Here is a 53,776-nt window from a genome sequence, read left to right on the forward strand (position 1 = left end):
CGCAACCCGCGCGGACTGGTGCTGTGAGTGGTGTTCTGAGGTGTGCTCTCCCGACCTCCCCCCCGGGGGGGGGGTCCGGGGCTTCGCCGCGGACAGCCCCCGTCAGCATCGATGACCTCGGCGGTGAAGGGTGGGCACGGCGGTCCCCACCCACGTCACCCTCGTGACCGCCGCCCACGCCTTCCTCACCGAACAACGCCCGGCCCCAAATGCCCCTGTCCCTGTCCCTGCCCCTGCCCCTGCCCCTGCCCCTGCCCAGCAGGACACACATGGCGCCAAGATCGAGACAGACCTAACGGAGTCCTACCAGGTTGCGACTTCAAATGATCTGGAGTGGCAGATCATCGCGGGGCGATACGTCGCCAGGAACTGTCGGATGCCGGCGAGCGGTGGGGGCCCAACCACTGGGTTCGGCGAGGCCCCGGCCATGGTTCAGTTCTTGACCGGCCACTCCAGCGGGGCCGCGTTGAAGCCCTGGCTCAGTTCGACTGCGGCAACCTTCTGCCCCTCGGGTATGAGGAAGGCAGTGCAGATCTTCTCCGACTGCCCCACACTCAGCTTCTTCCCCGTGTCAGGCGCCGGGCAGTTCGGCCACGTGGCGTCGCCCATGATGACGATGAGGGCCCTGGTGCGCTCGCCTGCGTCCGTCCTGACGACCAGGTCGCTGTCCATGTCACCGATTTCCAGGGCCTTGCCGCTCTTGTGAGTGAGGGTGGCCCACACGTACACGGGAACCTTGGGGCCCTTGTCCTTGTCCTTCTCCAGACCGGAGTTGTCCATGTCGGCCTTCGTTCCGGTCTGCGCCTTCGTCGGCGTGACCGTGAACGTGCTGTTCGCGGTCTTCTGCATGTGGCTTTCCTGCGGCGGGCTGGCCTCGCCCAGGCGGTAGGTCGTCTTGCTGTCCGGGGAATGGGAGCCGGAGCTGTGCCGGCCCTTCCCCGAAACCCAGTTACTGCAGCCGGTCAGCGCGACGGCCAGCGCCACGGCGCCCACCGCCGCCGGCACGGCACGAGTCCACGTGTGCATGTCTTCCTCCCCGTTGAAACGTTTCCGTTGGCTGGCTGGGCAGCGCGCAGGCAGGCAACGTTCAGTCGCACGATCTTAGAGTGGAACCGTCCGCTCGTGGTGACGGGGTCATGCCACCGCCTCGGCTAGCTCCCGGGCGCGGTGCCGGGCGCAGACAGACCGGGTCGGCAGTGCCTCGCGGCCGCAGGGCACGCCATCCGCGCCCAGACACTTCACCGAGTCCAACGGCTCCTGGACCCCAGCGTCTTCGGATTCGGCCTCTTCGCGGCAGAGTCTGCACAGCCCGTCGTCGAGAGCCTTGCCCACCAAGAAGATCACGCAGCCGCAGTCACCACACTTCGGCGGATGAGGCATTCCTGCGGAAGTTCCTGCGTCCCCAGACGGTTCTCGGCGCCGCCGTGCAGTTGTGCACACTGCCGTGGCTGGGTTTCGTGCCGGACGAGGTTCCCTCTGCCCCGCCAGCGGCGGTGGGGCGGCTGGCCCGCCAGCTCGGCCTGCCGGTCGAGGTACTGCGCGGCTACGGGGTGTCCCGGGAACAGATGCGCACGGACCAACTGCGGCAGGTAGCGAAGCATCTGGCGGACGGGCACTGTCGCCGCCGCACGCCGGCATAACGGCTAGTCACGTCAACTCGGCCTGGCGTTCCCGGAGTACGGCGACTGAAGCGGGGTGCCGGGGGACGAGCCGGGCGCGTACGCTCCTTGCGTGATCGATGGGGAAAGCGGGCGGGTCATCGACGGGCGCTTCGAGTTGGTGGAGCGGCTGGGCAGCGGCGGGATGGGCACGGTGTGGCGGGCGCGGGACATCGCGCTGCATCGGGAGGTCGCGGTCAAGCAGGTCCGCCCGCTAGCTCCGGAACTGGCTCCCGAGGGCTCCGACGCGTCGCGGGTGCTGCGCGAACGCGTGCTGCGCGAGGCCCGGGCACTGGCTCGGCTCAGCCACCCCCATGTGGTGACGATCCATCACGTCATTGATGAGGGCGAAGATTCCTACCCGTGGCTCGTGATGGAGCTGGTGCCGGGTAGCAGCCTGGCGAAGTTGTTGGACGAGGGGACGCTCCTGACGCCGCAGGAGGCGGCCCGGGTCGGCCGCCAGGTGCTGGCCGCCCTACACGCCGCTCACACCGCCGGCATCCGCCACCGCGATGTGAAGCCCGCCAACGTGATGCTGCGCCCGGACGGGGACGCGGTACTCACCGACTTCGGAATCGCCGCCCTGCAGCGAACCGGCTCAGTGGACTCCGCCGTCGGCTCCGCGCCACTGACCGCGGCCGGAGAACTCATCGGCACGCCGGAGTACCTCGCCCCCGAACGTATCCGGGGCACAGACGACGACCCTGCCTCGGATCTGTGGTCGCTGGGCATGTTGCTGTACGTCTGCGTCGAGGGTCACAACCCGATGCGTCGGCAGACCTCGCTGGCCACCGTGGCGGCCATACTCGACGGTGCAGTGCCACCGCCTGTCCGAGCCGGGGCCCTGGCGCCCGTGTTGACGGAGCTCCTCGTACCGGACCCGGCGGCGCGGCCCTCCGTCGAGCAACTCGATGCGATGCTGGCCGGCGCTGCGGAGGGCGGCGAGGGAAAAACGGCCAAGCTTCCTGCGACGGACCAGCCCACCCAGTCCGCACCGCTGCCGGTTCCGGATCCAGGGCCGGAGCCGCAACCCCTCGCGCAGCCCGCCCGTCTATCCTTGCCCCGCCGTAAGCGTGTCTGGCTGATCGCCGGGGCGGCGATGGTGGCCGCTGGCCTGGCGGCGGTCACGGCGTACGCCCTGGGCCATCCCTTTGGCGATGGCAAAGAGGCGGCAGGCGAGGACGGGAGTTCGGGCCGGCCGGCGAACAAACTTCAGCTCGTGGTGCCCGGAACCCTCACGGTGGCCGTGGAGGGCGACAGAAGCGGTAGTGACCATGCCCTCACGGACGCCGCCGACGACAGCGGCTGGATCGAGGACGGGGAGTACGACGGCGTCCCCAAAGACGGCGACTGGGTCGGCCTTGAACCTAACCTGGCCACAGCACTCGGCGACCAACTCGGCCTGCGGGTGAGGATCGTCGGCATCCCCAACGTCTCGCTCGATCGGCTTGGGGAAGCTTACGACGTAGTGATGCCAAGCTCGAAGTACACCTCCTTCGATGCGAAGGAACGGCGAAACGCCGACTTCATCCACTACTTCGACTACGGATACACGGTCTACGCACCGTGGAAGACGGCCCAGGACATCCATTCGTGGGCCGACCTCTGCGGCATGCACGTCGCCCCGTTCTACTCCGAAGATGGGGAAGCGGTCCGGAACACGTCCTACAAGGAGTGCGGCCCGAAACCGATCAAGCAGTCCTCCGAGGACATCTTCGAGCTCTCGCAGCTCCTCCGCGACGGCTCTATAGACGCGGTGGTCACCGACCTTCCGTACGCCGTCCACGAGGCGAAGGAGTTCGGTGGCGAGTTTCGCCTGCCGGACGGCGACCTGACCGAGGAGCAACCCGTCGGCATGGCCATCGACAGGTCCCATACCGCGCTACGCGACGCCCTCCAGAGGGCTCTCAACACGCTCATCGACGGCGGCGAGTACGGCAAACTTCTCACCGAGTGGGATCTGGAGGACGGTGCCGTGACCACCGCCCGGATCATCCACGGCTCCTGACCGCGTCAGCAGGGACGGAGCGAGTTAGCTGCCGCGGTGGCGGGCGGTTCATCTGGGCACTGGTCGAATGGTGAGCGGGGGCGGAATCGGTCGATTGCCCCCGTCTCCTGCTCCGGTACAAAGATCGCAACACGGTCGAGCGGGCCATCAGAAAGCTCAAGCAGTTCAGGGCCGTCGCAACCCGCTACGACGAATGCAGATATCTCTTCCTCGGCACCGTCACCTCACCGTCACCGTCACCGCCGCCGCCCTCCTCATCTGGCTCCGATCGTGATTTCGCACGAAAGCCACTGAGCTGGCGATCCGTCCTCAGCGCCGGACCAGGCAGAACGGATGCCCTGCCGGATCGGTGAAGACCCGCCACCTGTCCTCACCCGGCTGGTGACCCGGCTTGCCCGCGCCCAGCTCCAGCAGCCGGGCCTCGGCCTCGTCCAAGTCCTCGACCGCAAAGTCGAGGTGGAACTGCTGGGGAACAGTTTGGTCGGGCCAGTGCGGAGGCCGGTAGTCGTCGACCCGTTGAAAGCCGATAAGGAGTCCGTCCCCACGGCTGAGACCGGCGAAGTCAGCGTCTGATTTCGGGTGGGGTTCAAGGCTGGTTGCCTGCTGATAGAACGCCGCCAGAGCCAGCGGATCAGGGCAGTCGAGTGTTATCGCGGTCAACTTCATCTGCAGGGGCATGGCACCTCCAGGCCGATCGGTGGACGTCATGGTGCACACGTTAGAAGCGGCTGCCTGCTTACCAGGCCCAATGGATGCAACCGACGCTCTTCACCGCCACTCGGGACTTCCGCCGGTGCGACCGGGAGTGGCATGCCGACCTGGCCAATCCCTGGCTGGTCCGGGCCCGGAAGACCGCTCGGGCACTGGGAGAGGCCCGCGGCTGGAACCGCTGGATCGCCGGCGACGTGAATCGAGCCCTGGTGATCGTGCTGTCCGACTAGGGCGAAGGTGAGTCGATCCGGTACTCCTACTCCGAGCTCTTCTCGGCCCTGCGCGTCCGCGGGCTTCCGATCGTGCGGACCACCGAAGTCCTCGACCTCCTTGGCCTGTTCACCGACGACCGTGCCCCCGCAGTCGACCGGTGGCTAGAACGGAAACCCGACGGGATGGCTCCGGGCATTCGCCGGGCCGTAGAAGCCTGGGCTCGCACTCTCCTCGACAGTGGCCCGCGGTCCGAGCCTCGCTCCCGGCACACGGCATGGGCGCCTACCTGAGTGAGATCCAGCCGGTGTTGCTGGAGTGGTCCAGCCCATACGACCACCTGCGCGAGGTCATCCGGGAGGACATCATCGCGGCCCGGGACGCTGTCACCGGCAAACAGCGCGAGAGCCGGATCGTCGCCCTGCGGTCGCTGTTTTCGGCATGCGAAGAAGAACGGCCAGATCTTCCGCAACCCCACGATCCGGATCCGTGTCCCCCGACAGACCTGCGGCGTCCTCCAAGCCCTCGCCCAGGCGGACATCGACGAGGCCAACACCACCGCCACCACCCCAGACATCAGGCTCATCGTCGCCCTGGCTGCCGTCCACGCGGCACGGGCCGAAGACGTTCCGCACGATGCAGTTGGACGACACCGACATCGACATCGACATCGACCTGGGCAACCGGCGCATCATCGTCGGCGGCCATGTCCGCCCGCTCGACGACCTCACCCGCCGAGCTGTCCTGGACTGGCTCGACCACCGCCGCAGCCACCGGCCGGACACAGTCAACCCGCACCTGCTGATCACTCAGAAGACCGCCGTCGAGCTCGGCCCGGCCGGCAGGCTCTGGACCACCCGGGCCACCCGCAACCTCACCACCACCCTCGAACGGCTCCGCGCCGACCGACAGCTCGAAGAGGCGCTCACCCACGGCGCCGCCCCGCTCCACCTCGCGCTCGTCTTCGGCATCGATGAGAAGGCCGCTATCCGCTACGCGGACTCCGCCCGCAAGTTCCTCGGACCTGAGCCCGAAACATGGCCCAGGGCGTTCGCCATGATCCCGCAGGTCCTGGGATCGGTTGATCAGCCGATCAGAGCCTCGGTGATCTGGCGGGTGGTCTGCGCGGCGACCCGGGGGTTGACGGCGGCGTAGGAGGTGTAGGCGTTCAGGCCGGTGGCCAGGGCCCAGCCGCGGCCCCGGGTCCAGGTGGCGTCGTCGACGCCGAGCGTGGCGCGGAAGGCAGCCCGGCTCCCGGCAGACATCAGGGTGAAGGCGATGGTCAGGTCGCAGGCCGGGTCGCCGATGCCGAGCCCGCCGAAGTCGATGACCGCGCTGAGGCGGCCGTTGACGGTCAGCAGGTTGCCGGTGTGGAAGTCGCCGTGGAACCAGACCGGAGGGCGATCCCATCCGGGGGCGCTCAGCGCCGCGTCCCACAGCTCGGTCATGGCCGCGGCGTCGAACGTACCGTCGACCTCCGCGATAGCGGCCCGCGTCGCGCGGTCCCGGTCGGCCAGCGGCCGACCGGTCAGGTCCTCGCGAGCGTCGTCGAGCGGGAAGTCCTCGAGCACGAATTCCTGAAGGGCGGTGAGGAACTCCGCCAGTTGGACGGCAGCCCGGGACGAGTCGGCCAGGGCCTCGGCAGTCGCCACCTCGCCGTCCAGCCAGCCGGACACCGCCCACGGCCACGGATAGTCGAAGTCGGGCTCCCCCACCCCCACCGGGACTGGGATGGCCAGGGGCAGGTGCGGGGCGAGCCCGGGAAGCCACTCAGACTCCTTCATGGCCTGCCTGATGGCCCCCGCATGGCGGGGCAGCCGGACGGACAGGTCCTCGCCCAGCCGGTAGATCACATGGTCCGAACCGGCCGGGTCGAGTAGCCTGAGAGGCAACTCGGCCCACTGCGGGAACTGCGTATCGACCAGGCGCCTGGCCAGTGCGGCATCGATCGCGGGGCGGGGGTCCGCGGTTCTCCCGGTTGCCAAGAGCAACTCCTGCGGTTGGCCCGCTCCATGCGGCGGGCAGTCGGAGCCATCACAGTGCCTCGTGGACTCGTCTGTCGATCGGTTTTCTCGACTGGCCGTCCTCCGCCACGCGGACTCCAAGAGGCCTCCCCCTGCCGAAGCCGACCCAGCGTCCTCCCCATGACCCCATGGGTCTATCGCTGAGAATGGCGGCATCGGACCCTCAGGTTCCCGATGAACTACCTTCGGTTTTCGCGAACTCGCGGGTATCAGAACCCAGTTCACGTATAGCTGCGGCCAGGTGGCGTGTAGCTCTCTGTGCAGCTCTGGGCTGTCGGCGACTACAGGTAGCCATCTCTTCGCGGGGAAAGGGCCGGCGGCTGAGTACCGGAGGGCGGGGGCTGTGCCGGAGGGGAGGGAGGTGGTGGGTCAGCGGGGCTCGGAGGAGGGGCCCTGCAGGGGGTGGCGGATCGTCTCCTTGCCGGAACTTCTTTCAGTCCAGGAGCAGCGTCCCGAGCGCTGCGATACCTGCCAGCAGCGCCCCGAACCCGGCCGCCACGGCCCCCGTGTCGGTCGCGCCATTGGCTTGCGCCGTGCAGTCGAACGGCGCGGGACACATGCCGGTGCCGGCCGCGACGGCCACACCACCAAACGCGAGTCCGGCGATGGCGGCATTGAGCGAGAGCCGGAAGAGCCGGAAGCGGCGGGCAGGCGTAGGACCGGCCTGCGCTCGCCTGTAGGCAGCTAAGGCTTCTTCCTCCCCCGGGAGTTCCACCGGCGAAGCGGACAGCCGTGTCTCCTCCTTAAGCTGCCTCCGAAGGGCTTCAAGCCCTTCTTGGGCACGAGCCTCTTGCTTGTCTCGCATCTCACGCCAGGAGGGACTCCGGACAATGATCGACCAACACAGCGGAAAGGCCAGCCAGAGCGAGGCCCATGTAGGCGACGATGAGCACCTCGACTGCTCCCTCAGCATCCAGGGCGCCGCGCCTGCAGCAGGTTGCGGCGCAGCATGGTGTTCGAGTCGCGTACGGCGAGGGAGAGGGCGCTCATCGCACTGCCTCCTTGGACTGGTTGGGCACGTTGGTGCCGCCGGTCAGGGCGAAGAACACGTCGTCGAGGTCGGGAGAGTGCACAGTCAGCTCGTCCGCCTTGGTTCCGGCCGAGTCCAGCCAGTCGAGGATGGTGCGCAGCGCGCGCTGGCTGCCGTCGCTGGGGATCTGCAGCCACAGCACCGAGTCGTCCGCGGTGACCTCGCGCAGGGCGAAGGCGGCGGACTGGTACGCGACCGGGTACGGCGAACCGCAGCTGCACGCGCCCGCCTGGGATGAGCCGCTTCAGCTCGTCGGCGCTCCCCTCGGCGGCGATCTTGCCGTCGCTCAGTACTGCGATGCGGTCGGCGAGCTCGTCGGCCTCCTCCAGATACGGGGTGGTGATGGTGCCGGCCGGCACCGCCAGATCGCCGTCGAGGACCGTCTTGTCCCCGTAGGCCTTGCGCAGCCCCTCGGCCGCGATGCCGAGGGAGTGCGATGTCGTTGTCGTCATGCCGCAGAGGTTGCGGCAGGGCGCATTCAGCGCGGTTTCGCCATGGTTTCAGCGCCCTGGAACCGGGGTTGCCTCGGGTAGCTGTGGTGCGCCGGCCCTCCGCAAGGAGTTCACGGGGCAACGTAGTTGCGCTATCCGGGCCAGCAACGACTTCAGCTCGGATACCCACACGTCCACTTCAGCGATCCTTCTGGGATGAAGGACATCACTTCAAGGTTGTCTGCCTCGGACGCGGTTGTGGCGTGTTCTCGTCCAAAAAGCTGAAGCGGCGGTGCAGCCTGCGCAGTGGTTCTGGAGCCCACCAGTTGGCCCGGCCGGCAAGCCGCATGAATGCTGGTAGCAGCACGCCCCGAACAACGGTGGCGTCGACAATTACCGCGAGGGCCATCCCGATTCCCAGTTGCTTGAGGAAGGCCACGTCCCCAGCGGCGTATGCCGCAAAGGAGATCGCAAGGATGGCGGCCGCTGCCGTGACGAGTGGCGCACTGCGTGCGACACCGACTGGGACGGCTCCCACCGCGTCCCCGGTGCGGTCGTACTCCTCCTTGATACGTGCAAGGAGGAAGACCTCGTAGTCCATGGACAGTCCGTAGGCGATGCAGAACATCAAGATGGGGATGCTCGGCTCGATCGTGCCGGTGGGGGTGAAACCAAGGAGGTCTGACAGGTGGCCTTCCTGGAAGATGAAGACGAGTGCGCCGAACATCACGGAGAGACTCAGCACGTTGAGTACGGTCGCCTTCAGTGGTGCGAGAACGCTGCCGGTCATCAGGAACAGGACGATGAAGGTGACGAGGATGATGAGGCCCGCGATCAAGGGAAGTCGTTCGGTGACGCCGTCACGGTAGTCAATGAGTTCTGCCGGGTATCCTCCGACCTCTACCGCGAACGGCGCTTGAACCGCTCGTATGGCGTGCACCAAGCCGCCGGCGTCTGACTCCAGTCGCTTCGAGGAGGCGGTGATCACCAGCCTGGTGCCCGCACCGCTTTTGGCGGTGTAGGAAGTTCCGGTGGAGGACGTGACGCGCTGCCCAGCGGCGTACGAGCCCGCAGCCGAGTCCACGCGGACGACACCCTGGATACGGGATAGCTTCGTGGCGTACGGGCCGGAGGCACCGTCGTCCCCCTTGGGCGCCACCACCTGGATGGCGTCGGCCTCCTCTGTCGTGAATCCAGTGCGAATCTGGTCGTACATCTGACGTGCCTGCGCCGAGGCGGGCAGGACCCGGTCGTCCGGCAGCCCGAAGCGCACGCCGAGGAACGGGGAGCCGAGGAGGAGCAGCAGGGCGAGAGCGGCCCCTCCGAACATCAGCGGGCGGCGCATCACGCGGTTCGCGGCGATGAACCAGAATCCCGCTGCCTCGGGCTTCGTCGGCCCCCGGCGTTCGACCCGGCGGCCCAGGAGGGCGAGTGCCGCGGTCAGCAGAACCGTGGCGCCGAGTACCGCGGCAAGGACGACGGCGACGCCCGCGTAGGCGAAGGAACTGAGGAAGGGAAAGGGGAAGGCTAGGAGGACGGAGAGGGACGCCGCGACAGTGACACCGCTGAACAGCACGGTGCGGCCGGCGCCCCGTACGGTGCGGGCGACCGCCTCCTCGACTTCGGCGCCGTGCCGCAGTTCTTCGCGGAAGCGGAAGACCATGAAGAGCCCGTAGTCGACTCCCAGGCCTATGCCCATCACCAGCGCGATGTTGGAAGCGAAGGTGGAGATGTCCGTGAACGCCACCACGGCGCGAAGCAGCGCCAGCGAGCCGAGCACCGCGAAGAGCCCGATGCCGATGGTCACCAGTGCGGCCGAGAGCCGGCGGTAGACCCACCAGAGCAACAGGAGCACCATCGGCAGAATCACGAGCTCGGCGCGGAGGAAGTCTTGCCGGGCTCGCTCCATCGTCTGTCGGAAGACCTCGTCGCCGCCTCCGACCTCGACACGGATGGTGCCGTTGACGCGAGTGAAGTGCGGCGCGAGCGTGGGCAGCAGTTGGCGTCGCACCGAGGCGTTTGACACGATCGACTTCGCCGCGATCAGCCTCGCCGAAGTACTCGACCGGATCGTCGATCCGATCATCGGTTTCAACATCGCCAACCCCGGATTCAGGGCACTCTTCGCCCGCCCCGACATGCCCAACGGCCTGACGGACGCAGCCCGGCCCATCCAGGCAGCCATGCTCGGCCGGATCGAAACCATGATCAGCGACCGTGCCCCCGCGCTACCATCGGACGGCCGCCGCCGCACGGCCCTGGTGAGCATTCAGATCTTCCAGGCCATGGGGCCGCTCGTACTCGTCGCGAACAGCATCGAGCGCCCGGCGATGATCGCCGAGCTGAAGAAGGCGCTGCACGGCTACCTCGCCCCCGTCATCGGCGCCTAGGAATGGCGGGGTTACCCGCACGCGGAAGCCCTGGAGTGGCTTTGTTGATGAGTTACGGGATCAGACAGAAATTCCGTGAGGACGGTCAACGGCGTAGCCCTACAGCACCCGCCGCAGCGCTGCGATGACGTCGTCCTGGTCGTTGTCGCTCAGGCCCGGAAAGAGGGGCAGCGAGACGGTGCGGTCGGAGACGAAGGATGCCTCGGGGAAGTCTTGCGGAGTCCAGCCGAACCGGTCGGCGTAGTACGACATGAGGTGTGCGGCCCGGTAGTGGTAGCCGGTGGCGATGCCGTGTTCGCGTAGCCGGTTGGCGAACGTCGCGCGATCGATGGGGAGTCGGTCGATGTCGAGCAGGGGTGCGTACAGGTGCCAGGCGTGCCGCATCGGGTAGTCGGCGACGGCGGGGAGGAGCAGGCCGGGTAGGTCGGACAGCGCCTTCGTGTAGCGGAGGGCGAGGCGTTCGCGTTCGGCCAGGAAGCCCTCCAGCCTTCTCAGCTGGTGGATGCCGAGCGCCGCTTGAATGTCGGTGATGTTGTACTTGAAGCCGGGCAGCGGCATGTCGGGGACGGCGGGCTGGGTGCCGTCCAGGCCGTGGAAGCGCAGCCGGTCGGCGGTGCGGAACACCTCTTCGTCGGCGGTGGTGATAATGCCGCCCTCGCCGGTGGTCATGTTCTTGTTGGGGTGGAAGGAGAAGACCGCCGTGGTGCCGGCCAGCGAGCCGATCTTCCGGCCTCGGTACTCCGCGCCGACCGCGTGCGCCGCGTCCTCGATCACCGCGAGGCCGGATGCGGCGGCGAGATCGAGGAGCGGGTCGAGGTCGACCGGCTGTCCCGCGAAGTGCACCGGCACGATCGCCCGGGTGCGGCGCGTGATGCGCCGTTCGACCTCCTCTGTGCGGAGGTTGCGGGTGCCGGGGTCGATGTCGGCGAGAACAGGCACCGCGCCACAGTGCACGATCGCGTTGAGGGTGGCGACGAAAGTCATCGGGGTGGTGATGACCTCGTCGCCGGGGCGTACCCCGTTCGCCAGCAGGGCCAGGTGCAGCCCGGCGGTCGCGGAGGAGACCGGCACGGCGAAGTCGGCGCCGACGTAGGCCGCGAAGTCCGCGGCGAAGCGCTCCGCCCGGGGGCCGGTCGCCAGCCAGCCGGATTCAAGGGTGGCGATCACCTCGGCGATCTCGTCGCCCCCGATGTCGGGACGGGCGAAGGGCAGGGGATGGGGCCGGGAGCGGGGGCCGTCACTTCGCATTGTGGTCCGCCTTGAGGAGGGAGGTCGACTGGGCGCGGGTCCAGTCGGAACGGTCGCCGAGCTCATGGTTCTGGGCGCGGTAGTACGTCAGGGCCTTGGCCTGGTCCTGGGGGACGGCCGGGATACGGTCGAAGCGCGGCAGCGTCTCGTCCAGCAAGGTGCGCGCGACGGCCATTGACCGCGCCCAGACATCGCGTACCTCGTCGATCTCCGGCCAGATGGTGAACAGTGCCTGGGCGAGGACCGGGCCGGAATCGATGCCCTCGTCGATTTCGTGGAGCGTCACACCGTGCATCCGTTCGCCGTTGCGCAGGGCCCAGTTGACGGGCCTGACGCCCCGGTAGCGGGGCAGCGGGCCGGGGTGGAGGTTGATGGCGCGCCCGCTGCCTTCGATGAGACGGCGCCCGATGATCCGGTCGTAGAGGATGCTCAGGACCAAGTCGTAGCGATCGGGTTCCAGTTCGCGCCAGTCGCCGCTGGGCAGCAGGAGCGCATGGGGCCAGTGACGGGCGGCGTGGTCGGAGAGTCCGGTGTCCCAGTCGGGCTCGTCGGCGACCGGTACCACCGTGTCCAGGGACATGTCGGGGGCGCGGGCCACGAGCTCGCCGGCGTGTATCGCCAGGCTGCCCTTGCCGAGTAAGGCGACGCGTTTCACGGCGACGTCCGTCATGACAACGCCACCTCACCGGGCCGGCTGGATCAGCGCACCGTGCTGCGGGCCGCTGTCGGCGCAGTGATGGGCGACCGTCCTGCGCAGCGCCTCGTCCAGGGCGGTGCGCGGCTGCCATCCCAGCAGCGTGCGGGCGCGCTCGATCGAGGGCAGCCGGGTGCGTACGTCCTCGTACCCCGGGCCGTAGTGCTCGTCGGCCGGCACCTCGACCAGGGGTGTGGCCAGGGCCCTTTCCCTCCACTGCGGGTGAGCGGCGACGGCGTCGATCAGAGCGCTGGCTAGATCACGTATCGCGATGTCGTTGGACGGGTTGCCGATGTTGAAGATCCGGCCGTCTGCGGCGCCGGAGCGATCCTTGAGGATCTTCATCAGGCAGTCGATGCCGTCGTCGATATAGGTGAATGCGCGGCGCTGGTGACCGCCGTCGACGAGTTCGATCGGCCGGCCCTGCAGGATGTTGCCGAGGAAGCGGGTGACCACCCGGCAGCCGCCGTCCGGTGCCGCGGCGAGGTCGTCCAGGTGCGGCCCCATCCAGTTGAAGGGCCTGAAGAGCGTGAAGCGCAGACCCTCGGAGGCTCCGTAGGCCCAGATCAGCCGGTCGAGGAGTTGCTTCGAAGTGGCGTAGATCCAGCGCTGCTTGTGGATCGGCCCGTGGACCAGGGGCGAGGTGTCCTCGTCGAGCTGTGGATCCGTACTCATCCCGTACACCTCCGAGGAGGAGGGGAAGACCACCCGGGTCGCCGAGCGCGCCGCCTGGCGAACGATCCGGAGGTTCTCCTCGAAGTTGAGTTCATAGACCGACAGCGGGTCGCGGAGATAGCTGACCGGTACGGCTATCGCGGCCAGCGGTACCACGACGTCGCATTCGCGTATCTGCCGGTCCACCCAGCCCCGCTCGACCGTCAGATCCCCCTGCCGGAAGGCTAAACTGCGATGTCCGAGCGAAGAGATCAGCCGGTGCTCGCCGGTGTCGAGACCCACGACCTGCCAGTCGGTGGTGGTGAGGATCCGGTGAACCAGGGCACTTCCGATGAACCCATTGGCTCCGACGACGAACACCTTCATCCAGACCCCCCGATTTCCCGATCCCCGGCTCCGTTCCGGGCCATGGTCCACCGGTCCGGTGTGCACACGGTGGCGCCGAGGAATGGTCACGCTCCGTGTGTCGGGCCGAGTCTCCCATCTGAAAGGGTGGGACCACGTACCAACCATCGATCTTGGCCGAAGACCGACCGTCGATCCCTCCCCACCGGCGGTCCCGTCATCCGCGGCCAGGGCACCCTCCCCCGAAGCCGTACGCCCGGCTCGCTACGTCCATCGCTCGACGGCGAGGACCAGAGACGCAGGGCCAGCCCCAAGTCCCCAGCGGAAGTGCGAACTGGGGCTGCGGCACGCCACCGGGACGCGGGCATGCAGGCCCTCGTTCCGGCTCTGGACGATCGCCGCGCACAGACCGCCCGCCAGGTGGCTGCCACCAGACCGGCCACCTGGGATGGGCCGCAAGCTCAAAGATGGGGTATCGCGGAGGCATAGGCTGCACCGCGCTCGGGATGCCCCTCCAGGTCCGCCGTGCTGTCCGCGTACTTGTGGCCCCAGGTGCGGGTGGCGACCTCAGATGCCTCGAAGGACCTGCGACGATCGACGGGCCGGCGTTCTCAGTGGGGATGGTGCCCACCCGCGGGTAGTGGGCACGCATGACCATGGTGCCGCCCTCGCCGCCGGAGACCTTGCTCCTCACGGCCCAGGAGTCCGCCTGAATGCCGCCGGTCGTCGGTCGTCGGTCGTCGGTCGTCGGTCGTCGGTCGTCGGTCGTCGGCATGACGGTGCCCCAATCGCTCCCGGCGGATGACTGGCGGGGCTCCCCCTGCGCGGAGGCAGAGGGGAGCAGGGCTCCCCCGGTGGCCAGGGCAACAGCAGCGAGAGCACGGCGTAAGGTGCTGGCGACCTTTCGTACCATGTCCGCAGTCTGCGCAACCGAACACCGGAGATGCGCCCTCCGTATCCGTTCACCCGAACGGATGAACGGGAGGTTCGGAGCGCCCTCGCCGTGTGCAGGGTGGGAAGCAAGGGCGGCCAGGTTGCCGAGGCAACCACCCGTTGCCCCCCGCCTCCTGCTGTGAGGAGCGGGCAGCACACACCACACCTGTTGGTAACCACCCGCACAGCTCGGGAGCGGTCCAGGTACCCCGGCCTCGGCCGAGTCATCCAGCAGCACGCCCACCCTCATGACATCGTGTCCTCTGTGCCTCGTGGTCGGCGACTCATCGCAGTGCTCCTCGTGATGTGTGCGGTTCTCTACACGGCTTGGATCACGGAGATCGTGTTGATCACCGGCGAAGACCCGATGTATACGTACGTCAGTGAACTGGCTGCGACAGACCAGCCCTACGGTTACGTATTCCGGACCACCGATCTGATCTCCGGCAGCTGTGCGATCGCCGCCTCCGCCCTTGCACTGCTGTGCCTGGAGCATCGTCCGTGGGTGACGGCCGGCTGGGCCGCGTTCTCGCTGTTCGGTGTGGCCACCGTCTTGGACTCGCGGTATCCGCTGAGCTGCGCGCTGGTGGCCGACTACTCATGTTTCGCCCTTGATGACGCTGGCCTGGCACCCGTCTCCCACACCGTGCATGCAGTGACCAGCGGTGTGGCCGTGTCCGCGTTCCTCACCGCGATGACCTCACTCACTATCGCCGCCCGCCGATACAACGAGTGGCCCGTGCTCGCCCGCTACGGAGCGCCCATCTGCATGGCCCAATGGGCCGTCAATTTCTGGCTGATGTGCGCCGTGATCGCATTTCACACACGGCACATCAACTGGTGGCTCGGCCTTGCCGAACGGCTTCAGGCGCTCCTTCTCGCCGTTTGGACAGTTGTGCTCGCAAGCTGTCTCGCGCGCAGGCCGATGCGGCAGGCCCTGGGTAACGACTCGGCCGCTGCGGATCAGCATTTGACTTCGTCGTAACCGCTTAGACGAGCCCTATGGGACATGGGCGCGCGAGCAGACTGTTTGTCACCCGCGGCTCACACGCAGCGGAAGCTTCAAGCTTCGTCCACAGTGGAAGGTTCAAGGTTCGTCCGCAGCGGAGGCTTCAAGCTTCGTCCGCAGCGGAGGCTTCGAGCTTCGTCCGATGACCCGGTCATTTGGGTGTCGTGCGCTCGGCCCCTCCTCCTGCGCTTCGTCCGGCGCGGCCGTTAACCACGCTCGTGATCAAAACAGAAGCAGCGTTCGGCGACGTTGCGGCGCCGGTAGGCCGCCCGGTTGAGCCGACACCGGCTCTCGCCTCGCCGCTGGATGTCAGGAGGGTCAGGTCGCCCCAGGCGTGGCTTTATCCACGAGTCGTGGTTCTGGCTCACTTTCCGTGAAGGGCTGACTGACCGTAATGTCCGCGGCACACTGCGCCGGGCCGCATGGACAGCACGAGGAGGCTGCCCCGAGACGGCCGATTAGACGGCCGATTAGATGGCCGATCCTCGCGCGATGGGGCGTGCTGTTCAGTACGCCGTACCCTCCGGCGAAGTATCCGGTTACCTCATCGAGCACTACATCCAGCACCACGAGAGCACTGCCGGGGCACAGACCCGAGAGAAGTCCCTGCCAAGGAGTATCTGATGCGACGCAAGATGCCTGTCACCCTGGGTGCCCTCATCGTGGCTGCCCTGCTCTCGACGGGTGCCCCCGCATCCGCCCACACCACCGAGGCAGCACCCGGCGCGGCGACCAACGACCTGAACTGCCGCACGTGGGTCGACGGCTACAAAGGCTTCGCGGACTGCACCAACAACACCAACCGCGCAGTCGCCTTCCGAGCAACCATCGTCTGCGGCACGTGGCCGGACACGGTCGGCCAGTGGATCACGCTGAATTCCGGTCAGCGCGGCACCTCCGAGGGCGAATGCAGTGGTGGCACAGGGGCAGGCAGCGCTTCCTGGCAAGAGGGGTGACCCGTCCCAATCTGTCGGCGGTCAGGATCCATCTGAGTGCCGGCGGTCCTTCCGGGTCCTGGACGCACTCGTCCACATCGGCCGACCGACTGCTGCCGCGCCACCTCCTCACACGCTGAACCGCTGATATCCGCGTGCGCACGAAGCCCCGGGCCGGGCACGGCTCGGGGCTTCGGCCTTCCCGATCCGGCGTCAGCCCCTGACTCACAGTCCGCGCTTCACGGAAAGTGAGCCGGAACCCATCTCGTGAACGAAGCCATACAGCGCTCATGACATGGAGCACCTGTCGGCTACCTGGATCGTCCGTGTCTGGCCGAACTGGAAGCTGGAGGGCGCGAGCGGTTCAGGAGAGCCAGTCGGCGTAGCGGGTGGGGGCGAGGTGGGCGTCCTTGTCGGTGAGGACGTCACCCTTGACGACAGCGAACATGCCGGCGGTGGGATCGGTGAGGACGGTGCGGCCGTCGGACTTGTGGGACAGGGTGATGCGGCCCAGATCGTCCAGGGAGAAGACCTCGGGTCCGGCGATGTTGCGAATGCCCCCCAGCGGGGCACCCACTGCGACTTCTGCCACCGCGTCGGCCACGTCCTTGGAGGCGATCGGCTGGATCGGCGTGGCGGGCAGCCGGACGGTGTCGCTGTCGGCGGTCCAGGACAGGACCGCGTCGATGAATTCCATGAACTGCGTTGCGCGGACGATCGAGTAGGGGATCGGTCCAGCCGTGAGGATGTCCTCCTGGAGCGCTTTGGCCCGGTAGTAGTCCACCTCAGGTACCTGGTCCACGCCGACGATCGAGAGAATGACGAAGTGACGGATGCCGCCCTTCTGGCCCGCGGCCAACAGGTTGTCCATCGAGGTCTGGAAGAAGACCAGGGAGGCTTCGTCGAAGGTCGGGGAGTTCGTCAGGTTGACGATGACGTCTGCCCCCGCCACTGCCTCGTCCAGCCCCTGACCGCTGATGACGTCGATTCCGGTGGACTGCGAGTGCGGTACCGCCTCGTGCCCGGCGGCGTTCAGATTCTTGACGACCTGCGACCCGATCAGCCCGGTACCGCCGATGACCGCGAACTTCATGCCACGCCTTTCGTCGGGAGGTGCATCCGAAATATGGAACATGATCCCCATGTAGGCGTTTGACATGAAGCAGGGTCATACATTCGGCCGACGTGTTGCTCAGCTGACCACCTGCCGCACTCAGCGGCTTCCCAATGGAGAAGTCAAGCCGCTGAGCCTGTGCTGAGCTCCAGTGAACCGCGTCCGGGCAGGGCTGGCGTTGATCAGCGGGTTGGGAAGGAAGCGAGAGCACGATCCCACTGGTCAGCTGCGTGAAGGAGGGCAGCCTTGTCCTGCCGCACCTCCACGACGTACTGGTAAATGTCCCCTCCGCCATCACCCTGCCGCCATGGGGGTGCTGCTTCCAAGGACAAGTGAACGCGAATTGCCGCTCCACCCTCACTGTGGTCGGCAAGGCTAAAGGCCAGGACTGGCTCGACGAACCACGTGTCCGGAGACAACTCGCCTTCGGCGCCAGGCCTGTTCACAGCCACCTTCCCCGATGCCACCGCTCGCAGCCAGTCGGCCACCGCGCGCGCCTCATCGGTCAGCAGACACGGATCGGTAAAGGACCAGCTGCCCTCGGGAGTTGTCACTGTGCCGCCGATGACTAGCCAGTTGTCGTCGTAAGGGTCGCCCTGGACTGCGGGGAATTGATAGCGCAGCGGGTGGAGTTCGACACTGTCTGCGTGATCACTCAATAGCACTGCCAAAGGATGTCACGGGCCTTCCCGGCTCTGCCCAGCGCGGGCCTACGGTCACGGCGACGCTGTGACCGGCAGTGGTATGACCTCGTATGGGCGCCGGTCACGGATCAGGGCCCAAAGGACGTTGACGCGGCGACGGGCGAGGGCAAGGGCGAGGGCGAGGGCGAGTACAGCTTGGACGTGTCGCTTGCCCTCGCTCCGCTTGCGTTCGTAGAAGGTTGGCCCCCGCCACGCCATTCGATCGCAGCAGGGTCATCGAACCGGACTTCTTCCGGGTGCACACCGGCCCACGCCATGCAGCCGATCCGCGCCAGCGGCACCGCGACCGACCGCTTCCGGCCCTTCCCTGGCCAAGCCGGGGCAGCGGCCCTCTACCTCGTCGAGCGCGATTTCCTGCACACCCCCGTCGCCCCGCTCCTCGCCCCCGACGCGATCAACGCCTGGAACACCGCCCTGGCGACACCGACCCCCTGAAGCCAACTGCCAATACAGGGCAGCGGCCGCCCATCGCCGATGACATCCCCTTCACCTCCGAAACCCGCGCCCAAACCCGCGCCCGCGCCCGCGCCCGCGCCCGCGATCAGATCGCACCCCTGTCAATCAAGGCGCCGCAATGCCTCAAAGGAGTGACAGGGGTTGTTCGAGTGCCCATAGGCGCGCACAGGCCAACGGCCACATGGCTCGCGCCAGCGATTGGAACTTACGTTCACCATTTGCCCCCGAAGTGCCCGTTACGGGGGTCTGATCGGGGCCGTTCTTAGAGCACCTGTACTCATCAGTGCCCCTCCTGGAGGAACCATGCATCCCGCAGCCATCCCCGTGACCGCCCCTGCCGATATCGAACATCGACAGCTGGTTCCCTGCGTGTCCACGGGCTTCCTGGGGCGCGTTATTGACGCTGCCGCCCGTGGTGCCCGCCGCTCATCGCGCCCGGATACGAGGTGGGGGGCATGAGCGAGACCACCGATGCCGGGCGCAACGGTGGCAGTGCCGTACCGGAACCGCGGTCTGCCCCGCTGCCGCTGCCCCCCGCCGCCGTACCCGCCGGCCCACAGGACGGCGACATGACGGAGGAGTTGGAGGAGGCGTACTGGTCCCTTTACGACGGCGCCGCCGCTAAGGCCACGGTGCGTCAGGTCCTGACGCGGCTGCCGCAGATCACGCGGCAGATCGGCCGGCTGGCCTGGCAGGCCGACCGCACCGCCACCCTCGCGGTGATCGTCCTCCAGCTGGCCTCGGCGGCCATGACCGCCTTCGGGCTGATGGCGTCCGTCGCGGTCCTGCGGGAACTGTTCGCGCAGGGAGCCACCCCCGACCGGGTCCGCACCGCCGTCCCACAGATCCTGTACGTGGTCGCGTTCCTCACTGCCCGCGCCCTGCTCGAGGCCGGAGTCGCGGCCGCCCAGGCCCGGGTCACGCCCCGGATTCGCACGGCACTGGAGTGTGAGCTCTTGGCGTTGACGGCGCATGTACGGCTGACGGTCGTCGATGATCCCGACTGGCATGACGAGGCATACCGGGCCAACGACAGAGGGTTGTTCTACGCCCGGCAGATCGTCGGCCAGGTCGTCGCCCTGGCCTCGGCCGTGCTGGGGCTGATCGGCACCGCCGGCGTACTCAGCGTTCTCCACCCGCTGCTCCTGCCACTGCTGCTGTTGTCCGTCATCCCGGCCGGAGCCGCTGCTGCCCGCAGCGCGCGGGCCCGCTTCCATTCCTACCGGCGTTGGAACGCCCTTCAGCGTCGGGTGCGGGTGTTCTCGTGGCTGCTGCTGGAACCGGAAGCTGCCCCCGAGCTTCGCTCGGACACCGCCCAGCCCGCCCTCCTGGACGAGCACCGCAGGCTGGTCACCAAGATCGCCGAGGAGGACACCCGTCTGGGCATGCAGTCCGCCGTGATCGCTCTGGCCGGGCGGGCCGTCGGAGGTGTCGGTATCGGCATCACCTACACCGCCCTGGGAGCCATGCTGATCGCGGGGTGGCTCCCCCTGGCGGCCGGCGCGGGCGCGGCCCTCGCCGTCCAGACCAGCCAGACCGCTCTGAAACGCCTCATCGACGTCGCCCACCTCGTCTACGAACATGCGATGTGGGTCGACGACCTCCTCGCCTTCCAGCAGCGCTGCCGTCAACTCCAGCCCCGCACCGCCGAGATGACCGCCCCCGCCACCGTGAAGACGATCGCGTTGTGCGACGTCTCCTTCACCTACCCGGGCAAGGACACCCCGGCCCTGGACAGCGTCTCCTTGACCCTCACCGCAGGCGAGACGGTGGCGTTCGTCGGACTCAACGGCTCGGGGAAGTCCACGTGCGCCAAAGTCCTCGCCGGCCTGTACGACGCGCAAAAGGGAAGCGTGTGCTGGGACAGGGTGAACGTGCTGGACATGGACGCGCAGTCCCTGCACAAACAGGTCGCCTGCGTGCTGCAGGACCCGGTCCGCTTCCCGTTCAGCGCCCTGTCCAACCTCACCGTCTCCACCGGCACCCTCACCGACGCAGACCCACAGCGGGCTCTGGACGCCGCGCGGGCCTCCTGCGCGGAGGAGGTCATCGCCGGCCTGCCCCGCCAGTGGCAGACGCTGCTGTCCAAGAGGTTCCGCGGCGGCCAGCAGTTGTCGGCCGGCCAGTGGGCGAAGATCGCGGTCGCCCGCGGCCTGTACAAGAACGCGCCGGTTCTGCTGTTGGACGAGCCGACCGCGAGCGTGGACCCGCCCTCCGAACACGGCATCTACGAAGCGGTCTTGCGAGGAAAGCTCCGCGACGACCAGATCACCGTGCTGATCTCCCACCGGCTGGCCAGCGTCGTCGAGTGCGACCGTATCTACGTCTTCGACAGCGGCCGCATTGTCGAGTCCGGCTCCCACGACGAACTCATGGCCCAAGGCGGCGACTACGCCTCCATGTTCACCCTTCAAGCATCCGGTTACCAGTCCGCCCCCGAAGCCGATTCCAAGAGGGTGCACCAGTGAACGAGACCACAGCGCCAAGCGACGTCGGCCAGAGAGGGCCACTCGAAGTGGCCAATGCCTCCGCACTCATCTTCAACAGTGCCGGCGAGTACCTCCTGCATCTCCGCGATGATGTTGCCGGCATCTGGGAGCCGGGATCGTGGGCACTGCTCGGCGGCGGCCGCGAGCCTGCTGACGCCTCCCTGGAGAGCACGGTCAGGAGGGAACTGATGGAAGAGGCCGGCCTCGACCTCCCCGTGCTCGAACCGTTCGCGGTCGAGACCGCGACGGGAACCGACGGCTCGGCCATCCCCATCCAGATCTTCGCAGCTCACTGGGACGGCGATGCCACTTCCCTCCGCCTGACCGAAGGGGTGATGTTGGCCTGGTTCAGGCCGGAAGTCATGCCCCGGCTTCGGCTGAGCCCCTCGACCCTCGACCTTGTGCAACGCCACACCGAAAGCCACGCAGCGCACTGCCCCGGCGCGGCCTCCACAACGGCCGCCATCCCTCTCCGGAGATCCCCATCGCCGCGCTCCCTCCCACCATCCCCTGCGAGCGGGAAGCACGCGTTCACCGTGATCGGGGTGCATCTGTATCTGGAGAACACCGAGGGCCAGGTCCTGCTTGGTCTTCGTCACCCCGACTCCGCCTACGCAGGTGAGCTGTGGCATTTCCTGGCCGGACACTGCGAGCAGGGTGAGAGCGCCGTTGCAGGTCTGGTCCGGGAAGCGGAGGAGGAAGCGGGCCTGCTGATCCGGCCCCAGGACATCGAGTTCGTACACGCCGTGCATCTCGTCGACGAGCCGGGCACACAGCCCCGCCTGCAACTGGTCTTTCGTGCGTGGGAGTGGGCGGGGCAGACGGACCTCCGGGAGCCGGACAAATGCCTGGCCTGGCACTGGTGGGACCCGACACATCTGCCGGATCAGATCGTGCCGTACACCCGGACCGCGATCGACGGCATCCGCGAAGGCCGTCTCTACACCGAGCTGGGGTGGTCATGAGCACCAAGCAGACGGCCCGGTCACAGAGGGCAAGCGGGTGACGGACGAGGCGACTGCGGCGCGGACGGCGATGGTCACCCGGCTCGGCGTGCAGTCCGGCCCGGTGCGCGACGCCCTGCTCACGCTCCCCCGGGAGGTGCTGATGCCGCAGGCGTACGTCCGACGCAGCGCGCCGGAGGAGCAGACCCCGCGATGGGACCTGCTGGACTGGACTGTGCCCGGTGACCGCAAGGAGTTGCTCGGGCTGCTGTACGGCGGGGAGAGCACACTGATCCAGCACGAGGGCGAACCCCTCCTCGGGCGCGTGCCCGGTCCGCGGTCCGGTGGGATGATCACGTCGATGTCCAGCACGGTCGGTATGACCGCCGACCTGCTGCAGGAGCTGGATCTCAGGCCGGGGCACCGGGTTCTCGACATCGGCACCGGCGCGGGCGTGACCGCCGCGGTCGCCTGCTGGATCTGCGGCGACCGCGGCGTGGTCACCCTAGACCGCGACCCGCACGTCACCGACGCTGCCCGCGTACGCCTGGCCGACCTCGGGTATCGGCCGACCGCTGTGACGGGGGTCGGGGAGGCCGGCTGGTGGGAACGGGCCCCGTACGACAGGGTGTTCGCGTCGTACGCGGTTCCGTGGGTGCCGTGGGCGTGGGGGGAGCAGCTTGCCCCGGGCGGGCGGACGCTGGTGACCGTCACCGGCACGTCGCCGTCCTGGCCCGGCCTTGCTGTGATCACCAGAACTGCTCGGGGACGGGTGGAGGGTGAGCTGCGGGCGGTGGAGTTCGGGCACCGGCCCGGCTACGGCTTCAAGCGGACTTTCATCTCACGGGCGTTCTTGGGTCGGATCGCGGCCGGTGACGGCGGCCGCAGCTTCCACAGCCGTCAGGCACCGCCAGCCGGCAAGCCGCGCGCGTTGTGGCTCGCTGTCGAAGCTCTCCGGCCTGGCTTGGTGCGAAACTGGGGCGCCGACCACCTGATGATCGGTGCCCCCGCGTGCGGCTCATGGCTCACCGCCCGCCCCGACGCGTCCGGCGGCTGGACGCTCATGGCCTGCGGGCCCCGGGACATCTGGGACGAGATCCAGACCGTCACCGCCCGGTGGCGGGCCGCCGGTTCACCCACCTCATACCGGCTCCAGCTCGAACCGGAAGGTGAGCAACGGGTGAGCGCCGGCCACGGTCCCGGTGCCCTGTCCTGGCGGCTGCCCGTACCACCCACCACCGAAGCAAACACACCGCAGTAACGGAACCCGAGATGACCCGCAGACGAGGAGCGAACCCTTGGGATACACCCACGATGAATGGCACCAGCACTACGACGACGGTCGCTGCATCCGCCAACTCGGCAACGTGGAACGGGTCTTGCTTACCGAGCACATCCCTGCCCCAGACGGCGGACGTGCCCTGGATGTGGGCTGCGGCACCGGTGAACTCGCGGCCTTCGTCGCCCAGCTCGGTTACACGGTCGATGCGGTCGACTTCGCCGAGGGCGCCCTGCCCGGGTTGCCCGTACAGAACGCCAGCAGGAGTTCGCTCATCTGCTGCCCTCTCGCTCCTCGGTGGGGAGCGTGGCTTTGTAGGTGAGTACTGAGGGCACTTGTTGCACGGCAGCGAGATCATCCCGTGCCACGGAAAAGTGATGTTGCCGAGATTTTGAGCGCGCCCAGGCACTTGCTCTGGAAGCGTGGTTGTCATCTGCACGTCGCGATCCAGCGGTGGATCAGGCTTCGGGCCCTTCGGTCGGACGGACCGCGACCGCGTCGATCTCGAAGAGCATCCCGGGCAGCGCGAGCGAGGCGACCCCGCTGAGCGTCTGGGCGGGCAGCCGGTCGGGCCAGGCGCCGTGCAGCGCCTTGCCGAGGATCTCCAGCTTCTCCAGGTCATGGTCGACGATGTACGAGCCGAGCCGTACGACATGTTCAAAGTCTAGGCCGACGCCGGCGAGCGCGATGCGCAGGTTGCCGAAGGACCGCTCGACCTGTGCGGCGAAGTCACCAGGCACGACCTGGCCGGTGTCGTCGGAGGCGTACTGCCCACCGATGAACACCAGCTCGCCGACTGCGGAAGCGGCATGGCTGTAACCGAACGGGGTGGGGTCGTGCAGCCCGGCGGGGTTGGTGATGGTGCGGTTGTCACTCATGAGTGGTGGTTCCTTCACGTGTGGTGTTTCCATCCGGAGACCCTGGCCGCCGGATGCGATGTGTGCGGGCAACGTGCATCCGATGCGGGATGCCGATGTCGGTGCCGGTGTCCGGGCTCCGCCGGTGTCGTGACGATGGTGTGTGCGGTACGGCGTGCTGTCGTATGCGGCTTCACCCCGAGCGCGTGGCCACGCTGCTATAGCTCGACCAGACCAGACCAGATCAGAACCGAGTTGAGCCGAGCCGAGCCGAGGCGATGGTCACGGCCGCCGCGCGAGTGGGATCACCTCGCAGGTTCGACACGTTCGACACGTTCGACAGGTGCGCCGAGGAACGCGGCGAGCGCGGTGTCCGCTGCGGTGAGTCCCAGGGGGCCGACGCTCAGGGAGTCGTGGACGAACTCCACCGAAGCGTCCTTGATGCCGCAGAACTCGGAAATCCCGACACGGAGTTGGCGGTCGATCAGAGTGTCCCAGCCGAGCTCGGCGAACTGTTCGCGCGGGTAACTGGACAGCCCGAGCCAGAGCATCCGCTTGGTGCCCAGACGGGGGCGGCTGCGGCCGTACGCGAAACCGTAGTTCCACACCCGGTCGATCCAGCCCTTGAGAATGGCCGGGAGCCCGAACCACCAGACCGGGAAGACCACAACGATGGTGTCAGCGGTGTCGATCCGGTCCATGTGCGACCGGACCTCGGGCGAGTACTCCTTGTCCCGGTCCGCCCAGTCCGGCTCGTCCTCGGAGCCGGTGCGGGGATCAAAACCCTCGGCGTACAGGTCGAGCAGGTCGACGGTGTAACCCTCGCCCACCAGACGTTCGCGGGCGCGGTGGGCGATCTGCGCGGTGAGGGAGTCGCTGCGCGGGTGGGCGAGGACCAGCAGAGCGTGCTGTACCACGGCCGTCACCCGTCCAGCCGGACGAGCATCTTGCCGGTGTTGGCGCCGTGCATCATGCCGAGGAAGGCGGCCGGGGCCCGGTCGATGCCCTCGAACACGGTTTGTTCTGTGCGCAGCGTGCCGTCGGCGAGCCAGCCCGCAGCGCGCCCGATCCACTCGGGGAAGAGGTGGAAGTAGCTGCTGACCAGCATGCCACGCAGGGTCACCTCCTTGGCGGCTGCCTGGAAGAGGTTGTCGGGGCCGGCGGCCGGCTTGGTGGCGTTGTAGTCGCCGATGGCACCGACCAGCGCGATCCGGCCACCGGTGCGCATCGCGCCGATGGCTGCCCGCAGGTGGCCGCCGCCCACGCTGTCGAGGTAGACGTCGACACCCTCCGGCGCGGCCTGGGCCAGTTGTTCGTCCAGCGAGCCCGCGCGGTAGTCGATGGCGGCGTCGTACCCGAAGTCCGTCACCAGCTTCTTCGCCTTCTGAGGTCCGCCGGCTGAGCCGATCACCTTGGAGGCCCCGAGCTTGCGGGCCAGCTGTCCCGCGACGCTGCCCACCGCCCCGGCGGCGGCGGAGACGAACACCACGTCATCCTCGCGCACCGGCGCGATCTCGGTGAGCGCCGCGTAGGCGGTCAGGCCGGTGGTGCCCAGCGCGCCCAGGTACGCCTGAGCCGGGGCTATGTCGGTGTCGATGACGGTCGCGGCGGCGGCGTCCAGCACGGCGTACTCGCGCCAGCCCAGGAAGTGGGAGACGGTCGCGCCGACCGGCACGGTGGCGGAGCGCGAGGTGACGACCACGCCGACCGCACTGCCCTCCAGCGCGGTGCCGAGGGGGAACGGCGGGATGTATGACGGCACGTCGTCCATCCGGCCGCGCATGTACGGGTCCACCGACATCCAGGTGTTGCGGACGACGATCTCGCCCTCGGCCGGCTCCGGCACCTCGGTGCGGACCAACTCGAAGCTGTCCGCGGCGGGCTCGCCGACCGGGCGGGACGCGAGCCGGATCTCGGCGGAGACGATGTTCGCCGTACTCGCCGTACTCGCCGCACTCTCCTCACTCGCCGTGTTCACCGTGTTCACCGTGGTCGTCGGGTTCATCGGGTTCGTCGGGTTCATCGGGTTCGGCATGGTGGGCTTCCTCTTCCGTTCGGTGGTGCCGTTCTCGTTCACGGGAACCACCTTGCCGAGGGCCGCGCACGATCTGCTGACGGTCCACGCACGGGCACGCACGAGCACGCACGGTCCCCGCACAGGCCGCCGCAGGGCAGGCGTTAGCGTGGCGCCATGCGTTTCGAAGTGCTGGGCCCGCTGCAGGTCCGAACCGACGAGGGGGCCCCGGTCACCGTCCGCGAGCCGAAGGTCCGCGCCCTGCTGGCCGATCTGCTGGCGCACCACGGGCAGCCGGTCTCGACGGACCGCCTGGTCGACGACCTGTGGGGCGAGGCGGTGCCCGGGAACCCGGCCAACACGCTCCAGACCAAGGTCTCGCAGCTGCGCCGGACGCTGGAGCTGGCCGAGCCCGGTGGCCGGGAGCTGGTCATCCACCGGCCGGCCGGCTACCTGCTGCAGGTGCCAGATGACGCGGTGGACTCCGGTCGGTTCGCCGCGCTGACGGCGCAGGCCCGCCGGACCGAGGACCCACACGGCCGGGTGCCGCTGCTGTCGGACGCCCTGGCGCTGTGGCGCGGGCCGGCCTTCGCCGAGTTCCGCGACAACGCCTTCGCCCAGGCGGCCGCCACCAGGCTGGACGAACAGCGGCTGACCGTGTTGGAGGAACTGGCCGGCATACGCCTGGAACGCGGCGAACACCGCATGCTCGCCGACGAGTTGGGTGACCTCGTCCGACTGCATCCGCTGCGGGACAGGCTGCGGTCCGTGCACATGCGGTCGCTCTACCTCTCCGGCCGGCAGGCGGAGGCACTGGACAGCTACCGCGAGTTGACGGAGCGTCTGGCCGAGGACCTGGGGCTCGACCCCGGCCCCGAGCTGGTCGCCCTCCATCGGGCGATCCTTCGGCAGGACCCGGCACTGGCACCCGCCCCGGCCCCTGCCCCCATCGCCCCTGCGGGTCTCCCATCCGGCCCGGCCGCCGCGGCTACGGCTCCGCCCCGCACGAACCTGCCGGCCGGGCTGACCGACCTGATCGGGCGACGCCAAGAGGTCGCCGACGTACGCGCGCTGCTCCAGTCGGGGCGGCTGGTGACTCTCACCGGGCCCGGCGGTGTCGGCAAGACCCGGCTCGCGCTGGAGGCCTCCGCGCCGGCGGCCGACGCCTTCCCCGACGGGGTCTGGTTGGTCGAACTCGCCGCCGAGACCGCCGGTACCGGCGATGCCGCCGAACTGGCCTCGGTGGTGGCCGACACGCTGGGCATCCGCGATCACGCCACCGCCCACCTGCCGTCCGGGCGGGCGGCGGACCGGCTCGCCCACGCGCTCGGCCCCCGACGCCTGCTGCTCGTCCTGGACAACTGCGAGCACCTGATCCAGCCGGTCGCCGAACTGGCCGAACGGCTGCTGCGCCACGCGCCCGGCCTGCGCATCCTGGCCACCAGCCGGGAGCCACTGGCGATCTCCGGCGAGACACTGCACGCGGTCGAGCCGCTGCGGGAGTCCGACGCCGTGCAGCTCTTCGCGGCGCGGGCGGCGGCGGCCTCCCCGGGATTCGCCCTTGGTCCTGCCAACGCCGACGCCGTGGCACTCGTCTGCGAGCGCCTCGACGGGATCCCTCTCGCGCTGGAGCTCGCCGCCGCCCGGGTACGGGCCCTGGGCGTCCATGAACTGGCCGGGCGCCTGAGCGACCGCTTCCGTCTGCTGAACGCGGGGCGCCGGGACGCACCCGCCCGGCAGCGGACCCTGCGCGCGGTGATCGACTGGAGCTGGGGGCTGCTGACCGGTCCCGAGCGCGCCGTTCTGCGCCGGCTGGCCGTCTTCGCCGGCGGATGCACGCTGCCCGCCGCCGAGGAGGTCTGCGCCGCACCGGACGTACCCGCCGACGCCGTCCTCGACGTGGTCACCCGCCTGGTGGACCGCTCGCTGGTCACCGTGCTGGACGGCGAGGACGGCCCCCGGTACCGGATGCTGGAGTCGGTCGCCGCCTACAGCCTCGAACGGCTCGACGAGGCCGGTGAGTCCCGGCTCGCCCGCCGACGACATCGGGTCCACTACACCGAGCTGGCCGAACGGTCGGAGCCGTGGCTGTACGGCCCCGACCAGCGCCGGTGGCTGCGACGACTCGACAGCGACAGCGCTAACCTGCGCTGCGCACTCGCCGACGCCGCAGCGGGCGGTGCCGCGGACGGCAGCGGCGACGGTGACATTGACCTGGCGGTGCGACAGGTCAATGCGTTGGCCTGGTACTGGTTCCTGCGCGGCCGCCTCGGCGAGGCCCGGCGGTCGTTCGACATGGCACTGGGTTCCGGCGCCTTCGGCGATGACGGCCCCGCCTTCGACCGGGACTCCTCTGCGGCCCGGAGCAGCGCGCTGGCGAGGCGGGCCGCGTTCGCGCTGCTGGCCGGCGACGACGCGCAACCGAAGCAGCCGATCGACAGGGGGTACGACGGGGCGGACACCAGGGCCCGGTGGTTCCTGGTGCTCGCCCGGTGCGGGTTCGGCGACCCGTCCGGTCAGGATCGGACCGTCGGCCTGCTCGCCGAGTTCCGCGCCGACGACGACCGCTGGGGCATGGCCGCGACGCAGAGTACCCGCGCCACCCGGGCCATGTACCGGGGCGACCTCGCCGGCCTCAGGCGGCACGCCGTCGATAGCGCGGCACGCTTCGCCGAGCTCGGCGACAGGTGGGGCCAACTCCAGGCCGCCGAACAGCTGGGCGTGCTGGCCGAGATCGCCGGCGACTACGACGAGGCCGCCCGTCTGCATGGCGACGGCGTGCGCATCGCGGAGGAACTCCAGCTCTGGACGGATGTCTCGTTCCGGTTGTCCAGGCTGGGCAGGATCGCGCTGCTCACCGGCGAGTACGCGTCCGCTGCGGAGTTCCACGAGCGGGCGCGGCGGCTGGCCGCCGAGCAATCCCACAGGCCCGCCGAGCAGTTCGCCGCGACCGGGCTCGCCCTCGGAGCTCGGAGGCAGGGTGACCTCGACGCCGCCGAGGCGCATCTGCGTCCCTGGCTGGACTGGAACCGCAGGCTGGGCGTGGATTCCGGGACGGCCCTGATCCTCGCGGAACTCGGCTTCGTCGCCGAGCAGCACGGCGATGCCCGGCAGGCGCAGGAGCTGCACCTGGAGGGTCTGACCGCAGCACGCAGGACAGGCGATCCCCGGGCGGTCGCGCTCGCGCTCGAAGGGTTGGCCGGCGCGCAGGCACTCGCGAGACGGCCCGGCCACGCCGCCCGGCTGCTCGGCACGGCCGCCGCAGTCCGGGAGTCGGTCGGCGCACCGCTTCCCCGCGCTGAACGCGGCGACGTCGACCGCGTCACCGCGCGCGCGACCGGGGCCTTGGGCGAGGACGCCTTCACCACCGCTTTTCAGCAGGGCCGCGACCTGGAACCCGACGACCACCTGCGGCACTTGCCGCCACTTGCCGCGGCTGACCTGGGTGCCGGAACGACACACTGACCTGATCACTGACCTCATCGATGACCGCATCGCCGGCCTTGACTATGGAACTCAATGCCTATTTCCTGCGGCCCCAGCCGGCCGGTCCCTGCCCGTCGCCGTCGTCCGCGGGGACGAGCTGCGCCAAGGCAGCCGCCGACGAGGCTGCTGACACGGACCGGAAAGCCCCGCAACTCCGAGAGAAGGCAGGGGTGGAGGGCATTTCGCGGGGCCTCCCCGCAACGTCGACGACCTACGGGCCGTCGCCGACCTCGCGCCGCACGGCGTGGCCGGCGCACTCATCGGCTGCTCCCTCTACACCGGCGCGCTTCCGCTCCCCCAGGCCCTCGTCGTCTGAGCACCGTCGACCTCTGACCGCAGTGGACGGACGCAGGGGGCCGTCTGAAGGGTCTGGCCGGCGGGTCGAGTGACTGGCCAGGTAGTCGGCCCTGAAACGCCCCCCACTGCACGCGAAGCTCGGGGCGCAGAGCGCGACCAGGCCCCGCGCTGAGCTCGACTGCGGGTCGTAGCTACGTCAGGCGTGCGGTGTCGCGGTGGGCCGCCACCTCCCTGGACTACGAGGAGGAGTCGCTCATCCCGGCCCTGGCCGCGGTCCCCTTTCCCTCCTGCGCAACTCGATGACGAAAATACACTCTTTTCACCCCTATAGCCGGTTTGTCCTGATCTGCTCGCTGGAAGGCAACCCCGGGTACCCAGATCCGGCAGCCCCCGCACGGCGGGGCCGGGGCCGAGGGACCGAGGAGAGAAAGGAGAGCGGACATGGACGCATCGCAGCCCGACGGCCACAAGCGCTTGAGCGCCGAGGAGGTCTCCCTGCTCATGGAGGGCGGGGAGATCGGCGCCAGCAAGCGGGCGGGGGCCCGGGAGGCCACCCCGTACTTCATCGAGCCGTCAAAGCTCCAGAAGGAGATCGAGCTTCATGTGTGCATGGGGCTGAACTCCTGCGAGGGACACGGCGTCGACGGCACCGGCGACATGGCCGGCATGGGGCAGTGCGCGACCGTTTTCCACGTTTGCCACGGCGGCAACGAGTGCCGCGACCAAGGCGGTTGCGGATACAGCGGCAGCGACGTGGAGCAGGCCAAACCCGGCAATCAGGAGTGCCGTTGGAACGGCAGCTGCGCCAGCCCCATCAATGAGGGGAGAGTGCATGCCGCCGGGCCCTATCGCGGCACGAGCGTCTGGAAACGGGCTCGCAAGATCTTCGAGGAGCGGATGTACGCCGCCGGCAGACCCTTCGGCCCCTCCCCCGGCGAAGGTTTCCCCGACGACATGGTGCCCCGGTACGAAGAGAAGCGGACGATTCCCGCGTGACCGTGCGCGATGCCCCGGCGGCGGAGCCCGCGCCACAGCGCACCACTGCGTATCCCTTGCCGGAAAGCGACGTGGGATTCGGCCTCGGGCTGCGCACCCCGCACCTACGGCACGTGCTGACGCACTGGCCGCAGGTGGACTGGTTCGAGATCATCTCCGAGAACTTCATGGACTCGGGCGGATATCCGCGCTACGCGCTCGACCGGATCGCCGAACGCTATCCGGTGGTCATGCACGGCGTCTCGCTGTCCATCGGCAGCACCGACCCGCTCGACCGCGACTATCTCGCCCGACTGCGTCGCCTGGCCACCGCGACCGGAGCGCGCTGGGTCTCCGACCACATCTGCTGGACGGGGGTGGCCGGGCTCAACACCCACGACCTGCTGCCCGTCCCGTTCACCGAGGAGTCCCTGGCCCACATGGTCCGCCGGGTACGGGCCGTGCAGGACTTCCTGGAACGTCCGCTCGTGCTGGAGAACCCCAGCAGTTATGCGGAGTTCACCGGATCTGAGATGAGCGAGTGGGAGTTCGTCTCCCGGCTGGCCGACGAGTCCGGCTGCGGGCTGCTGTTGGACGTCAACAACGTCTACGTCTCCTCCGTCAACCACGGCTTCGACCCCGAGGCGTACGTACGGGCGCTGCCGCACGACCGCGTGGTGCAGATCCATCTCGCCGGCCACACCCACCTCGGCACCCATATCGTCGACACCCACGACCGGCCCGTGGCCGACCCGGTGTGGCGGCTGTACCGGCTGGCGACCTCCCTGACGGGGCCGGTCGCCACCCTGCTCGAATGGGACGACCGCATCCCGGCCTTCCCCGAACTGCTCGATGAGCTGGCCAAGGCACGCCGGCACACCGACGCCGTGCGCGACGAGGGGGCGCGAGTGCTCTGTGGCTAGTCCGCCCGTCACCCTGGCCGACACCCAGCGCTGGTTCCAGCGCGCCGTCCTCGACCCCGGCGGACCAACGGACTCCGTCGACGAAGTCCTCACTCCCTCCGGGGAGTTGAGCGCACGACAGCGGCTCGACGTCTACCGGCGCGGCTACCGCCTGCGCCTGCTGGAGACGATGCGCGGCCTGCACCCCGCCCTGCGCGCCCTGCTGGGCCCCGACCTCTTCGACGACTTCGCGCTCGACTACCTCGACACCTGCCCATCCCGCTCTTACACCCTCTTCCAGCTGGACGCACGGTTCACCGATCACCTCGCCACCCGCCGACCTGACCGCGGCCTGACGGGTGGCCGGCGCGAGGGCTGGGTGGACGTGATCGTCGACCTCGCCCGCTACGAGCGGGCCTTCGCCGAGGTCTACGACGACCCCGGTCCGGCGACCGCCCCGTTCCTGCGGGTGCTGCGGGTGTGCGCGCCCGTGCACACCTACCACGCGGCGGTCCGGCACGGCCTGCCCGCCGAACCGCCCGTCCCCGGCCGCGAGCCCGTGCACCTGGCCCTCTCCCGGCGTGACTATGCGGTCGTCACGAACGAACTGGAGCCGGATGCCTACCAGTTGCTGTCGTCGCGACTCACCAAGGGCCTCCCGCCCCGTTCATGACTCTCGTCAAACCCCGTGAGTGAAGGAGCCTCCACGATGGTCACCGAAACCCCCACCCAGGAACTGGTACCGCCGGTCATGTCCCTGGCTCCGGTGAACCCCCTCGAAGACCTCAAGAATCTCGGCCAACTCCAGAACCACCTGATCCAGGCCGCCTACCTGGAGATGTCGACGGTCCCGATGTATCTCTACGCGATGTTCTCGCTTGAGACGCGCGGCTACTCCCAGTGGGCCCCGGGGATGGGCGCCTTCCGGCTGATCCGCAGCATCGTGGTCGAGGAGATGTTGCACCTGTCCCTGGTCCGGAACCTCCTGGTCGCCATCGGCGGCCGGAACAGGATCAAGTTCTACGACAAGGACTTCATGCCGAAGTACCCGTCACTCATGCTCCACCGATGGCCCGAGCTGATGTTGCATCTCGGGCCCTGCACCAAGAAGTTGGTCAAGGACGTCTTCATGGAGTTCGAACTCCCGAAACAGGATCTGACCACTCTCGAAGCGGTCCCCGACGGCTGGTACCGGACCATCGGCGAGTTCTACGAGGGCGTGGGCAAGCGTCTCGCCGCCCTCGACCAGAGCACCGGGGGCGCCATCTGGGAACTCAACGAAGCGAAGTACCAGTACGTGGACGCGTACTGGAACAAAGACGGCGGTGGCGGGCCGGTCCTTGTGCACGATCTCAAGAGCGCGCAGGACGCCATGAAAATCATCGTGGAGCAGGGAGAGGGAATCGACCCCAAGAACCCCTCGGTACCGATCGACCCGCTCAAACCGACGCCGGGACTCGACGAGTTGCCGCACTACACGAAGTTCAAGCGGATCGCCGACGGGGTCGAACCGCTGGGGTTCGTGTACAACCTGCCGACCGACCCGAAAACCGCGGAGCACTACGACCCGAAGACGGAGCCCGAGGCCCACAGCATCAACAACCTGTTCAACGCGGCGTACTGCTACACGATGCACATGCTCGACGTCATCTACGACACCTCGTGGGAGGGCATGGAGGCGAACAAGCAGAACCACCGCTACCACTTGGAGCGCACGTTCATCTCGCTCATGCAGGGCGTGCTGGTGACCGTGGCCGAGACCATGGTCACCAGCCCGCTCAACATCACCACCATGATTCAGGAGCACGCGGCGCCGACGTTCGAGTTCTACCAGTTGCCCGCGACGGGCAAGAAGGCCCACCTCATCAAGCTGTGCGAGCAGGCTATGCACTACTTCCCGAAGCTCGGCGGTGACAACAGCGTGCTGTGGCTGCTGAACAAGATGCCGGACGTCTGACCCCTGGCACGCGCTGGTGGGTCCGCTCCGGTCCGGGGCGGACCCACCGGCATCGTCGCCTCCCCCTGCGGCCGGGACCCGGATGCTGTGAACCAACGCCAACTTCCCCCGAACACGGTTCACTTCGTGTGCATCCACACACTCAACATGCTCCTGATCAAGCGCGACAGGAAGACCTAACGAAGCCCTATTAGATCCCGGCACCAGGAAGAGAGATGGCGCGGAACATTTCGTCGCCAAGCTGATCCCGGATCAGAGTGTCGATCTTGTTGGCTTGCGGAACATGAACAAAGGGCCTCCATGGATAAATGCGGTCATTGATCCATGGCGTCTTCCAGTCAGTCGTAGAGGTGAAGAAGTTCTGGGCAAACTTCGCTGTGCGCGATGCCGGAAATTCATCCTCAACCTCCAGGCATCCACTCACACATACATCTACATACGACTGAACAATGGGGAATTCCCGACTGACGTATCTACGTGACGTGCTTCCGAAGTACCAGAACTTTCCGGGTGGTGGAGCCGATCTGCCGTCCAGCATGGTGATGTCACCAGCAGGGATGCGGATCAGCTGGTACCGCTGCTCTCTATCGGCAAATGCCTTCAATTCATCGTGCACCACCTGGAAGATTACGCCGTTGCAGGTCGAGCTCCGATCCGGAAGAGCTCCCAAATAAGTGGGACCCCAGCTGGCAGTGTCAACCCGGTCGTACCAGCCACGCGTAATGCCCTGGACGGATACCGGGAAGGACTTTCCGGCTTTCGGCCAGGTCTCCTACCGGGATTCCTTTTGAATCAAGGATCCGTATCCGAAAACATACTGACTGCTGGAATCGGATTCCCTTGCTTCGGCATCTGCCGAGCCCTGCCGAATGGTGCAACCCGTGGCAGTCACACCGAGACCCGAGATTGCAATACCCCCGATACCCCCGAGTATCACACGCCGTCCCACTTCGGCAGAGCACTTCATGACCATCATGCTTCCGCCCTGGCAGCGGGGTGCCGAGAGCGACGCGCAGGGCCTTCGGGTTGTTGTCCACACGGCTGGGCCAGTCGGGGATCAGAAACACCTGCTGATCTTGACCGGCGGCCGGCCCCGTCATCACCGACTTCACACTGCACACCGTGCTCCGCAGGCGGGCGAACGGCGAGTCCGTCGAGCAGGTCCAGGCCGACCTGTTATCCCCACCGGCAAGCGCAAGGGACAGAACCCCTCCGTCGCCAGCATCTACCGGGTTCCTCCGGATCACCGTGCGGGCCAGATGAAGATGCCGGGGGGGTGGATTGCGGTCACCCTACTCGTGGGTTCACCCGGCTGTTGGTGTGGAGGTACTGGGCGGCTCCGTTCGTGAAGTCGTAGATCGCGACCGTCTGGGTGTCCTCCAGTGAGTCCGCCGACGGCATCAGGAAATGGGTGTCGCTCACCGGGAGCAATCCGTATCTGATGCGGTCCGGTTTCTGGAGGAACTCTGCCTGCATCGGGTCGAGGACCAAGGTCAGGTACAACTTCCCACCTTCGGCCGTCAACTCGTACCGAGCCCCGGGGCTCTCGTAGACGCCTACGTACCCGGACAGGTCGAGGTGCCGCGTCGGATCGGGTTTCGGCAGGTCCGGGATGGTGACTGTGCCGAGGTCGGTCAGGATCTCGTTGAACACCGCCTGGTAGAAGCTTTCCCGCGGTCCGCCGTTCGTGAGCATCGCGATGGCGGTGTTCGTTTCCGGCAGGATCCGCAGTCGAGCGTTCTGGCCGATCGTGCTGCCGTCGGTCGCGTAGACGGTTTCGCCGTGCCAGTCGCACACGATGAGACCGAGCGCCCATTCCGGCCCGAACATGTAGGGATCGGGTACAGGCACCCGCGAGCGCATCATCTCTCGGACGCTTGCGGCCGAGACGATGTGCTGTCCGTTCGGCGCCCTGCCTTCGTTGAGGAGGACGTGCGCCATCGTGAGCACTTCCCGGGTCGTCGAGGTGATGTTGCCGCCGGGGCCGAAGGCACGCGGTAGGTGGTCCACCGGCGTGACGAGTGGACCCTCTTCCAGGGACCGGATCAGGTGTCCGGTCGCGGCCCGGGTTTCGTCTACCTGCTCGCGTCGGCTGTTCGTGCTGGTCAGGCCCATGGGGTCGAAGAGGCGATCCCGCATGACGTCGTCCCAGCGACTGCCGTCGTGCACCTCCAGGATCCGCGCGAGGATCGCGTAACCGAGCGCCGCGCTGTACCCGTGAGTGTGACCCAGCGGGAAGACCTGTGGCGCGTCGGTGATGTTTTCGACCATGCGCTCGTAGACGTCGTCGCCTTCACCGGGATCGCCGTAGGCTTCCTCGATGCCGTTGGTGTGGCATAGCAGGTGACGAGGTGTGACCTTGGCGGTTGTCTCGGGATCGGCGACCGTGAAACCGGGCAGATAGGTCCGCACCGGCTCGTCCAGGCTGACTTTGCCCTCGTCGACGAGTTGCATGAAGGCCAGCGCGGTCCAGGTCTTGGTCATGGAGCCGCACTGGTAAACGGTGTCCGTGGTCGCGGGTTCCCGCGTTTCCACGTTCTTGACGCCGACCGCGAACTCGGCAATCTCTTCGTCGTGGAGCACGCCGATCGCGGCGCTCGGGATGCCGTATTGCGGCAGGAGTGCGGAGACATGGGCCTGGATCCGCATCGCGTCGATTGTCATCGCGGGAGCCCGACCGCGTTCGCGGCGTCCGCTTCGAAGTACTCCGTCGTGGCGTAGGGCCCGGCGTGTGTCTCGAAGAAGTCCCGGACACCGTCGATGGAGTCGTGGGTGATGATGTTCACCGCCTTGGCCCCGTCCTTGCTCGCGACCGCCAGCTTCCATTTGGCGCCCTTGGGGAGCTTGGCGTGTGCCTTCTTCAGGCCACTCCAGAACTTTCCTTCATCCGAGACGGTCGACACGATCATCACGTGCATCACGGTTGCCTCCTCTTTCCAGGTGAGTCTTGCCGGCTGAGTCTTTCCGGCTGAGTCTTTCCGGGTGAGGAAAAGCTACGTTGCGTTTCAAGCTCGGTCAACGAAATCAGCCCATAAAATGCTAGCTAGAGGCCTATCGTTGCAACAGAGTTGTGAGCTAACGCAACTCCTTCAACCAGGTCGTTGCACTGTACTGTTGATGAATGCAAGGGGAGGAGGTGTGCCGGTGCCAGGAGGCAGGCTGACCCACGAGGACCGCCGGCGGATCGCGGCGTGGCTGGCCGACGGGCTCGGGTACGCCGAGATCGGGCGACGACTTGGCCGGCCGACGTCCACGATCAGTCGCGAGGTGGCACGCAACGGCGACCCCGGCGACTATCTGGCCGACCACGCACAGCAGGCCGCCGGCCACCGTGCCCGCCGGCGCAAGCCGGTCCGGACGGCCGAGCCGGTGGCCGACGGGCAGCCGACCGAGGCGGTGCGCGGCTTCGTGGACGATTTCGCGACCCTGCTGGCCGCGACCGGCCTGCCTCGGATGACCGCCCGGGTGTTCGTCTGCCTGCTCGCTGCTGACGCCGACGGGCTGACGGCAGCAGACCTCGTGCGCCGGCTGCGGGTCAGCCCGGCATCGGTGTCCAAGTCCATCGGTTCCCTCGAATCCATGAGGTTGGTTGTGCGTCAACCGGATCCCGTCGGGCGTCGCGAGCGGTACGTCATCGACGACGACGTCTGGCTCCGGGCGTGGCAGGCCGACACCGGTGCACACAGCGAGGTCGCGACCGCCGCACAGCGGGGCATCGAGATCTTCGGCGCCGACACGACCGCCGGCGCCCGGCTCGGCAAGATGAGCCAGTTCTTCGCCCGGATCAGCGAGCAGATGAGCGGCAGCGCCCTCGGCGAGACTGTCATGCATGACGCGCTGACCGTGCTCGCCGCCCTCGTGCACGCCGGTCGACCGCTCACCCTGGGGGTGCTGGCCAGCGCACTCGACTGGCCCCGGGACCGAACCGCCGCCGCCCTGGAAGCGATCCGACGTCAACCGGCCATCGCCGACCCTCTCGCCCTGCGGGTCATCACACCCGAGACATACGCCCTCACTACGAGACCGGACCGCCTGAGCCCGGCACAACGCGAAGCACTTGAGATGCATCTCCGGGATCGAACTCCGTGATCACGTCGACCGGGACATCCTGCTGGAGCGTGGCCAGTTCGCAAGTCCCGCGCAGGGCAGGATCGTAGAACGGTCGCGGCATGCGCTTCGCCAGGGGCGCGCGGGCCGACATCCTTCCCACCGATGAGGTTGTGTTCAGCATGCGCCCGCGCCGCATGTTCGCCAACACTGTGGCCAGCGAGCAGGAACAGCTGCGCGTCTGCGCGTTCTGCTGCATGGCCGGTGGCGCTGGGCGCTGCGGGCGGTGATGGTGCTCCTGTCGCTACCCGGCGCGCTCCGATCGTCCATGGCCCGAACGGGGCATCAGCAGGCGTGTGAGAGGGTGCGGCATGATCCGCTACCTGCGATTCTTCTTCGAGGCCGGCGTCCGGCACAGCCCGCTGTGGCCGGAAGACATGCCCAGCCCGTACGGCAACCCCTGCGAACTGGAGCGCCTGCCGATCAGCCCGACTTCCCGGGCCGAGCTGGCGAGGTTGTGCGAGTGGTACCAGTCGTCGATCGACTGGGATTACCCGCCGAATCCGTCCCCATGGTCCGAAGAGGAACTACAACTGTTCAAGCAGCAGATGTACACCGCACTGGAGGCGCTGCGCCGTGAGTTGGGTGCAGGCTGGGTGGTCCGGGACGAAAGCCTGTTGTGACGGAGCGCCGAGGTGGCGGGCGTTGGCGTTGCGCCAGCGTAGGCGGCGGTGGGCCTGTCTGTTGGATCGCTTGATCCAGAGGGCGAGCGCGGTGTCCGCCTCCCGGATCGGCCGCAGGTGAAGCGCGGTGTTGGGTACGGGCACGTGGACGGGGTGGACGAAGTCGTCAGGCAGCCAACTCATAAGGGCCGAGGCTTCAACGGGTCGGCGCGGAATGATCCAGGCACCGCCGCCGCCATTTGCCGAGCCCAACGCCCTCGCAGGCGCCCGGCCGAACCGCACCCCGCAGCACGCCGCAAGCTCGCCCCGCAGACGCCCGACAACACACGGCTCGGGGATAAAGGGGAACGCTGCGCCTTGTGTTAGCGCCAGATCGCCGTGCGCCAGCGGAGGCCGGGGGTGAGGTGCTTCAGGTAGCGGGCGTCGGTCACCGTGAAGGTGATGTCGGCGTACGGCTGTTTCTCGAAGGGGCGGGTGTTGAGCAACTCCCAGCCCTCGCTGTACAGGTCCACCTCCCCTTCCTCGAACCAGTCCTCCTGCGCCATCTCCTCGTCGGTCAGCGGGTTCCCGTCGTTGAACTGGAAGACCTCGCTGTGCAGCGGAACGTTCCGCAGCGGGCTGACCTCGTAGGAGGTGACGATCGAGGGGGCGTGGTGGACCAGGTCCTCCTCCGGGACGTCCACGCTGAAGTAGGGGGAGATCCCGTCGTTATCGGGGCCGCCGCGGAGCTTCCCGGGCACGTTCTTCACGTGCTGGCGTGGTTCGAGGAGGGTCTGGCCGTCGTACGAAAGGAGGTAGCCGTCCTCGTTGACGCGTATCTGTCGTCGGCAGTAGATCATCGCCTCCATCTCGGGGCGCTGTGCGGTGACGAAGGGATCCTCGTCACCGAGCTCCGCGGTGCTGGGGGCTTCGTCGTCCTCCGGGAACCAGGTCTCGAAGATCAACGACACGGGAAATGTCCGGCCCTTGGGGACTGAGGCGGCGTCGGGGTTGATGATGTGGACCCGCCCGCGGAAGGTGGTGCCCTCCACGGCGTCGACGGAGATGGTGAACAGGTCAGTCACGGGAGGTGTCATCCTTCTCTTGGTAGGTTTTTCAGGCGCGTGTGACGAGTTCTCAGCACACATGCCCGGTCATGGTCGTATCCCAGCGCATACCGGCGACCATGTGCTCCAGGTAGCCCGCGTCGCGGACCGTCACCACGATCTCTGCGTAAGGGAGCTCAGCAAAGGAGCGGTCCTCAAACAGATCCCACACGCCGTAGTCGTCCAGATCGGCGGGGCCGTCCAGCTTCTCCGGATCCCAGGACTCGTCCGGGTCCTTCAGCGCTGCGACCTCACTCAGTAGCGGGACGTTTCGGTACGGGCTGATGTCATAGGAGGTCACGATGTCGGCGGCGCGTTGTGAGAACTCCTCGGCGTTGCCGGGAGTCATGACGTAGTGCGAAGTGCCGTCGTATCCGCTGCCCCCGTCCAACTCGTACCCGTCTTTCGCCTTGCGTCTGGGTTCGAGCACGGTCTTGCCGTCGTCCGCGAGCAGGTATCCGTCCTTGGTGACCCTTATGCGCTTGCCGAGGATGATGTCGAAGAGTTTCGAGAACTCGTCCTTCAGCCGCATGCCTGCCACGATGTCCTTGCCCTGCTCCTCCGTGAACGGGTACCGCTCTCCGCCTTCATCGTCTTCATCGTCTTCGTTGTGCAGAAACCCGTTATCCAGGTTCCACCAGGCGTCGGCCAGGAGGGACAGGGGAAAGACGGTCTCCTGTGGCACGGATGGGACGTCGGGGTTGACGATGTGCACCCTCCCACGGAGGGTCGAGCCCTCGACGGAGTCGACGGACACGGTGAAGATTGTGGTCACGCTGGGGCGCCCCTTCAGTCGGAAGCGGTGGTCACACTTGATCACCAGTCAGTCCGGATAGTAGACATCCGCACTGACACTCGCTCCTGGCGTCAGGCATGCGCCACGCATGCGATGCCTACTGGCGGATGTTCCAAGCGGGGAGTTGGCATGGGTCATCAAACGCTGCTTTCTGCGATGGTGTCCTGGCCCAGGGGGCCCGGACAGGCGTCGTCGGTGCTGGTGAAAGCCCTCGGCAGGTGACGCAGGGCGAAGACGCCGAGTGCGGCGTGGAGGATGCCCGCGATGACGGCAGCGGCGTGCAGACCGGTGACGAAGGCTGACTTCGCATCGCCGATCACCGCGGGCGCGAGGCCGGGGATCTGGAGTGTCCCGTTGAGGGTGCCGGCCAGGTCAGGTCCCTGGAGCCGGAAGATCAGGGCGGCGAGCGAGCCGAGGAGCACGATGCCGAGGGCGTTCCCGATCTCGTTGCTGGTCTCGGCGATCGCTGCCGCGGACCCGGCGCGTTCTGCGGGTACTGCGGCGACGGCGGTGTCGGCGACGACGCTGAAGGAGATGCCGTAACCGATGCCGGCGATGACGGTGGATGCGACGTACCAGCCGATGCCGCCGGAGACGCTGGTGGCAAGCAGCAGGAGCAGACCTGCGGCGATGAAGAAGTGGCAGGTGACGAGTGCTGCCCGAGTGCCGATACGCGCGGCCAGTGCCGGTGTGATGATGCAGGTGACGGTGAGCACGACGGCGCCGGGGAGCGCGACGAGAGCCGCGTCCAGGACGGTCAGTCCAAGGACGGACTGGAGGTAGATGCCACCGAGGTAAGCCACTGCCGACCATGCGGCCAGAGGCAGAAGCCCGGTGATGACCGCGATCGTGAACACCCGGTCGCGGAAGAGGCGGAAGTCGATCAGCGGGTGTTCGAGGTGGAGTTGACGCCGGGCGAACCACCCCAGGGTGACGATGCCGACGATCCCTGTGGCCACCGGGAGCGGTGCCAGCCCCTCCGCGGCAACGTGCTTGATCGCGTAGACGGTCAGCAGAATGCCCGCAGCGGAGAGCAGAACACTCAAGACGTCGATGCGGCCGGTCCGTGAGGCATGTACCTCGCGGAGCAGAACCGGGGCCAGGACCAGGAACAGCACGACGACGGGGAGATTGATCAGGAAGACCGACCCCCACCAGAAGCTGCTCAGCAGCTGTCCGCCGACGACCGGGCCGATCGCGAAGCCGGCGGCAAAGGTGGCTGCGAAGACGCCGATCGCCATCGCCCGCCGGCGCGGGTCGGTGAACAGTTCGCTGAGTACCGCCAGCGCCGACGGCAGGAGCGTGGCACCGGCCACACCCATCAGCGCCCGGAAGGCAATCAGCAGTTCCGGCCCAGGGGCAAACGCCGCTCCCGCCGAGGCCGCGCCGAACACCGCCGCGCCGGTCATCAGAAGCTTCAGCCGCCCGTACCGGTCGCCGATGTTCCCGAACGCGATGAGCAGGGACCCGACGGCGAATCCATAGACATCCAGGATCCACAACGCCTGATCGGCAGTCGGCGACAGCGCCTCCGAGATCTTGGTCATCGCCAGAAACAGGACCGAACCATCCATCGCGACCAGCAGTACCGGCCCGAGCACCACCAGCAGACCGAACCACGCCCGCAGACCGGGCGAATGAGAAACACGCTGTTCATTCATGCATCCGACGGTGCGGTGCCGTCCGCCCGGCAACCATCCCCGCGTCATGGGTACACCTCGCAGGGACACCCAGACACGGACCGCAGCACCTACGCTCGCAGTCATGGAACTGGAGAGCCTCGGGGCCTATCTCAAGACCCGCCGCGACCGGGTCACACCCGCCGACGTCGGACTACGCACCTACGGCACCGCCCGCCGCGTACCGGGCCTGCGCCGCGAGGAACTCGCCCAGCTCGCCGGCGTCAGCGTCGGCTACTACACGCGGCTGGAACAAGGTCAGGCCGGTAAAGCCTCCCAACAAGTCCTCGGTGCGCTCGCAGGCGTGCTCCAACTCGATCCGGCCGAAACAGCCCACCTGCACAACCTCGCCCGACAACCCACCACATCACACCTGGTCCGCCCCCGCCCGGAACAGCCGCACCAACGGGTGCTCTCGCTCCTGGCGTCCCTGGGAGAGAGCACGCCGGCCGTCGTGCTCGGCCGCCGCGGCGACGTACTGGCCTGGAACCGCACCGGACATACCCTCGTCGCGGAGCACGTCGACTTCGAGGCGCCCCACGATCCCGCGCGGCGGCCGTCCATCCCCCGGATGTTCTTCCTCGACCCCCTCACCCAGGACCTTCACCAGAACTGGGATGAACTCGCCCGAATCCACGTCGCCTACCTGCGGCTCACCGCGGGCCGGTATCCCACCGACGCCCGGCTGGCCGAACTGATCGGCGAACTCGCCATGCGCAGCCGGGTCTTCGCCAAGCTGTGGGCCAAGGGCGACGTCGCCGACTGCACCGTGGGCACCATGCACCTGCAGCACCCGACCGTCGGCGCCGTCCACATCGACTATCAAGTGTGGCTCCAGCCCGAGAGCCCCGACCACCGGCTGGAGGTCTACACACCCAACGACACCGCCTCGGCCGACGCGCTGCGCCTGCTGTCCAACCAAGTCGCCGATCAGCAGAAACCCGAGGCCGCCCGCGACAAGTCACCCCAGTATCTGGACAGGTAACTGCTGCTGAGCACCACCAGATCAGCAACGCCCACGCTCTCCGCCGCGCAGCGTGCGCAGCCGGCCAGATGGTTCTCGACGGCCTTCCGGTCGGGCGGGTCCAACCGAGCACCCGCAGCACTTTTCGGACGCCATCATGACTCACGAGGCATCAGCCGCTTGGCTGGGTGCACACGGGCACGAGCCGGTCGAGGAAGTAGGCGTGCAGCGTGTCGAAGCCGGCGTTGTCGGACTACAGCACGGCAGCGAGTCCGTGCTTGGTGACCAGGAAATTAACGAAGAGGTTGATCCATCGCCCTAAGCGTGATGCAGAAGGCCGCGATCTGGCGATTTCCCTTGTATGGGTGGGGTGTTGAGGGCTGAGCCGTTGTGGGTGGAGACGTTCACCGGGCTTCGGATGGGGCAGTTCGGACACCTGCTGAAAGTGGTGCGCGAGCGGGGCGGCAACGGTCCCGGTGGCGGGCGGCCGTGGTGTCTGCCGCTGGCGGAACAGGTGCGGCTGGTGACGGTGTACTACCGCACGAACCTGACCATGCGGCCGCTGGCGCTGAAAGCGCAGCCTGCACATCAACTGGTACGGCGGCGAACCGTTGATGAACCTCAAGTTCATGGAGCGGGCATCCGCCGCCCTGCAAGAGTTCTGTGTGTCTTCGGTCTGCGGCGCGCTGGCCCCCGACTCCGCCGTCATCGGAGCGGACGGGCTGGAATACCGGTGCGGGCTTCAGGTAGGGGAGGCCCACCGTGCCGTCGGCGGACTGCCGGTCCGAAGGACCCTGCCGCCGTTGAACGCAGGCCTTTCTCCCTCGGCCGACGACGGTGAGTGGTGGGACGCGTTCAACCCGACGACGCTGCCGACGTGTTCCCGCTGCTCCTTCCTGCCGGTCTGCTGGGGCGGGTGCCCCAAGAGGTACCTCGACGGCAGCCGGACCGACATCGCCAACGAGGGCCGCTACTGGCGCATCAACCTCCCGCGCCAGATCGCGTCCGGCTTCGGTGAGCCGACCCCGGAGGGGTTCGCCTTCTCCGAGGCGGACCAGTTCCGCGACTAAGCGCCACCGCGAGCACCGCCGCCATCCGGGCCCCGGCACGGCCGGCCAGGGCCAGCGCGAGGGCCAGCAAGAGGTGGTGCAGTGACGGTGTTCTCCGCACGTAGCGGATGGTCAGGCCCTCGACCTGTTCGACGAACGTACGACGCGGGCACGTTGGCCGATCACAGATGAGTCGGCGCACCAACAAGTCGATGACCACCGGCCGCCCCGCGATTCTCAGAGGAGGGGGCAAGAAAGGGTTCGGCGAACACCCGACAAAGGCGGTGCGGAGAATGTCGGGTGATCGGGATCGGTGTTGCCGCACGATGGGGGCATGGATGACACGACCTTGGTATCCCGCTTCCTCCGCGACGGCTTCGTGAAGTTGAAGGGTGCCGTCGCGCCGCGCGTGGCCGCGGACTGCGCGCGCCTGCTGTGGCGAGAGACGGGCTGCGACCCGGACGATCCGGCGACGTGGACGCAGCCCGTGCACTGGGTGGCCGGCATGGCGCAGGGGCCGTTCGCCGCCGCACCCAACTCCCCGTCCCTGCAGCGCGCGTACGACCTGCTCGTCGGCGCGGGACGCTGGGAGCCGCGCTACTCGCTGGGTACGTTCCCGCTGCGCTTCCCGCACGAGGAGGAGCCGGACGACGCGGGCTGGCACATCGAGGGGAGCTATCTGCCGGAGGGCGAGAGCTGGTACTTCACCAATCTGCGCTCCCGGGGCCGGGCGCTGCTGATGCTGTTCCTGTTCAGCGAGGTCGGTGAGGAGGACGCCCCGACCCGGATCCGGGTCGGCTCACACCTCGACGTGCCGAAGGTGCTGGAGAAGTACGGGGAGGACGGGGCAAGCGGGCTGGCTCTTGCACCCGATCTGGTGGCGGCGTCCGACCACCGGCCACTCGCCCTCGCCACCGGGTCCCCGGGCGACGTCTTCCTGTGCCATCCGTTCCTGGTGCACGCGGCGCAACCGCATCATGGGGTGCGGCCGCGCTTCATGGCCCAGCCGCCGCTGATGCCGGCCGCACCTTACGAACTGGAGCGGGCCGACGGCGCGTACTCACCCGTGGAGATCGCGATCCGTCGGGGCCTGGGACACGACACCCCCGGTCCAGACGAGGACGGCACCGCCTGCAGCGCCGGGTAGACATGCGTCATCCGTTCCTGGAACTGGGCGGAGAACCCGTCAGCCGGGTGACGCTGATCAGCATGCTGATGGCCCTGCCGACGCGCCCGCCATCAGCTCGGCGGCGGCGGTCCACGGGTGCTGGGCGTGGACGACTTCGCTTTCCGCATGGGCAAGACCTACAGCACCATCCTGGTCGAGGCGTCGACGCCTCGACGCCTCGACGGTGATCGATTTCCTGGCCGATCGGTCTCCGACACCCTCATCGCGTGGCTGACCGAGCACCCCGGTGCCGAGGTCATCTGCCGTGACCGCGACAGTAGTTACAGCCGTGCCGCGGTCACGGCCTGCCCGAAGGGGGCGCAAATTGCTGATCGCTGGCACCTGCTCCAGAGCCTGTCGCCGGCCGTTGAACAGGTCTGCCACCAGCACCGCGGCTGCCTGAAGAAGCATGCGAACGCGGGCAGGACCGTCCCGTGCAGCTGCCGGTACTTGATGCTCTGCCGCCGACGCTGATCGTCCAGCGAGTCCTGAAACGGCACGTGAAGATCAACCGCATGGTCGCCGGCGGGTACCCGATCAGCGAGTTCGCCCGCCGTCTGGGCCTGGACCGCAAGACCGTGCGTCGCTACTACCGCGACATCGACCTGGACACCCTGCTCGCCTCCGCCCGCGACCGCCGCGGTGTCCCCCGCAACCGCTTCAAGCCCTTCCTTCAGGCCGAGTTCGCTGCCGGTCGCACCAACGGCACCGAGCTGTTCCAGCGCCTCCGTGAGCAGGGATATCGCGGCGGATACTCCACCCTCACCCGCAATCTCCGCACGGTCCGAGCCGGAACCGCACCTCCGGCGCCCGCCGAGATACCCAGCCCGCGCAGGATCAGCGGCAGATGTTCAACCGAGCCGGACTCCCGCTGCTGCGCAAGCGGATTCTCCTCGCGTGATCCTCATGACGCTCCGTCATGCTCGACAAGAATCTTGCCTGAACCTTGAATTCAGCCACCCCCTGCTCGGGTCATCTCAGACCTGCTCGCCTTGCTTGCTCAGCGCGTGGTCGCACGCTGATCTACGACGCCGAGGCCGGTGCCGGTGCCGGTGCCGGTGCCGGTGCCGAGAGAAGAACCCTTAGAAGAGGGCGGACATTACGTGCGAGGTAATCGCATCCCTGAGCCGCCCCCGGCTACGTTCGGTGCATCGCCCACCCCCGAACGAAGGGAACCCGACCGTGTCCGCTTACGGCTTTGCCCATCTTCGCAGCCGCCGCCATCACGCAGACATCATCGAGTATCTGGAGCGCATCCAGGCCACACTAGACCCCTTCGCCGGCCGCTTCGTCATCCACGGTCCGCCGAGCGAGGTGGTGGAGGGGGCATGGCCTGGCAGCATGGTGTTGATCGAGTTCCCCAGCCTGGGCGAGGCTCGCGCCTGGTACGACTCTCCCGCTTACCAGGAGATCCTGCGGCTTCGTACCGACCACATCGAGGGCGATTTGCTGTTGATCGAGGGTGTCGGGCCACACTACGACCCGGCCGAGCGGGCGAGTAAGTTGCGAGTCGAAGCGGAGCGGACGGAGTTGTCGGCTGCGCAGTGATGCCGCCTGTCTTCTCGGTGCGCGATGTGGCACCCCAGACGGCGGGGGCGCGCGTTCGGCGTACCACGGGACGTACCAACCGCCCGCGCCCCGCGGTCCGGTGCACGGAGCGGTGGCATCCATGGTCTCTCCCTCAACTCCTCCACACGGCAACGTTTTCGAGCCCACGTGGTGTGCGGGGCGGGACCGTCCACACGTCCCGCCGTGCGCAGGCCGAGTCCGTGGGCGCACACCTGAAGTACGTCGACAGCGACCTGCAGTTGTGGCGGACCACCTCGCTGAGGGTCCCGGCCGACAGCTGGGAGGCCAACAACAAGAAGGTGCGGCTGCGCGCCGAGAACGGCTCCTACCGGGACGCCGAGGGCAGCGGCGCCAACAACCTCACCAACGCCATCGTCCGTCCGCGTAAGCACACAGGCGCCCCCGTCCGGCAACCGCCAGTCGGGGCACATTAGTTGGCGGTGAGGCCGTCCAGTTCGGCCGCGAAGAGCAGGGCGGGATCGAAGCCCATCCCAGTGAAGTGGCCGGCGAGTTCCAAGGACAGCACGCCGTGCAACCGGGTCCAGAACGACAGCGCCCGGTGCAGCGCGGCGGGCGACGCGTCATGGTCGCCCGCCCACTCCCGGTGGCCTTCGAGGTGCTCGTCGAGGGGAGGCACGGAGGACCCGGTGCCGGGCAGCGCGGCGCAGGCGTCGAGGAGGGTCGTCATGATGTCCGACGCGAGCGCGGTGACGTCATCCGGGGCGTGGTAGCCGGGTACCGGGGTGCCGTAGACGAGGAAGTACCGCTGGGGGTGTTCGAGGGCCCAGGCGCGCAGGGCGTGCGCGAGCGCCGTGAGGTCGGCGCCGGACTTGCTGGACTTGGCGGTGTCCCGGAAAGCGCCGGCCAGGCTGCTGTACGCGTCCCGGATCAGTTCGGTGATCAACTCGTCTCGGCTGGCAAAGTAGCGGTAGAGCGCGGGTCCGCTCATGCCCATCTGCTTGGCGATCGCGTTGAGGGAGAGTGCGGACGCGCCCGCGGTCGCGATCTGCTCCCAGGCCCGCTCCTTGACCTCTGCGCGTACCTGCTGCCGATAGCGCTCGCGCGGGGTCGTTGTGCCGCTCTTGGCCATGGTGTGCCGCCCTCCCCCACCCGTGGGTGCCATGCATTCAAGATTTAGTTAGAAGCTATCACGGAAGTCTTGACGGCCCCCTCCGGGAGAGTTACAACTTATAACGAACGAGAAAGCTTCTAACGAAATGATGCGGACCAGTGGAGGTCGCCATGAACGCCGAAGGACTCGTCGAGGTCGTCCTGCCGGGCAAGGTCGAGCCGGAGGGCCTGGAGCTTCGGCACGGAGCCGTCCCGGTCGCGGGCCCCGGTCAGGTCGTGATCCGGATGGAGGCGACCGGCGTCTCCTTCGCCGAGCAGCAGATGCGCCGCGGCCGCTACTACGACCAGCCGCCATTCCCCTTCGTCCCCGGCTACGACCTGGTCGGCACGGTGCAGGCAGCCGGCGAGGGCGTCGACCCCGGCCTGGTCGGCGTGCGGGTGGCGGCCCTGCTCAAGGTCGGCGGCTGGGCCAGCCACGTGGTCGTGGACGCAGCGGACGTGGTCGAGGTCCCCGAGGGTGTCGATGCCGCCGAGGCGGAGACCGTCGTCGTCAACGGCATCACCGCCTGGCAGATGCTGCACCGCAAGGCCCGCATCCGCGCGGGGCAGACAATCCTGGTCCACGGCGCCAACGGCGGGGTCGGCTCGGTGCTGGTCCAACTCGCCCACGCGGCGGGCGTCAAGGTGATCGGCACGGCCTCCGCGCGTCACCAGGACGCCCTGCGCGCCCTGGGCGTGACTCCCGTCGACTACCGGACCGAGGACGTGCCCACCCGCGTCCGGGAACTCGCCCCCGGCGGCGTGGACGCGGTCTTCGACCACATCGGCGGACGCAGCATCACCGACTCATGGCATCTGTTGGCCCCTGGCGGCACGCTGGTCTCGTACGGCAGCGCCTCCACCCGCGACGACACGGGCTCCAAGCAGTGGCCCGTTCTGAAGATCCTCGGCCGCGTGTGGCTGTGGAACAGCCTGCCCAACGGCCGCCGCGCCTACTTCTTCAACGTCTGGGCCGGCCGCGCCTTCAACAAGTCCGCCTTCCGCGACCGGCTGCGCACCGACCTCACCCAGGTCTTCGCCGCCCTCCGGCGCGGCGATGTCGCCGCCCACATCGCCGCCCAACTCCCACTCGCCCAGGCCGCGGACGCCATGCGGCTCGCGGAATCCGGCACCGTCACCGGCAAGGTCGTGCTCAACCCGTGACACGGCGGCTGCTCACGGTCGGCCAGGAGCTCTGGCCGACCGCAGCGCGCGGCGCAGGGCACCTGGCAACTTCACGATCCACAGTGCTCAAAGGGCACGCTCGGGACGCAGCAGGTGACTGGTGATCGCGCAGCGAGCCCTGTTTGGCCTTGACACAGTTTGACCTTGACACAGTGACAGGGCCTTCACTGCTCGCCAAGGAGGTGGTCTCGATGACGATCACGAGACAGGACAGGTATGCGATACGAGCGCTCCAGGGGCTGGAGGACGGCCGTTCGTCCGTGCGACTGCGGGCTGCTCTGGCGGTCGGCACGACGCCTGACCCGCGCTTCGTCGACAAGCTCATCGAGCGATGCGCGGTCGAGCCCGAGTTTTTCGTCCGCGACATGCTGACCTGGGCGCTCACCCGCCACCCTGCTTCCACGACGCTTCCCGAGCTGCTCCGCGAAGTCCGCTCGGAGCGTGCGCAGGCACGGAGTCAGGCGCTGCACACACTGTCCAAGATCGGGGACCGGCAGGCGTGGCCGGCGATCACACGGGCGCTGCTGTCCGACGCCGACGACGAGGTGGCGCGGAGCGCCTGGCGGGCCGCGGTCGTGCTCGTGCCGGAAGGCGAGGAGTCCGCGTTGGCCACGGTGTTGGCGACGCAGCTCGGGCGCGGTGAGCGGGAGACGCAGCGGAGTCTCAGCCGGGCGCTGGTCGCGCTGGGTGAAGTGATTGTGCCGGCTCTGCGTGCTGCGACGACGGCCCCTGACCCGCGCATCCGCGCGCACGCGCTCGCCACACAACGGCTGCTGCGTGAGCCGGACGCCGGATTCGAGTTCGCGATCGAGGAAGCGAAGCGCGTCGTGGCCCTCGGCGGGTCCGGCCAGGAGGGACGATAAGACGTGTTGATCGGTGAGGTGGCGCGGCGGTCCGGGGTCAGTGCCCGCATGCTCAGGCATTACGAGTCGCTCGGCCTGGTGAGGCCTTCGGGTCGTACGGGCTCCGGCTATCGGGAGTACTCCAGAGAGGACGTCCGGCGGATCTTCCATATCGAGAGCCTGCGGTCGCTCGGGCTGTCGCTGCGTGAGATCGGGCGCGCGCTCGACGATCCCGGCTTCACGCCCTCGGCGCTCGTGGGCGACCTCATGCGTCAGACACGTGAACGCATCGCGGCCGAGACCGAGTTGCTCACGCGGCTGCGCCGGATCGATGCCGCGGACCCCGCCGGCTGGGAGGACGTCCTCCAGGTCGTTGCGCTCCTCCAGGCACTGGGGTCGAAGAGCGCCGAGGCACGCCAGCGCGCGGCCCTTTCCTCGGTCGACGAGGTTCCGGTGCCGGTGGAGGCCCTGGTCGAGGCGGCACTGAGCGAGACGGAGCCGAACGTCGCCGGAGCCCTTCGATGGGCGCTGGCGCGATCGGGCGACGGCGGCTCGGCGCTGCTGGCGGAGGGCCTCGGCTCACCGGTGGCCACGGTGCGGGAACGTGCCGTTCAGTCCCTCGCCGAGATGCCCGGTGATGAGGCCACCGCGCAGCTGCGGGATGCCCTCGCGAACCCCGACGTCGTGGTCCGCGGGTATGCGGCTCTGGCGCTCGGGACACGTGGTGTGGCCGATGCGGTCCCGACGCTCATCGACATGATCGTGGGGGGAAGGAACGACACCGATGCGGCCGATGCGCTGAGCGTGCTGGCGAGCGACACCGCGACGGCGGATCAGATCGCGACCGGGCTCGTCGACCGCCTCGCCCACGACACCACTGAGGCGCCCGCACGCGGACGGCTGACCCAGGCGCTGGCGGGCATCCCGGGGAGGACGGCGTCACGTGCCCTCGTGGAGCTGTCGCACGACGGGGACCGTGCCGTTTCACTGACTGCGGCGTACCTTCTTCAGCTACGCGACACACGGTGACGGACCTCTCCTGGGGTGCCGCGTACGCGGCCCGCGGGGGGGGGCGGGAGGGGTCCCGGACCTATCACCGTCCACCGAGGGGGGCTCGCCCCCGAATGACCAGGTCGGCAGCGCTCACCCCATCTGGCTGCGACTTTTCGGTGTAGATGACACCGCGGTGCTGGGCTGAGCTGGGCCCTGGTTGAGCCTGTTCGCACTACTCGACACCGGAAGGTCGTTCATTGTTTGCCACCTGCGCCTGTTCTCGCGTGGCGGGCGGACCTCAACTCTTGACGGCCTCTGCGATCTGCAGGGCGGCCTGGGCGGGCGTGAGGTGCGTGGTGTCGACGACCTCGGCCTCACCGTGTAGCCACGTGCGGGCCGCCTCGGCGTAGGGCTCAAGGTATTTGAGACGGAACGGGGAGTTGGGGCCAAGAACAGTGTCGCCCGCGATGCGCTCACGGAGGGTGCCCTGGTCGGCGTGGAGGACGAAGTGCCGTACCGGAATGGCATGTTGGGCGAGGCCCGTGCTGATCTCGCGCCAGTACTGCTCGACCAGGACAGTCATGGGCATCACCAGAGTGCCGCCGGTGTAGTCGAGTACGCGGCGGGCGGTCTCGACCACGAGCGGCCGCCATGGCGGCCAGTGCTGGAAGTTGTCCGTCCCGGGCAGCCCCGGCGTGATGTCCATGAGTGTCTCGCCGACCTTCTCGGCGTCGAACACCCGTGAATCCGGGATCAGCTGCTGCACGAGTGCACTGGTCGTCGTCTTGCCTGCGCCGTGGGTACCGTTGAGCCATACGATCACGGGACCCGAGGCTAGCGCAGTGCGGGCCGCGGGAACGGGCACAGCAGAGATCCGGTACCAACTGAAGCGCTCCTATCGATTGAGTCGCGATCCAGACCGGGCCGTTACCGGCCTGTAAGTCGCACCGCGCAAGCTGTTGCCGCATGTATCCACTCCCCCGCCGCCTTGCCGCCATTCCGGCCCTTCTCTGCGTGGTCGCCCTGCTGCTCACGGCTGCGGGGTGCGGCACGGACTCGGATCCGACCGGCTCCCGGTCCACGGGCTCCCTCACTTGGGAGTTCGAGCACATCGCGGACTTCAGGGGAACGCTCACCGATGTCGCCGTCCTGGCCGAGGACGACATCTGGGCGGTCGGGACCGAGACCGACGGCGGGTCCAACACCCACCTGCTGCACTACGACGGTAGGCAGTGGAAACGCGAGCCCCTTCCCGAAGCTCTCGGCACCACCGACTATCCGCCACTGCTCGAAGAGGTCGGCGAGGAAACGCTGTGGCTGCGGCCGCGGCCCTACAAAGAGGTCACCGGCGTGAACCCCTGGGCACGGTGGGACGGCACCCGCTGGTCCGCGGTGCCGAATCCCCCGCCAGGCAAAGTCGGGGACTTCAGGGCCGCGGACTTCGAGGCCGCGGGCCCGGACGACATCTGGGCCCTCGACGGCGAGCAGACCGCCCAGCACTGGGACGGCACCCACTGGACCGCGACCCGGCTACCGTACGGCGCCTCCGATCTCGCCGTCGTGGGACCGGACGACGTCTGGGCGGTCGGCAGTCGCTCGACCGGGCCGGGCACCGAGCTGAGCGGCGAGCGGTACAGCCAGCCCGCCTCGATGCACTGGGACGGCACGTCTTGGAAGTCGGTGGAGACTCCACAGGCCCGCTTCGAGGAGCCGATCCCGCCGGAGCCGAGCGCCGGCCTCGACCAGGTCTTCGCGCTCGACAGCGGTGAGGTGCGCGCGTACGGCAACAACACCTTCAATCACGGCGAGGTCGAGGACGAACCCGCGGACGAGCACATCCGGCTGCGCTGGGACGGCTCGAAGTGGGACGAGCAGAAGCCCGCGCCCGGCGAGTGCGCTCAGCGGACGCCGGTGGGGCAGGACGACGAGGGCCTGTTCCTCAACGGCAACTGGTACCTGACCGACGACGGCCGGTGTGTCAAGATCAAGCGCCACCGCCTGCCGCTGTCAACCGGTGCCCGCAAGGGGTCGAACCAGCAGTTGTGGCTGGAGGAGATCCACCGGGTGCCCGGCACCGACGAGTGGCTGGGGGCCGGACACGTCCAGGTAAACCAGTCCGGCGATCCCTTCGGCGCCCCCGTCGTCGTACGCCTGAAGCGCGGCGGCTGACCTTCACGGTCGGCGGCCGGCCGAGAAGATCAGCCGCCGCTCGCACGTGAATATGGCTGGACCTCTGCTTCCCCATCTAGATCTAGCAGGCGGGTGCAGCAATGCGTCCCCGCAGAGTTCTCCGGATTCGCCTGGTTTCTCGGGACAGAGTTCTCTGGCCATGCCAGGTGCCACACCGCCGAGTTCAACCAAGCCATGTTCGGCGGGGCGGAGTTGTCCAGTGACGCGAGGTTCCTCGGTGCGCAGTTCACCAGCCATGAGCACACAAAGCTCACGTGTCGGGGTGTCGTTAAGGCTCCGCGTCAGGACGGGGCGAGGACGCAGAACTCGTGGCCCTCTGCGTCGGTCAGGCACGTCCATGGGACGTCGCCCTGGCCGAGGTCGAGGTCGGTGGCGCCGAGGGCCCGCAGCCGGGCCACCTCCGCCGCTTTGTCGTCACCGGGGTACGGCAGCAGGTCAAGATGGACGCGGTCTGGCACGGCCTTCACGTCGGACGTGCGGAGGAACTCGAGATACGGGCCGACACCCTTGGCGGAGCGCAGCACCGCATGTTCGTCGGTCACCTCATGCAGGGTCCAGTCCATCGCCTCGCCCCAGAACCGGGCCATGGCCCGCGGATCCGCGCAGTCGACCACCACCGCGGCGATCGGCCCAGTGTCCCG

Annotated in this window: 54 protein-coding genes and 5 pseudogenes; 33 read left to right on the top strand and 26 right to left on the bottom strand. The window is 68.1% G+C overall.

Annotated features, from left to right (window positions below; genetic code table 11):
* Window positions 1–432: 432 nt before the first annotated feature.
* Window positions 433–1,026: a hypothetical protein gene (locus tag AB0I10_RS26440; protein ID WP_363155112.1), complete on the bottom strand. Its 594-nt coding sequence runs from the start codon at window positions 1,024–1,026 to the stop codon at window positions 433–435.
* Window positions 1,027–1,136: 110 nt separating this feature from the next.
* Here AB0I10_RS26440 and AB0I10_RS26445 point away from each other — a divergent pair, with 110 nt between their 5' ends.
* The 3 genes and pseudogenes from AB0I10_RS26445 to AB0I10_RS26455 form a co-directional block, all read left to right on the top strand.
* Window positions 1,137–1,640, top strand: coding sequence for a DUF4158 domain-containing protein (locus AB0I10_RS26445; RefSeq protein WP_363155113.1), 504 nt, complete (start codon window positions 1,137–1,139; stop codon window positions 1,638–1,640).
* A gap of 91 nt (window positions 1,641–1,731) precedes the next feature.
* Entirely contained in the window at window positions 1,732–3,666 is a 1,935-nt protein-coding gene (locus AB0I10_RS26450) for a protein kinase (RefSeq protein ID WP_363155114.1), read from the top strand.
* 116 nt (window positions 3,667–3,782) lie between these two features.
* Window positions 3,783–3,940, top strand: a pseudogene (locus tag AB0I10_RS26455) (IS5/IS1182 family transposase); the annotation flags it as partial.
* Between the two features lie 35 nt (window positions 3,941–3,975).
* Here AB0I10_RS26455 and AB0I10_RS26460 read toward each other — a convergent pair.
* A complete protein-coding gene (locus AB0I10_RS26460; protein WP_363155164.1) occupies window positions 3,976–4,344 on the bottom strand; it encodes a VOC family protein in 369 nt (122 codons plus the stop codon).
* Window positions 4,345–4,418: 74 nt separating this feature from the next.
* Between AB0I10_RS26460 and AB0I10_RS26465 the strand changes: the two genes are divergently transcribed.
* Together AB0I10_RS26465 and AB0I10_RS26470 are read left to right on the top strand one after the other, a co-directional pair.
* Window positions 4,419–4,607, top strand: a complete 189-nt coding sequence (locus AB0I10_RS26465) for a hypothetical protein (RefSeq protein WP_363155115.1) — start codon at window positions 4,419–4,421, stop codon at window positions 4,605–4,607.
* Between the two features lie 616 nt (window positions 4,608–5,223).
* Entirely contained in the window at window positions 5,224–5,742 is a 519-nt protein-coding gene (locus tag AB0I10_RS26470; RefSeq protein ID WP_363155116.1) for a hypothetical protein, read from the top strand.
* On the opposite strand, the gene AB0I10_RS26475 is transcribed toward AB0I10_RS26470, so the two are convergent.
* The 4 genes and pseudogenes from AB0I10_RS26475 to AB0I10_RS26490 form a co-directional block, all read right to left on the bottom strand.
* Entirely contained in the window at window positions 5,673–6,572 is a 900-nt protein-coding gene (locus AB0I10_RS26475; RefSeq protein WP_363155117.1) for an aminoglycoside phosphotransferase family protein, read from the bottom strand. The two genes, AB0I10_RS26470 and AB0I10_RS26475, sit on opposite strands and share 70 nt — an antisense overlap.
* A 472-nt stretch (window positions 6,573–7,044) precedes the next feature.
* A complete protein-coding gene (locus AB0I10_RS26480) occupies window positions 7,045–7,326 on the bottom strand; it encodes a hypothetical protein (RefSeq protein ID WP_363155118.1) in 282 nt (93 codons plus the stop codon).
* Between the two features lie 271 nt (window positions 7,327–7,597).
* A pseudogene (locus AB0I10_RS26485) lies at window positions 7,598–7,985 on the bottom strand (ABC transporter); the annotation flags it as partial.
* Between the two features lie 313 nt (window positions 7,986–8,298).
* Window positions 8,299–10,083, bottom strand: a complete 1,785-nt coding sequence (locus AB0I10_RS26490) for an MMPL family transporter (protein ID WP_363155119.1) — start codon at window positions 10,081–10,083, stop codon at window positions 8,299–8,301.
* Between AB0I10_RS26490 and AB0I10_RS26495 the strand changes: the two genes are divergently transcribed.
* Entirely contained in the window at window positions 10,061–10,462 is a 402-nt protein-coding gene (locus tag AB0I10_RS26495; RefSeq protein WP_363155120.1) for a hypothetical protein, read from the top strand. The genes AB0I10_RS26490 and AB0I10_RS26495 overlap by 23 nt on opposite strands.
* Window positions 10,463–10,561: 99 nt before the next feature.
* Here AB0I10_RS26495 and AB0I10_RS26500 read toward each other — a convergent pair whose 3' ends face one another.
* The 3 genes from AB0I10_RS26500 to AB0I10_RS26510 are packed head-to-tail and all read right to left on the bottom strand — an operon-like array spanning window position 10,562 to window position 13,445.
* Window positions 10,562–11,710: a DegT/DnrJ/EryC1/StrS aminotransferase family protein gene (locus AB0I10_RS26500; RefSeq protein WP_363155121.1), complete on the bottom strand. Its 1,149-nt coding sequence runs from the start codon at window positions 11,708–11,710 to the stop codon at window positions 10,562–10,564.
* Complete coding sequence (locus tag AB0I10_RS26505) at window positions 11,700–12,380, bottom strand: formyltransferase family protein (RefSeq protein ID WP_363155122.1); 681 nt, start codon at window positions 12,378–12,380, stop codon at window positions 11,700–11,702. Before AB0I10_RS26505 ends, AB0I10_RS26500 begins: the two co-directional genes overlap by 11 nt.
* Window positions 12,381–12,392: 12 nt before the next feature.
* On the bottom strand, window positions 12,393–13,445 hold the full coding sequence (locus tag AB0I10_RS26510; protein WP_363155123.1) for a bifunctional UDP-4-keto-pentose/UDP-xylose synthase: 1,053 nt from the start codon (window positions 13,443–13,445) through the stop codon (window positions 12,393–12,395).
* A 1,216-nt stretch (window positions 13,446–14,661) separates the two neighbouring features.
* On the opposite strand from AB0I10_RS26510, the gene AB0I10_RS26515 reads away from it, so the two are divergent.
* Window positions 14,662–15,342: a DUF998 domain-containing protein gene (locus AB0I10_RS26515; protein WP_363155165.1), complete on the top strand. Its 681-nt coding sequence runs from the start codon at window positions 14,662–14,664 to the stop codon at window positions 15,340–15,342.
* Window positions 15,343–15,989: 647 nt separating this feature from the next.
* A complete protein-coding gene (locus AB0I10_RS26520; protein WP_363155124.1) occupies window positions 15,990–16,322 on the top strand; it encodes a hypothetical protein in 333 nt (110 codons plus the stop codon).
* A gap of 343 nt (window positions 16,323–16,665) precedes the next feature.
* Here the strand turns inward: AB0I10_RS26520 and AB0I10_RS26525 are convergent, their stop codons facing one another.
* Together AB0I10_RS26525 and AB0I10_RS26530 are read right to left on the bottom strand one after the other, a co-directional pair.
* Window positions 16,666–17,394, bottom strand: coding sequence for an NAD(P)H-binding protein (locus AB0I10_RS26525; protein WP_363155125.1), 729 nt, complete (start codon window positions 17,392–17,394; stop codon window positions 16,666–16,668).
* Window positions 17,395–17,597: 203 nt separating this feature from the next.
* Window positions 17,598–18,080 (bottom strand): hypothetical protein, encoded by a 483-nt coding sequence (locus AB0I10_RS26530; protein WP_363155126.1) that lies wholly within the window; start codon window positions 18,078–18,080, stop codon window positions 17,598–17,600.
* 294 nt (window positions 18,081–18,374) lie between these two features.
* Between AB0I10_RS26530 and AB0I10_RS26535 the strand changes: the two genes are divergently transcribed.
* The 5 genes from AB0I10_RS26535 (at window position 18,375) to AB0I10_RS26555 (ending at window position 23,609) form a co-directional block, all read left to right on the top strand.
* The gene (locus AB0I10_RS26535; protein ID WP_363155127.1) at window positions 18,375–18,554 is read left to right on the top strand and encodes a hypothetical protein; all 180 of its coding nucleotides are present in this window, start codon (window positions 18,375–18,377) and stop codon (window positions 18,552–18,554) included.
* A gap of 476 nt (window positions 18,555–19,030) precedes the next feature.
* Entirely contained in the window at window positions 19,031–21,043 is a 2,013-nt protein-coding gene (locus AB0I10_RS26540; protein ID WP_363155128.1) for an ATP-binding cassette domain-containing protein, read from the top strand.
* Window positions 21,040–22,029, top strand: a complete 990-nt coding sequence (locus tag AB0I10_RS26545) for an NUDIX domain-containing protein (protein WP_363155129.1) — start codon at window positions 21,040–21,042, stop codon at window positions 22,027–22,029. The genes AB0I10_RS26540 and AB0I10_RS26545 overlap by 4 nt, the downstream gene beginning before the upstream one ends.
* Before the next feature lie 37 nt (window positions 22,030–22,066).
* Window positions 22,067–23,269: a protein-L-isoaspartate O-methyltransferase gene (locus tag AB0I10_RS26550; RefSeq protein WP_363155130.1), complete on the top strand. Its 1,203-nt coding sequence runs from the start codon at window positions 22,067–22,069 to the stop codon at window positions 23,267–23,269.
* A gap of 37 nt (window positions 23,270–23,306) precedes the next feature.
* Window positions 23,307–23,609, top strand: a complete 303-nt coding sequence (locus tag AB0I10_RS26555; RefSeq protein WP_363155131.1) for a methyltransferase — start codon at window positions 23,307–23,309, stop codon at window positions 23,607–23,609.
* A 136-nt stretch (window positions 23,610–23,745) separates the two neighbouring features.
* On the opposite strand, the gene AB0I10_RS26560 is transcribed toward AB0I10_RS26555, so the two are convergent.
* The 3 genes from AB0I10_RS26560 to AB0I10_RS26570 all read right to left on the bottom strand — a co-directional run bounded on the left by AB0I10_RS26560 (window position 23,746) and on the right by AB0I10_RS26570 (window position 26,221).
* Window positions 23,746–24,165 (bottom strand): RidA family protein, encoded by a 420-nt coding sequence (locus AB0I10_RS26560; RefSeq protein ID WP_363155133.1) that lies wholly within the window; start codon window positions 24,163–24,165, stop codon window positions 23,746–23,748.
* 284 nt (window positions 24,166–24,449) lie between these two features.
* Window positions 24,450–25,061, bottom strand: a complete 612-nt coding sequence (locus AB0I10_RS26565; protein WP_363155134.1) for an NAD(P)H oxidoreductase — start codon at window positions 25,059–25,061, stop codon at window positions 24,450–24,452.
* 5 nt (window positions 25,062–25,066) lie between these two features.
* Window positions 25,067–26,221, bottom strand: coding sequence for an NADP-dependent oxidoreductase (locus AB0I10_RS26570; RefSeq protein ID WP_363155135.1), 1,155 nt, complete (start codon window positions 26,219–26,221; stop codon window positions 25,067–25,069).
* Window positions 26,222–26,335: 114 nt separating this feature from the next.
* Here AB0I10_RS26570 and AB0I10_RS26575 point away from each other — a divergent pair, with 114 nt between their 5' ends.
* The 5 genes from AB0I10_RS26575 to AB0I10_RS26595 all read left to right on the top strand — a co-directional run bounded on the left by AB0I10_RS26575 (window position 26,336) and on the right by AB0I10_RS26595 (window position 33,775).
* Window positions 26,336–29,623, top strand: a complete 3,288-nt coding sequence (locus AB0I10_RS26575) for a BTAD domain-containing putative transcriptional regulator (protein ID WP_363155136.1) — start codon at window positions 26,336–26,338, stop codon at window positions 29,621–29,623.
* A 759-nt stretch (window positions 29,624–30,382) separates the two neighbouring features.
* The gene (locus AB0I10_RS26580) at window positions 30,383–30,937 is read left to right on the top strand and encodes a hypothetical protein (RefSeq protein ID WP_363155137.1); all 555 of its coding nucleotides are present in this window, start codon (window positions 30,383–30,385) and stop codon (window positions 30,935–30,937) included.
* The gene (locus AB0I10_RS26585; protein ID WP_363155138.1) at window positions 30,934–31,839 is read left to right on the top strand and encodes a DUF692 domain-containing protein; all 906 of its coding nucleotides are present in this window, start codon (window positions 30,934–30,936) and stop codon (window positions 31,837–31,839) included. The genes AB0I10_RS26580 and AB0I10_RS26585 overlap by 4 nt, the downstream gene beginning before the upstream one ends.
* Complete coding sequence (locus tag AB0I10_RS26590; RefSeq protein ID WP_363155139.1) at window positions 31,832–32,491, top strand: DNA-binding domain-containing protein; 660 nt, start codon at window positions 31,832–31,834, stop codon at window positions 32,489–32,491. The genes AB0I10_RS26585 and AB0I10_RS26590 overlap by 8 nt, the downstream gene beginning before the upstream one ends.
* Before the next feature lie 36 nt (window positions 32,492–32,527).
* Window positions 32,528–33,775 (top strand): ferritin-like protein, encoded by a 1,248-nt coding sequence (locus AB0I10_RS26595; protein WP_363155140.1) that lies wholly within the window; start codon window positions 32,528–32,530, stop codon window positions 33,773–33,775.
* Window positions 33,776–33,965: 190 nt separating this feature from the next.
* Here AB0I10_RS26595 and AB0I10_RS26600 read toward each other — a convergent pair whose 3' ends face one another.
* The 3 genes from AB0I10_RS26600 to AB0I10_RS26610 all read right to left on the bottom strand — a co-directional run bounded on the left by AB0I10_RS26600 (window position 33,966) and on the right by AB0I10_RS26610 (window position 36,693).
* The gene (locus AB0I10_RS26600; RefSeq protein ID WP_363155141.1) at window positions 33,966–34,391 is read right to left on the bottom strand and encodes a hypothetical protein; all 426 of its coding nucleotides are present in this window, start codon (window positions 34,389–34,391) and stop codon (window positions 33,966–33,968) included.
* A 671-nt stretch (window positions 34,392–35,062) separates the two neighbouring features.
* The gene (locus tag AB0I10_RS26605) at window positions 35,063–36,424 is read right to left on the bottom strand and encodes a serine hydrolase (RefSeq protein WP_363155142.1); all 1,362 of its coding nucleotides are present in this window, start codon (window positions 36,422–36,424) and stop codon (window positions 35,063–35,065) included.
* A gap of 11 nt (window positions 36,425–36,435) precedes the next feature.
* Window positions 36,436–36,693 carry a hypothetical protein gene (locus AB0I10_RS26610; protein WP_363155167.1) on the bottom strand — a complete coding sequence of 86 codons (258 nt, stop codon included), beginning with the start codon at window positions 36,691–36,693 and terminating at the stop codon, window positions 36,436–36,438.
* Window positions 36,694–36,919: 226 nt separating this feature from the next.
* On the opposite strand from AB0I10_RS26610, the gene AB0I10_RS26615 reads away from it, so the two are divergent.
* From AB0I10_RS26615 to AB0I10_RS26625, 3 genes are all read left to right on the top strand, one after another.
* A complete protein-coding gene (locus AB0I10_RS26615) occupies window positions 36,920–37,864 on the top strand; it encodes a helix-turn-helix domain-containing protein (protein ID WP_363155143.1) in 945 nt (314 codons plus the stop codon).
* A gap of 80 nt (window positions 37,865–37,944) precedes the next feature.
* Complete coding sequence (locus AB0I10_RS26620; RefSeq protein ID WP_363155144.1) at window positions 37,945–38,112, top strand: hypothetical protein; 168 nt, start codon at window positions 37,945–37,947, stop codon at window positions 38,110–38,112.
* 81 nt (window positions 38,113–38,193) lie between these two features.
* Window positions 38,194–38,505, top strand: coding sequence for a hypothetical protein (locus AB0I10_RS26625; protein WP_363155145.1), 312 nt, complete (start codon window positions 38,194–38,196; stop codon window positions 38,503–38,505).
* Window positions 38,506–38,589: 84 nt separating this feature from the next.
* Here AB0I10_RS26625 and AB0I10_RS26630 read toward each other — a convergent pair.
* The 4 genes and pseudogenes from AB0I10_RS26630 to AB0I10_RS26645 all read right to left on the bottom strand — a co-directional run.
* Window positions 38,590–38,688 (bottom strand): annotated as a pseudogene (locus AB0I10_RS26630) (N-acetyltransferase); the annotation flags it as partial.
* 179 nt (window positions 38,689–38,867) lie between these two features.
* Entirely contained in the window at window positions 38,868–39,569 is a 702-nt protein-coding gene (locus AB0I10_RS26635) for a hypothetical protein (RefSeq protein WP_363155146.1), read from the bottom strand.
* Window positions 39,570–39,621: 52 nt separating this feature from the next.
* Window positions 39,622–40,365, bottom strand: a complete 744-nt coding sequence (locus tag AB0I10_RS26640) for a hypothetical protein (protein WP_363155147.1) — start codon at window positions 40,363–40,365, stop codon at window positions 39,622–39,624.
* 158 nt (window positions 40,366–40,523) lie between these two features.
* Complete coding sequence (locus AB0I10_RS26645; protein WP_363155149.1) at window positions 40,524–42,047, bottom strand: MFS transporter; 1,524 nt, start codon at window positions 42,045–42,047, stop codon at window positions 40,524–40,526.
* 103 nt (window positions 42,048–42,150) lie between these two features.
* Between AB0I10_RS26645 and AB0I10_RS26650 the strand changes: the two genes are divergently transcribed.
* The gene (locus tag AB0I10_RS26650; protein WP_363155150.1) at window positions 42,151–43,050 is read left to right on the top strand and encodes a helix-turn-helix transcriptional regulator; all 900 of its coding nucleotides are present in this window, start codon (window positions 42,151–42,153) and stop codon (window positions 43,048–43,050) included.
* On the opposite strand, the gene AB0I10_RS26655 is transcribed toward AB0I10_RS26650, so the two are convergent.
* Both AB0I10_RS26655 and AB0I10_RS26660 read right to left on the bottom strand, forming a co-directional pair.
* On the bottom strand, window positions 42,996–43,154 hold the full coding sequence (locus tag AB0I10_RS26655; RefSeq protein WP_363155151.1) for a zf-HC2 domain-containing protein: 159 nt from the start codon (window positions 43,152–43,154) through the stop codon (window positions 42,996–42,998). The two genes, AB0I10_RS26650 and AB0I10_RS26655, sit on opposite strands and share 55 nt — an antisense overlap.
* A gap of 59 nt (window positions 43,155–43,213) precedes the next feature.
* Window positions 43,214–43,351 (bottom strand): annotated as a pseudogene (locus tag AB0I10_RS26660) (TetR family transcriptional regulator); the annotation flags it as partial.
* 39 nt (window positions 43,352–43,390) lie between these two features.
* On the opposite strand from AB0I10_RS26660, the pseudogene AB0I10_RS26665 reads away from it, so the two are divergent.
* The 7 genes and pseudogenes from AB0I10_RS26665 to AB0I10_RS26695 all read left to right on the top strand — a co-directional run.
* Window positions 43,391–43,597 (top strand): annotated as a pseudogene (locus AB0I10_RS26665) (IS5/IS1182 family transposase); the annotation flags it as partial.
* A 61-nt stretch (window positions 43,598–43,658) separates the two neighbouring features.
* A complete protein-coding gene (locus AB0I10_RS26670; RefSeq protein WP_363155152.1) occupies window positions 43,659–44,099 on the top strand; it encodes an SPASM domain-containing protein in 441 nt (146 codons plus the stop codon).
* A gap of 313 nt (window positions 44,100–44,412) precedes the next feature.
* Window positions 44,413–45,225 (top strand): phytanoyl-CoA dioxygenase family protein, encoded by an 813-nt coding sequence (locus AB0I10_RS26675; protein ID WP_363155153.1) that lies wholly within the window; start codon window positions 44,413–44,415, stop codon window positions 45,223–45,225.
* Window positions 45,226–45,351: 126 nt separating this feature from the next.
* On the top strand, window positions 45,352–45,720 hold the full coding sequence (locus tag AB0I10_RS26680; RefSeq protein ID WP_363155154.1) for a transposase: 369 nt from the start codon (window positions 45,352–45,354) through the stop codon (window positions 45,718–45,720).
* Window positions 45,681–46,196: a hypothetical protein gene (locus tag AB0I10_RS26685; protein WP_363155155.1), complete on the top strand. Its 516-nt coding sequence runs from the start codon at window positions 45,681–45,683 to the stop codon at window positions 46,194–46,196. The genes AB0I10_RS26680 and AB0I10_RS26685 overlap by 40 nt, the downstream gene beginning before the upstream one ends.
* A gap of 232 nt (window positions 46,197–46,428) precedes the next feature.
* A complete protein-coding gene (locus tag AB0I10_RS26690) occupies window positions 46,429–46,794 on the top strand; it encodes a DUF1330 domain-containing protein (RefSeq protein WP_363155156.1) in 366 nt (121 codons plus the stop codon).
* A gap of 221 nt (window positions 46,795–47,015) precedes the next feature.
* A complete protein-coding gene (locus AB0I10_RS26695; RefSeq protein WP_363155157.1) occupies window positions 47,016–47,249 on the top strand; it encodes a hypothetical protein in 234 nt (77 codons plus the stop codon).
* On the opposite strand, the gene AB0I10_RS26700 is transcribed toward AB0I10_RS26695, so the two are convergent.
* The gene (locus AB0I10_RS26700; protein ID WP_363155168.1) at window positions 47,246–47,905 is read right to left on the bottom strand and encodes a TetR/AcrR family transcriptional regulator; all 660 of its coding nucleotides are present in this window, start codon (window positions 47,903–47,905) and stop codon (window positions 47,246–47,248) included. The two genes, AB0I10_RS26695 and AB0I10_RS26700, sit on opposite strands and share 4 nt — an antisense overlap.
* A gap of 152 nt (window positions 47,906–48,057) precedes the next feature.
* Between AB0I10_RS26700 and AB0I10_RS26705 the strand changes: the two genes are divergently transcribed.
* The 3 genes from AB0I10_RS26705 to AB0I10_RS26715 all read left to right on the top strand — a co-directional run bounded on the left by AB0I10_RS26705 (window position 48,058) and on the right by AB0I10_RS26715 (window position 50,981).
* Window positions 48,058–49,089 (top strand): medium chain dehydrogenase/reductase family protein, encoded by a 1,032-nt coding sequence (locus tag AB0I10_RS26705; RefSeq protein ID WP_363155158.1) that lies wholly within the window; start codon window positions 48,058–48,060, stop codon window positions 49,087–49,089.
* A 212-nt stretch (window positions 49,090–49,301) separates the two neighbouring features.
* Window positions 49,302–49,973 (top strand): HEAT repeat domain-containing protein, encoded by a 672-nt coding sequence (locus AB0I10_RS26710; protein ID WP_363155159.1) that lies wholly within the window; start codon window positions 49,302–49,304, stop codon window positions 49,971–49,973.
* Window positions 49,974–49,976: 3 nt separating this feature from the next.
* On the top strand, window positions 49,977–50,981 hold the full coding sequence (locus AB0I10_RS26715; RefSeq protein WP_363155160.1) for a MerR family transcriptional regulator: 1,005 nt from the start codon (window positions 49,977–49,979) through the stop codon (window positions 50,979–50,981).
* Between the two features lie 262 nt (window positions 50,982–51,243).
* Here the strand turns inward: AB0I10_RS26715 and AB0I10_RS26720 are convergent, their stop codons facing one another.
* Window positions 51,244–51,768 (bottom strand): ATP-binding protein, encoded by a 525-nt coding sequence (locus AB0I10_RS26720; RefSeq protein WP_363155161.1) that lies wholly within the window; start codon window positions 51,766–51,768, stop codon window positions 51,244–51,246.
* A 143-nt stretch (window positions 51,769–51,911) separates the two neighbouring features.
* Here AB0I10_RS26720 and AB0I10_RS26725 point away from each other — a divergent pair, with 143 nt between their 5' ends.
* Complete coding sequence (locus AB0I10_RS26725) at window positions 51,912–53,114, top strand: hypothetical protein (RefSeq protein WP_363155162.1); 1,203 nt, start codon at window positions 51,912–51,914, stop codon at window positions 53,112–53,114.
* Window positions 53,115–53,416: 302 nt separating this feature from the next.
* Here AB0I10_RS26725 and AB0I10_RS26730 read toward each other — a convergent pair.
* A partial coding sequence (locus tag AB0I10_RS26730; RefSeq protein ID WP_363155163.1) for a VOC family protein occupies window positions 53,417–53,776 on the bottom strand: 360 nt, incomplete at its 5' end.

Origin of the sequence: Streptomyces sp. NPDC050636, from assembly GCF_040654775.1 — a bacterium.
In the GTDB taxonomy this organism is placed as follows: domain Bacteria; phylum Actinomycetota; class Actinomycetes; order Streptomycetales; family Streptomycetaceae; genus Streptomyces.

Bases quoted from the DNA above. Each gene is read 5' to 3' on its own strand.
- AB0I10_RS26670 (WP_363155152.1), top strand. From the start codon at position 43,659: ATGGAGCGGGCATCCGCCGCCCTGCAAGAGTTCTGTGTGTCTTCGGTC.
- AB0I10_RS26650 (WP_363155150.1), top strand. From the start codon at position 42,151: ATGGAACTGGAGAGCCTCGGGGCCTATCTCAAGACCCGCCGCGACCGG.
- AB0I10_RS26645 (WP_363155149.1), bottom strand. From the start codon at position 42,047: ATGAATGAACAGCGTGTTTCTCATTCGCCCGGTCTGCGGGCGTGGTTC.
- AB0I10_RS26470 (WP_363155116.1), top strand. From the start codon at position 5,224: ATGCAGTTGGACGACACCGACATCGACATCGACATCGACCTGGGCAAC.
- AB0I10_RS26500 (WP_363155121.1), bottom strand. From the start codon at position 11,710: ATGCGAAGTGACGGCCCCCGCTCCCGGCCCCATCCCCTGCCCTTCGCC.
- AB0I10_RS26525 (WP_363155125.1), bottom strand. From the start codon at position 17,394: ATGAAGTTCGCGGTCATCGGCGGTACCGGGCTGATCGGGTCGCAGGTC.
- AB0I10_RS26540 (WP_363155128.1), top strand. From the start codon at position 19,031: ATGAGCGAGACCACCGATGCCGGGCGCAACGGTGGCAGTGCCGTACCG.
- AB0I10_RS26700 (WP_363155168.1), bottom strand. From the start codon at position 47,905: ATGGCCAAGAGCGGCACAACGACCCCGCGCGAGCGCTATCGGCAGCAG.
- AB0I10_RS26560 (WP_363155133.1), bottom strand. From the start codon at position 24,165: ATGAGTGACAACCGCACCATCACCAACCCCGCCGGGCTGCACGACCCC.
- AB0I10_RS26710 (WP_363155159.1), top strand. From the start codon at position 49,302: ATGACGATCACGAGACAGGACAGGTATGCGATACGAGCGCTCCAGGGG.
- AB0I10_RS26675 (WP_363155153.1), top strand. From the start codon at position 44,413: ATGGATGACACGACCTTGGTATCCCGCTTCCTCCGCGACGGCTTCGTG.
- AB0I10_RS26515 (WP_363155165.1), top strand. From the start codon at position 14,662: ATGTGTGCGGTTCTCTACACGGCTTGGATCACGGAGATCGTGTTGATC.
- AB0I10_RS26535 (WP_363155127.1), top strand. From the start codon at position 18,375: ATGCAGCCGATCCGCGCCAGCGGCACCGCGACCGACCGCTTCCGGCCC.
- AB0I10_RS26465 (WP_363155115.1), top strand. From the start codon at position 4,419: ATGCAACCGACGCTCTTCACCGCCACTCGGGACTTCCGCCGGTGCGAC.
- AB0I10_RS26510 (WP_363155123.1), bottom strand. From the start codon at position 13,445: ATGAAGGTGTTCGTCGTCGGAGCCAATGGGTTCATCGGAAGTGCCCTG.
- AB0I10_RS26575 (WP_363155136.1), top strand. From the start codon at position 26,336: ATGCGTTTCGAAGTGCTGGGCCCGCTGCAGGTCCGAACCGACGAGGGG.
- AB0I10_RS26580 (WP_363155137.1), top strand. From the start codon at position 30,383: ATGGACGCATCGCAGCCCGACGGCCACAAGCGCTTGAGCGCCGAGGAG.
- AB0I10_RS26705 (WP_363155158.1), top strand. From the start codon at position 48,058: ATGAACGCCGAAGGACTCGTCGAGGTCGTCCTGCCGGGCAAGGTCGAG.
- AB0I10_RS26505 (WP_363155122.1), bottom strand. From the start codon at position 12,380: ATGACGGACGTCGCCGTGAAACGCGTCGCCTTACTCGGCAAGGGCAGC.
- AB0I10_RS26725 (WP_363155162.1), top strand. From the start codon at position 51,912: ATGTATCCACTCCCCCGCCGCCTTGCCGCCATTCCGGCCCTTCTCTGC.
- AB0I10_RS26460 (WP_363155164.1), bottom strand. From the start codon at position 4,344: ATGCCCCTGCAGATGAAGTTGACCGCGATAACACTCGACTGCCCTGAT.
- AB0I10_RS26445 (WP_363155113.1), top strand. From the start codon at position 1,137: ATGCCACCGCCTCGGCTAGCTCCCGGGCGCGGTGCCGGGCGCAGACAG.
- AB0I10_RS26595 (WP_363155140.1), top strand. From the start codon at position 32,528: ATGGTCACCGAAACCCCCACCCAGGAACTGGTACCGCCGGTCATGTCC.
- AB0I10_RS26440 (WP_363155112.1), bottom strand. From the start codon at position 1,026: ATGCACACGTGGACTCGTGCCGTGCCGGCGGCGGTGGGCGCCGTGGCG.
- AB0I10_RS26520 (WP_363155124.1), top strand. From the start codon at position 15,990: ATGCGACGCAAGATGCCTGTCACCCTGGGTGCCCTCATCGTGGCTGCC.
- AB0I10_RS26620 (WP_363155144.1), top strand. From the start codon at position 37,945: ATGCGCTTCGCCAGGGGCGCGCGGGCCGACATCCTTCCCACCGATGAG.
- AB0I10_RS26605 (WP_363155142.1), bottom strand. From the start codon at position 36,424: ATGCGGATCCAGGCCCATGTCTCCGCACTCCTGCCGCAATACGGCATC.
- AB0I10_RS26610 (WP_363155167.1), bottom strand. From the start codon at position 36,693: ATGCACGTGATGATCGTGTCGACCGTCTCGGATGAAGGAAAGTTCTGG.
- AB0I10_RS26625 (WP_363155145.1), top strand. From the start codon at position 38,194: ATGATCCGCTACCTGCGATTCTTCTTCGAGGCCGGCGTCCGGCACAGC.